The sequence below is a fragment of the Actinoplanes sp. URMC 104 genome (genome assembly GCF_051386375.1).
Taxonomy (GTDB): Bacteria; Actinomycetota; Actinomycetes; order Mycobacteriales; family Micromonosporaceae; genus Actinoplanes.
Window position 1 is genome coordinate 1,851,888 of sequence record NZ_JBPQTO010000002.1, and the last position, 56,391, is coordinate 1,908,278.

Sequence of the window (56,391 nt, forward strand, 5' to 3'; positions counted from 1 at the left end):
GCCATGTCGACGTGCGCCCAGCGGTCCGCGTACGCCCCGGCGAAGTCCCGCAGGAACAGCGCGGCCATCCCACCGCCGTGCGCGGGCGAACTGTGCCGGTCGGCCACGTCGCTGCGCAGCAGCTCGCGGTAGTCGCCGTGCAGCGGCATCCGCCACAGGTGCTCGCCGGCGGCCGCACCGGCCCGGCGCAGGGCCCCGGCGAGCTCGTCGCTGTCGCTGTAGAGGGCGGCGGTGGTGTTGCCGAGGGCGACCTTGGCGGCGCCGGTGAGCGTGGCCAGGTCGATCAGGACGTCGGGCCCGAGCTCGGCGGCGGCGTACCCGAGCGCGTCGGCCAGCACGAGGCGGCCCTCGGCGTCGGAGTTCGTCGACTCGCTGGTCGTGCCGTCGTAGTGGGTGATCACGTCGCCGGGCCGGTAGGCGGAGCCGCTCACCGCGTTCTCGGCGAGCGGCAGCAGCGTGGTGACGCGGACGCCCAGACCCAGGTCGGCGGCGGCCAGGGTGGCGGCGGCGACCGCGGCGGCCCCGGCCATGTCGTTCTTCATCCGCTTCATGCCCTCGCGGGTCTTGATCGAGATGCCGCCGCTGTCGAACGTGATGCCCTTGCCGACCAGCACCACGTGGGTGCTCGCGCCGGGCGGGTCCCAGGTCATCTCGACCAGGCAGGGCCGGGAGCGCGACCCGCCGCCGACGGCCCGCAGCCCGCCGAACCGGGCCAGGGCGTCGCCGGACAGCACCCGTACGCCCAGACCCGGGCGCTTGGCTGCGGCGCCCGTGACCTGCTCGGCCATCCAGCCGGGGTTCTTGATCGACGGCGGCGCGTTGGTGAGGTCACGGGCGAGCCAGGTCGCCTCGGCGGCCGCCCGCGCACTGCGCAGACTTCCCGCGTACGCCCCGGGGTCGCTCGTGACGAGCTCGACCTCGGCCGACCGGGGCTCCTCGCGGCCGTCGCGATAGCGGTAGCCGCCCAGCCACAGCCCCTCGGCCACGGCCCGTACGGCCTCGGCCGAAGCCGCTTCTCCCAAGTGGAACTGCGCCGGGTCGTCGCCCGCCAGCTCCCGGGCGACGGCCGCACCGGCCGCGCGCCAACCGGCCTCGTCGCCCGCGCCGACATGCGCCAGCAGCACCTCGGCGGGCCGGCTCAGCGGTCGCGGAAGCCGCTGCACGGTGCCCGCCGGCCGGCCCGTCGAGGCCAGAGCGGCGATCTCGGCGTCCGGAGCGCCGCCGGAGTGCGAGAGTGGACCCGGCGCGCCGATCGGCACGATGCGGATCCGGTCGTCGTCGAGGGCTTCGGTCAGCCGGATCGGATACACGAGAGCGTGACCTTTCTCGAAGACGTGGAAAGCCCGCCGGTCCGGGCGGTACCGTACCGGCGGGCTCGCGTGAAACGTCAGCCGGCGATCGACTTCAACGCGTCACCCAGCGCGCTGGCCTCGTCCGGAGTCATCTCAACGACGAGACGGCCACCACCTTCCAGCGGGACACGCATGACGATGCCCCGACCCTCCTTGGTGACCTCCAGCGGACCATCGCCCGTCCGCGGCTTCATCGCCGCCATCTTGTCTCCCCTCAGACCCACATCAGGGTGTCGGTGGGTTGCCCCACAGCCACTTTGCCCGCCGCGTGCTCAGCCCCACGCGGCGTCGTACCTCGTTTCCGACCGGCGGCCGATGGCCCCTCGCGCGCGTACACACGACCCGGCCCACCGTGCCGATCAAACATTTTCCCTGATGAACACCGGCGAACCCAAACCCAGCCCGGGCGGATGTGACAGCGTCTAGCATATCGTCTTTTGGACTGTCACAATGTGCGGTCATGCAGGCGCGGTCCGCACTCTTCGACCTGTACGGCGACTACCTGCGCCCCCGTGGCGGGCGCGCACCGGTGGCGGCCCTGGTCAGACTGCTTGCGCCGCTCGGGATCGCCCCGCCCGCGGTACGCACGGCGGTGTCCCGGATGGTGCGGCAGGGCTGGCTGCACCCGCTGCGTCTGGTCTCCGGCCCGGGCTATCTGCTCACCCCCAAGGCCGCGCGGCGCCTCGACGAGGCCTCGGCGCGGATCTACCGCACCGGGCGGGCCGGCTGGGACGGGCGCTTCGACCTGATCCTGCTGCACGGCCCGCTCGGCAAGCGCGACGCCGGGCGGCTGGCGTTCCTGGGCTACGGCCCGCTGGGCGAGCACGCGTGGGTGGCGCCGCGCGCGGCCGAGGAGGCGGACGCCGTGCTGCGGGAGGCCGGGATCGCCTACGAGCGGTTCAGCGCGAGCCACGCCGCCGGGTCGCCGGGCGCCGCGGAGGTGGTCGGGCGGGCCTGGGACCTCGGCGAGCTGGGCCGGTCGTACGAGGACTTCGTCTCCGACCTGCGGCCGGTGGTCACGGCGGTCAGCACGCGCAGCACCGACGAAGAGGCGTACGCCGCCCGGTTCCGGCTGGTGCACGCGTGGCGCTCGTTCCTGTTCCGCGATCCCCAGCTGCCCGCCTCGCTGCTGCCGCCGCGCTGGCCCGGGGTCAGCGCGGCGAGCTTCTTCGACCGGCACGCGGCCCGGCTGCGGCCCGCCGCGGACCGCCATGTCGAGCGATGCCTGCAGTCCGTGGCTCGCAGCCGTATGGGATTCTCGGACACATGACTGACTCCCTGCTGGTCGACCGCAATGGCGCTGTCGTCACGCTCACGCTCAACCGTCCCGAGGCGATGAACGCGCTCGACGTCGAGCTCAAGGAGGCGCTGCGTGACACGCTGGCCTCGCTCGAGACCGACCGGTCATGCCGGGCGATCGTGCTGGCCGGGGCGGGCAACGCGTTCTGCGTCGGTCAGGACCTGCGCGAGCACGCGGCGCAGCTCGAGTCGGGCCGCACCGACCTGGACACCGTGCGGGTGCACTACAACCCGATCGCGCAGCGGCTGGCCAGCATGCCCAAGCCCGTGGTCGCGGCGGTGCGCGGCATGGCGGCCGGGGCGGGCGCGTCGTTCGCGCTGCTGGCCGACTTCCGCATCGGCGGGCCCGGCAGCCGGTTCCTTATGGCCTTCGCCAACGTGGGGCTCGCCGGGGACAGCGGCATCTCCTGGTCGCTGCCCCGGATCGTCGGCCACGCGCGGGCGCTCGAGCTGCTGCTGCTGGCCGAGCCGGTGCGCGCCGAGCGGGCCTGCGAGATGGGGCTGCTGTCCCAGCTCACCGAGGACGACGAGCAGGTGCTGCCGGTGGCCCTGTCGCTGGCGGAAAGGCTCGCCGCCGGGCCGACCGTCGCGTACGGGGCGATCAAGCGCGAGCTCTCCATCGGCGATGCGGGCACGCTGTCGGACGCGCTCGCGGCCGAGGCCCAGGCGCAGGCCATCTGCGGCGCCACGGCGGATCACAAGGCCGCCGTGACCGCCTTTGTGGCGAAGGAGAAGCCGCTCTTCGAAGGCAAGTGACGGAGGGGCGCACTCGGCTCCCCTGTGTGCCTGCACATCTTGTCGGCCGTCGCGCGTTTTCCACAGTTTCGCTTTGTCCACAGGGCCCGCTGCAAAGATCCACAATCCCGACCACAATGACTGGCGGGGGATCCCCCTTGGGAGGGCGGGGTTTCGGGGCGGTGGGCAGCCGATTCGAGCGCCGGCGGCAGGGCGCCATGACTGCCGCGGTGCTTCCGATCGGCGATCTGGTCGTTGGCTTCCGGGATCGTCGCGGATCCGCCTGCCGCGCAGCGCCTGCTGGTCCGCGTACGACGGGCACGCCGTGTCACCGGTCACGGATGCGGGTCGGGTGCGAGGCCGGCCGAGCCTATCGGGCCGGGGAATGCGGACCTCGTCGAGCAGTGGGATCAGGTGCCGGGTCTCGGCAGCCTGGACCGGCGTGATGAGCGTGGCCGGCTGTCGGCCGAGGGCTACGGCCCGGGTGTGGTTTGCGGCAATCAGCCCGCCGCGGACCGGACGGGCTGCGCCGGGAAGCAACGACTCCAGCACAGCCCGTTCCTCGCTGCTCGGACAGCCCGCGCCCCGCCGATTCGACGACCATCAGCCATGGTCGCTACGCATGGTCCGCGGGACGGGAGCTAGCCGCCCAGGGAGGTGGCCGCGCTGCGGATGGCCGACGCGAAGTAGCTGACCTGGGTGTAGACGCCGGGCTTGTTGGGGCGGGCGCAGCCGTCGCCCCAGCTCACGATGCCTACCTGGATCCAGGCGTTGCTCGCGTCGCGGCGGAACATCGGGCCGCCGGAGTCGCCCTGGCAGGTGTCGACGCCGCCGGCGGTGTAGCCCGCGCAGATCTCGTCGGTGGCGATGATCTCGCCGCCGTACATCGACGAGGAGTTGCAGGTGGCGTCGCTGACGAACGGCACGGTCGCCTTGAGCAGGTAGCGCTGCTGCGCGCCGCCCTCACGGTTGGCGCCCCAACCAGCGATGGTGAACGTGCCCGAGTCGTACGCCGTCGTCGTGGCGATCGGCAGCGTGGCCACGCCGGTCACGGGGCTGGCCAGGCGGATCAGCGCCCAGTCCTTGCCGGAGCCGGTGTAGCCGGGGGCGCGGTACACGTAGTTGGACTTGCGGGTGATCTTGCTGGTCGAGTTGAGGTCGACGACGCCCAGCGTGGCGGTGATCGACGAGTTGGCGCCGGTGCGGCTCACGCAGTGCGCGGCCGTCAGCACGAGCGTGGGGCTGTAGAGCGCGCCGCCGCAACCCATCGACAGCCGCACCATGAACGGGAACTCACCCTGCGCGGCCCGGGTGCCGCCGACGACCGACGGGCTCACCACCGCGCCGTCGCCCGGCCCGGACGGAGCCGCCGCGGCTGTCGCGCCCCACGCCGCAACGGTGAGCGCGGCCAGCGCCGAGCTCAACAGAATGCGCCACTTGACCATCCGGTCCTCCCCACGAAAAGCGCCCGGTAGAGCGCGTAGGGAAGGAGCGTAGGCATCGAGACCTATTGATGTGGCGATCCCAAAACCGTCATACCGCGGGGTCAATCGTCGTCGTCGTCCTCCTCGGGATCCTGGTTGGCCTCCTCGCCGAGGACGAAGGCCTGCATGGCGAGCTCGTCGCCGGAGGGCCACACGTAGGTCGGCAGCTCGGCCGGGCCCAGCTCGAGCACGTGCGACCAGAACTGCCGCACCGCCTCGGCGGGGGTCCCGGCCTCGATCGGCAGCGCGACGCTGACCAGCCACGTCTTCCGGTCGGCGGCGCCGGACGAGCCGCCGATCGCGCCCGCCAGCCGGCGGAACACCGCCGGGTCGACCGGCGCGATGCGCACCTCGTCGCCGACGCCGAGCTCGTCCGCGGTGACCGGCTGGTCGAAGGCGCGGCGGACGTAGGCCAGGACGAGCTCGTCACCCTCGGCCTTCACCGCCTGGGCGACCGCCACCACGTGGCCGTCGGCGACCAGCAGCACCTCGTCGTCGGGGCCGACCGGACCCGCGCCGCCGGGCACCACCACCGTGTCGTGGTGGAACAGACGCTCGGTCGCCCACCGATCCGCCGGAATGATCACCGCCCACTGAGCCATGCGGTCCATCTCATCACGCGCCCGGCCGGTCACCGGTCGGCGGGACCCAGCAACCCGCGAGGTGGTCGTCGACCATGCCGGTGGCCTGCATCAACGCGTACGCCGTGGTGGGGCCGACGAAGCGGAAGCCGCGTTTCTTGAGGTCCTTGGCCATCGCCGTGGACTCGGGTGTGATGGCCGGCACGTCGGCCCGGGTGCGCGGGCGGGGCGGGCGCGGCGCGGGCGCGTAGGACCAGAGCAGGGCGGACAGCCCGTCGGGCAGATCGGCGGCCACGCGGGCGTTGGCCAGGGCGGCGTCGATTTTCATGCGGTTGCGGACGATGCCGGGGTCGGCCATCAGCCGGGCCGCGTCCTGCTCGCCGAACGCGGCCACCTTGTCGATCGAGAACCCGGCGAACGCGGCCCGGAAGGCCGGGCGTTTGCGCAGGATGGTGATCCACGCGAGGCCGGACTGGAACGCCTCGAGGCACATGCGCTCGAACAGCGCGTCGTCGCCGCGCACCGGCCGGCCCCACTCGTTGTCGTGATAGGCCACGTAGTCAGGGGTGCTGCCGCCCCAGAAGCAACGGGCGCGGCCGTCGTCGCCGACGACGAGGCCGGCGTCGAGCGCCGTGGTCTCTGTCATGGCGACCACCGTAGGGCCGCCGTACGACAGAAATCAGGACAGGCGGCCCTGCTCGACCAATCTGCCGAACTTCTTGAGGGCGCCGGTGAAGCTGAGCTTGGATCCGGGCCAGAGCACCGGCCAGGCCAGCTTGCCGACCGGGCCGGCCGGCAGGTGGAACCACTCGTGCAGGACCACCTGGGTGCGGTCGCCGGACATCGCGGTGCAGCGCATGGCGCCCGGCCCGCGCAGGACCTTGCCGCAGTGCACGACGCGCACCTCGTACGGCGCATTGATCTTGACGACCCGGAACTCGTCGCGCAGGGCGGCCGGGCCGATCGCGGTGATGGCCTCGATCATGCTGCCCTCGCCGCCGTCGCCCTCCATGACCCGGACCTTGGTGAAGGGGATCCAGGAGGACTGGCCCTCCCAGTTCAGGAACGCGTCGAAGACGCGCTGGGCGGGCGCGTTGACGATGACCGTGGCGGTCACCTCGCCGGCGCCGGGGCGCGCGGCGTCGCCCAGCCCGTCGACGGGCTCGGTCGCGCTCATCGGGGCTCCACCGGCTCGGCCTTGACCACGTCGGCCTCGACCGCATCGACCTTGACCGCATCGACCTTGACCACGTCGGCCTTCGCGGGGGCGACGGCGGGCGCCTCGGTCAGGTCGATCTTCACGTCGTCGGCGGCCGGCGCGGGCGCGGGCGCCTCGGCGGGGGCTATCGCGGCCTCCCGGGCACGCCGCAGCACGTCGGCGTCGGCCGTACGGCCCTCGCGCAGCGCGGCGACCTCGGCCTCGAGCACGCCGATCAGCTCGGTCTTGTAACCGATGTCATAGGCGGCGCGCTGCAGGGCCTGGTCGACCTGCGACATCCGGTAGCCGCGCCAGGCGGTGTCGAACTTCGTGCGGACGATGTCCTCCTCGCCGAGCGGCCGGTCGCTGGGCAGCGGCACGGCGACGCCGTCCGGCTCGACGGGCGTCAGCGCTTTGTCGCCGCCGCCGATCATCACGGTCACGCCGAAGACGATCGCGGCCACGACCAACGCCACGACGATGAAGAGGAGAAGCTGGCCCATGCGCTGAATGTTGGCATGTCGGACAGCGCGTGGCGAGCCCGCCACCCCGACACGCCCGGGCGCGGCGGCTCAGGTCCAGGTCAGGATCTTCTTGCGCCAGGCATAGAGGATGCCGAGCGCGAGCACGGCCACGAAGACGCCCATCTCGGCCACCGTGGCCCAGCCGAACCCGGGCAGGTCGAAGACGACCGCCCACGGGAAGAGGAAAACGGCTTCCACGGCGAAAAGCACATAGAGATACGCGTATACGTAATAGCGGATCTGCGCCTGTGCCCAGTTCCCTCCGACCGGGTCGATTCCGCTCTCGTACGACACGTACTTGCCGGGCGGCTGCGCCGGAGCGGCCGGGCGGAGCAGCCGGTTCGCGGCGAACGCGCCCACGAAGACGAGCACGCCGGCCGCGGCGACCAGGCCGAGCGTGGCGTACGACCCCAGATACCCGTCCACGACTCGACAGCGTAGCCGGATAGTGGACTCCGGTGGTTCAGGCAAGCCTTACCTGGCTACTGTGGTCAACGGCCTGCCCCCGGTCGTAAGGAGCGGCGACGTAGGCTGGAAGTGACTATTGCGGGCCGGCTCATCGACGTGCTCACCCCGCCGGCCGGCGCCCTTGGGAGGTTGCGAACGTGTCCGCTGGAGCGAAGCGAGTCGAACAGCTGGACCGGGTGGTCATCCGGTTCGCCGGCGACTCGGGCGACGGCATGCAGCTGACCGGTGACCGATTCACGTCGGAGACCGCACAGCTGGGCAACGACATCTCCACGCTGCCGAACTTCCCGGCGGAGATCCGGGCACCAGCAGGCACCCTGCCGGGTGTGTCGAGCTTCCAGGTGCACTTCGCCGACTACGACATCCTCACGCCCGGCGACGCGCCGAACGTGCTGGTCGCGATGAACCCGGCCGCGCTCAAGGCCAACCTGACCGACCTGCCGCCGGGCGCGGACATCATCGTCAACACCGACGAGTTCACCAAGCGCAGCCTGGCCAAGGTCGGCTACGTGGCGAGCCCGCTCGAGGACGGCTCGCTCGCCGGCTACGCGGTGCACCCGGTGGCGCTCACCTCGATGACGGTGGGCGCGCTTGCCGACTCCGGCGTCTCGAAGAAGGACGCCGAGCGCGCCAAGAACATGTTCGCGCTCGGCCTGCTCAGCTGGATGTACTCCCGGCCGTACGAGTCGACGCTGCGCTTCCTCGAGGCGAAGTTCGCCAAGCGCCCCGAGCTGGTCGCGGCGAACAAGGCCGCCTTCCAGGCCGGCTGGAACTTCGGCGAGACCACGGAGGACTTCTCCGTCCGCTACGAGGTCAAGCCCGCCCGCATGAAGCCGGGCACCTACCGCAACATCACCGGCAACCAGGCACTCGCGCTCGGGCTGGTCGCGGCCGGGGTGCGCAGCAAGCTGCCGGTGTTCCTGGGCGCCTACCCGATCACCCCGGCGTCGGACATCCTGCACGAGCTGTCCAAGCACAAGAAGTTCGGCGTCACCACCATGCAGGCCGAGGACGAGATCGCCGCGATCGGCGCGGCGCTCGGCGCCTCCTACGGCGGGGCGCTCGGGGTCACCACGACCTCCGGCCCCGGCGTGGCGCTCAAGGGCGAGACCATCTCGCTGGCGATCGCGCTCGAGCTGCCGCTGGTGATCGTCGATGTGCAGCGCGCCGGCCCGTCCACGGGCATGCCGACCAAGACCGAGCAGGCCGACCTCAACATGGCGCTGTACGGCCGGCACGGCGAGGCGCCGCTGGCGGTGATCGCCCCGAAGTCGCCGTCGGACTGCTTCCACGCGGCGATCGAGGCGGCGCGCATCGCGCTCAAGTACCGCACGCCGGTGATCCTGCTCTCGGACAACTACGTGGCGAACGGCTCCGAGCCGTGGCTGCTGCCCGCGGCCGACGAGCTGCCCGACATCTCGGTCGAGTTCACCACCGCCGCCAACGGCGAGGACGGCCGCTTCCTGCCCTACCTGCGCGACCCCGAGACGCTGGCCCGGCCGTGGGCGATCCCCGGCACGCCCGGCCTCGAGCACCGCATCGGCGGGCTCGAAAAGGCGGACAAGACCGGCGACATCTCGTACGACCCGGCGAACCACGAGTTCATGGTGCGAACCCGGGCGCAGCGCATCGAGACGATCGAGGTGCCCGACGTCGAGGTCGAGGACGCCGACGAGAACGCGCGCGTGCTCGTGCTGGGCTGGGGTTCGACGTACGGCCCCATCGGCGCGGCCTGCCGGGCCCTGCGGCAGCGCGGCCTGCCCATTGCGCAGGCCCACCTGCGCCACCTGGCGCCGCTGCCGGCCAACCTCGGCGAGGTGCTCAGGGCGTACGACAAGGTCGTCATCCCGGAGATGAACCTGGGCCAGCTGGCCCACGTGATCCGCGCGAAGTACCTGGTCGACGCGGTCCCCTTCAACCAGATCAGCGGTCTGCCGTTCACGGCCGCGACGCTGGAGAACATGCTCGAGGACGTGGTCAAGAATGGCTAGCCCCACCATCCCGATCACCCCGGTGAAGCTCACCGCGAAGGACTTCAAGAGCGACCAGGAGGTGCGCTGGTGCCCGGGTTGCGGTGACTACGCGATCCTGGCGGCGGTGCAGGGCTTCATGCCCGAGCTCGGCATCCCGCGGGAGAACATCGTGTTCGTCTCGGGCATCGGGTGCTCGTCCCGCTTCCCGTACTACATGAACACGTACGGCATGCACTCGATCCACGGGCGTGCGCCGGCGATCGCCACGGGCCTGTCGGTGTCGCGTCCCGACCTGTCGGTGTGGGTCGTCACGGGCGACGGCGACGCGCTGTCGATCGGCGGCAACCACCTGATCCACGCGCTGCGCCGCAACGTCAACCTCAAGATCCTGCTGTTCAACAACCGGATCTACGGCCTGACCAAGGGTCAGTACAGCCCGACCTCCGAGCTCGGCAAGATCACGAAGTCGACCCCGGCCGGCTCGGCGGACTCGCCGTTCAATCCGATCTCGCTGGCGCTCGGCGCGGAGGCGACGTTCGTCGCCCGCACGATCGACTCGGACCGCAAGCACCTGCAGTCGGTGCTGCGGGCCGCCGCGGAGCACCGGGGATCGGCGTTCGTCGAGATCTACCAGAACTGCAACATCTTCAACGACGGCGCGTTCGAGCTGATCAAGGACGCGACCACCCGTGAGGACCACCTGATCCGCCTCGAGCAGGGCCGGCCGGTCACGTTCGGCGCCGAGAACCAGTTCTCGGTGACGCACCCGGCCGGCGCGTTCGGCCTGCGCGTCGAGGAGGGTGGCGACGCGATCGTCCACGACGCGACGGTGGACGACCCGGCGTACGCCTTCGCCCTGTCCCGCCTCTCGGGCTCCGACCTCGGCACCACGCCGATCGGCGTCTTCCGTGACGTGCAGCGCCCGTCCTACGACGAGCTGATCACCAAGCAGCTGGTCGACGCCAAGGCCACGGCCGACGGCACGCCCGAGCAGATGCTCGACGGCCTGCTCAACAAGGCCGACACCTGGACGATCCTCTAAGCGGATCCCACCGCGGCACGGCCCCTCGGTACGATGTCAACCCTCATCGATGCCGAGGGGCCGCCGTGACCGATCCTGAGCTGCACACCCTGCTGAACACCGAGGTCGCGCACTCGGCCCGGCTGTGGAACTACCTGCTCGGCGGCAAGGACAACTTCGCCGCCGACCGCGAGGCGGCCGAGTACGCGCTGGCGCTCATGCCGGAGCTGGTGCAGTCGGCACGCGCCAACCGCGAGTTCCTCGGCCGCGCGGTCCGCTTCCTGGCCGGCGAGGTCGGCATCCGCCAGTTCCTCGACATCGGCACGGGGCTGCCCACCGCGAACAACACCCACGAGGTGGCCCAGGGCGTCGCGCCGGAGAGCCGGATCGTCTACGTCGACAACGACCCGATGGTCCTCGTGCACGCCCGGGCGCTGCTGACGAGCACGCCGGAGGGCGCCACCGACTACATCGAGGCCGACGTGCGCGACACGGCGACGGTCCTCGAGGGTGCGGCGCGCACGCTGGACTTCACGCAGCCCGTCGCCGTCATGCTGCTGGGCATCGTGAACTTCGTCGTGGACGACGCCGAGGCGTACGCCGTGGTCCGCCGCCTGGTCGAGGCGGTGCCGGCGGGCAGCTACCTGGTGATCTCGCACCCGACGACCGAGGTCAACGGCCCCGCGGTCGAGCAGTCGATGCGCCAGTGGAACGAGAGCGGCGCGGCGCCGATCACGGCCCGCACCCGCGAGGAGATCGCCCGCTTCTTCGACGGCCTCGAGCTGGAGGACCCGGGCGTGGTGACCTGCTCGGCGTGGCGGCCCGACCCGGCGTACCCGGGCATCACCGACAAGGTCTCCGAGTTCGCCGGGGTGGGCCGCAAAGGCTAGACGGCGACGTCGGCGGCGCTGTTCTCGTCGCGGATGTAGACGATCAGGTCGCCGGTCTCGATCGTGACCTTCTGCTCGCCGCCCAGCGGGAGCACCTTGCCGCGGCGGATCAGCGCGACGACGAGGGTCTGCAGCTCGCGCGGGTTGCGGCCCACCTCGGCGCGCTCGGCGCTGCGCATCGCCAGCGCCATGCCCTGGCCGGGGGTGAGCAGGTCCTCCACGACGTCGATCAGCGGCGGGGCGGTGGTCGTGAGGCCCAGCAGCCGGCCGGCGGTGGCGGACGAGACGATCACGTGGTGGGCGCCGCTCTGCCGGAGCAGGGCGGCGTTCTCCTGCTCGCGGACCGAGGCGATGATGCGCACCTGGCCGGCGGTCAGCTGCCGTACGGTCAGCGAGATCAGCACCGAGGCCTCGTCGGTGTCGGTCGCGATGATGACCGCCTTGCTGTTCTTGACGTCGGCCTCGAGCAGCACCGCCGAGCGGGTCGCGTTGCCCTCGATGACGACCAGCCCGTTGGCGACGGCCTGGCGCACGCCCTCGGGCCGGCTCTCGACGAGCACGATGCGCGACTTGTCGTACCCGGTCTCGAGCAGGGCGGCGACCGCGGCCCGGCCCTTGGTGCCGTACCCGCAGATGATGATGTGGTCCTTCAACTGTCGCCTCCACCGGCTGACACGCAGGCTGTTGCGGTACTGGTCGGTCAGCACCTCGAGGGTCGTGCCGACCAGGATGATCAGGAAGAGCACGCGGGCCGGGGTGATGAACAGGACGTTCACCAGCCGCGCGTGCGGGGTGATCGGCGTGATGTCGCCGTACCCGGTGGTGGAGAGCGACACGACCGCGTAGTAGAAGCAGTCGAGCAGCGTGAGGCCGTCCTCGTTGACGTCCCGGTACCCGTTGCGGTCGAGGTAGATGACCGTCACGGTGACCAGAACGAGGACGATGGCGAGCGCCAGCCGGATGGCGAGCGCGCGAAGAGGCCCCTGCCGGACCTTGGGAATAACGATCATGTGATGCCCCGCACGGTGACACCATAGCGATCGGGTCGCAAGCGACCATCCAGGACATCACATGAACCATCGTTCAAGAACACCATCAAGGCCGGTTCGGCACGGTGCGCCAAAGCCGGCCCGTCGGCGTTGTATACGTCAGACATCAGTTCGAACACTGCTCACATGACCCGACGCCTCGCACTCGTCGTCGTCCTGGCGCTGACGCTCGTCGTCCCCGCCGGGATCGCCCGGGCCACCACCCTCGACAAGCCCGCCGTCCTGGCCGGCTGGACACAGCCGACCGCCGCCAGCACGGCCGCCTGGAACGCGGCCCGGCTCGACCGCGAGAGCTGGAAGTCGTACGGCTTCGACTGGACCACCGACGACTGCTCGGCCGGCCCGGAGCGCCCGCTCGGCTTCGACTTCACCCTCGCGTGCCGGCACCACGACTTCGGCTACCGCAACTACAAGGACCTGGGCACGTTCCGGGCGAACAAGGCGCGCGTCGACGACACGTTCTACGCCGACCTCAAGCGGGGCTGCGCTCGCTACCGGCTCGCCGTACGCACCGCCTGCTACACGCTGGCGTGGACGTACTACCAGGCGGTGCACCTGTTCGGCTCGGTCTCGTTCGTCCGCGGCGCCGACGTCGACCGCGCGGCGAAGCTGATGCATTAGGTCAGCGTCTGCGCGAAACGGGCCGCGCCGTCCTGCAGGTCCGGGTGCTCGACCGCGAGCGCCATCGCGACGATCCGGTCGAAACCCAGACCCACCCCGTCGGCGTACGCGGCGTCGAACGTGGCATCGCCCAGCGACGCGCGCAACGACAACTGCTGCGCCGACCAGAAGAGCCCGAACATCTCCGTACGCCGGGCGCCCCGCGCCGCCTCGGCCCCGCCGAACAGCACCGCGGCGGTCGCGGGGTCGCCGCCCATCGCGCAGCGCACCGCGATCGCCGCGACCGCGTCGGCCGCCGCGCCCCGGAACCCGTGCCGCAGCCGGGACCGCAGCGCCACCACCAGGTGGTCGTGCGCGGCCACCAGGTCACCGCGGCGCAACGCCACCATGCCGAGCAGCCAGTCGACCGTGCGCTTGCCCCGGTACTCGGGGCAGCCCGCCTCGGCCGTACGGGCGCCGGCCAGCAGCTCCGCCGCCTGGGTCAGCGCGTCGCGCCGCCAGAGCAGCTCGGCGAGCGCGATCACCGCCGGCAGCGCGGCCTCGGCCACCGCGCAGCGCTCCGCCTCGGCGATCACCTCGCGGCACAGCTGCTCGGCCTCGTCGTAGCGGCCCGACTCGACCAGCGTCGTGCGGTGCCCGGCCAGCGCGCGCACCAGCAGCGCGTGGTCCTCCTCGACGCGCGCGATCCGCTCGGCGCGGTCCAGGAACCGGGTCCGCTCGGCGCGGTCGTCGGCCAGCCCCGCGTGCACCAGGTGAGCGCCGCCGAGCAGGACCGGCTCGACATGCTCGGCGTCCAGCCGCTGATAGAGGCGGAAGAGCAGGTCGCGCCCCTCCCCCGCCCCGCCGTGCTCGCGCCACCACGGGTCGAGCGCCAGGGCCAGCCGCAGCCCGGCGCGCACGCTGCCCTTCGCCGCGGCCCAGCGCAGCGCGGTCTCCCACTCGGGGATGTACGGCGTGAGCTCGGTCAGCGAGGTCGTGCGGGGCTGGCCGTCGACGTCCACCGCGACCGTGTCCAACGTGTGCAGCGACCAGGCGACGTGGCGGTCGCGGGCGGCGTGCTCGTCGCCCGCTGCGGCCAGCTGCCGGGAGGCGTACGCCCGCACCTGTCCCGAGAGGCGGTAGCGCGGGCCCGGCACCACGTCGACCAGTGACTTGTCGGCCAGCTCGGAGAGCGCGCCGAGGGCCTCGACGCCGCACCACTCCACCGTGGGCAGCTCCACCGTGCCGGCGAAGACCGCGAGCCGCCGCAGCAGCCCCGCGGCGGGCGTGCTGAGCGTGCGATAGGACCAGTCGAGGCTGGCGCTGAGGCTGTCGTGCCGGTCCCCGGCCTCCGCCCCCACCGGGTCCAGCGCCGACAGCGGGTCCTCCAGGCGCGCCGCCAGCTGCGCCGCCGACAGCGACCGCAACCGCGCGGCGGCCAGCTCGACCGCCAGCGGAGAACCCTCGAGCATGGCGGCGACCTCCGCCAGGTCGGCGTGATCCTCCACCGGAGTGGGCCGGCCGCCGCGGGCCTCCGTCGCGCGCTCGGACAGCAGCGTGAAGACGTCCGCGGGCGACAGCGGCGGAATGCGCCAGACGACCTCGCCGGGCACGTTGAGCGGCACGCGGCTCGTGACCAGCACGTCCAGGCGAGGGCAGCGGGCGAGCAGACGGCGTACGAGGGTCGCGCACGCGGCCGGGGCGGCGTCGGCGGTCTGCAGGACGAGCAGCATCTGCCGCTCGGCGCAGTGCTCCAGCAGCGTCTCGAGGATCGGCCGGCCGGGCTCGCCACGGACCCCCAGAGCCGTGGCGACGGCGCGCGCCAGCCCGGTGCTCACGACCTCGACCGTCCACACCCCCTGGGCGTACGTCTCCAGGAGCCTCTCGGCCACCGCCAGCGACAGCCTCGTCTTGCCCGAGCCGCCCGCGCCGGCGACCGTGACGATGCGGTGGTCGCGCACGAGGCCGGCCAGCTCGACGAGCTCGGCGCGGCGGCCCAGGAACGTGGTGAGCGGGACCGGCAGGTTGTGGGCGGCGGCGCTCGGGGTGCGCGGGTGGGGGAAGTCGCGCTCGAGGCCCGGGGCGACGACCTGGAAGAGGCGCTCGTCGTCGTCGAAGCCGCGGAGGCGGTGCGGGCCCAGATCGAGCAGGTCGACCTCCTTGCGGGGCTGCTGCAGCTCGAACGGGACGTCGGCGCCACACGTCAGGACGGCCAGCGCGGTGGCGCCCGAGCAGAGAACCTGACCACCGTGCGCGGCAGACGCGACGCGGGCGGCGCGGTGCACCTCGGCGCTGGCGTACTCGTTGCCGATCGGCCGGGCGAAGCCGGTGTGCATTCCCATCCGTACGCGCGGGGCGGCGCCAGGAATCGGCCAGTCGTGTGCGGACAGTTGCCGTTGAGCCTCCACACAGGCCGCGACCGCCGCCGACGGATCCGCGAAGGCGATGAAAAAGCTGTCACCCTCAGTGAAAAGCTCGACACCGCCGAAGTGACGGAACGCAGCCCTCATGACCGAGCGGTGAGCACCGAGGACCGAGCCGTAGTTGTCGCCGAGCATCCGCGCCAAGCGAGTCGAGCCCTCGATGTCGGTGAACACAAAGGTCACCAGCCCGCTCGGCAGCTCGGTTCGTCCCGACACGGTTGAACCTCCGCCCCTCAGGAAGTCACTTTCTCATGCTGCCGTATCACTGCGTCACCGACCATCGTAGAAACGGACGGTAACCGTCCGCCCGCCACGACCGACCCCGGACGAAGGATGCCGGCGACTTCTTACGGCACTACGCGTGACGTAACGAAAAGGATCGAGCCGAGTCACGCCACAGCCGGCCAGTCGCGGCCGCCCTTTCGGCGGTCCCCGCAAGAGGCACTTTGTGCGACGCCCTTCGCCGGCGCCGTCCGCTCACCTAGATCATCATATTTCCGACAGCGTCGCCGCAGGTCGCACCGTCTGTCCGCCACGGACGGAGATCAGCGAAGGGGTTAGTGATCCTGGCCGCATGTCCCGCTATTTGGACAATGGCGCGGCTCGTGTCCGCCTGATGGACCGGTAGGGCCCTTGTCTTCGGGCTTCTCCCCGGGGTCGTGCTGCCGGCTCCGGCTGGCCTATGGACGCCTGGGGGTGTCTTCGATGATCTTCGGGGAGGTTGGGTCGCTGCTCTCCACGGCACGCAACCGTCCGGGCCGGACGCAGCATCCGGTCCCGGGCCGTGCCACCAACGCAGCATCCCCGCGCGGGGCCGCACCATCGACACAGCAGGCCCCGTCGGGCCGCGCCGCCGAGGTAGCAGTCACGCCGGGCCCGCGCCGCCGGGGCAGCGTCACGCCGGGCCGGCGCCGCCGGGGCAGCGTCACGCCGGGCCCGCGCCGCCGAGGCAGCGTCATGCCGAACCCCACCATCGACGTAGCGTCCGCTCGGGCACTCCCTCGACGCAGCGTCCGCGGCGGTCTGCGGCAGCTCCGCCGAGCCGCGCCACCAAGGCATCGTCCACGCCGATCCGCGGCATCGACGCGGGCGGGCGTCAGCAGCCGCAGGCGCCGCCGCAACAACCGCCGCCGCCGCCCGCCGGAGCCGCCGGACGAGCAGGCGCGCCGCCGCCGCGCCCCGTGAACGCCACGGTTGAAAGCAGCTTGACCGTGTCGGCGTGCCCCTGCGGACACGTCGAGGGCGCGGAAGCCTCACTCATCGGCCGGTTGACCTCGAACGTGTCGCCGCACGCGCGGCAGCGGAACTCGTAACGCGGCATACGAGAAGCGTAGGACCTCCACCCGACCGGCGAACACCCAGGCCGCCCCCATCACCGGCGCCGTCCACAGGGCCCTTCGTGCTGGTCAGCCCGTTCCCGTCGCAGCTCACTCGCTCGCAGCGCCTCTTTCGCGGTGCCTCGTCCGCAGCCCGCGCGTTCACGGGCGCCCTGCTCGCGGATCGCTTGCTCGCAGGCGCCCCGTTCGCGGGGCTTGCTCGTTCGCGGGGCTTGCTCATTCGCGGGCACCCCGTGCGCCGCTCGCTCGTTCGCCGGGCTCGCTCGTTCCCGGGCCGCCCCGTGCGCAGCCCGCTCGTTCGCGGGGCTCGCTCGTTCCGGGGCCGCCCCGTGCGCAGCCCGCTCGTTCGCGGGGCTCGCTCGTTCCGGAGCCGCCCCGTGCGCAGCCCGCTCATTCGCGGGGCTCGCTCCTTTGCGGGCCGCCCCGTTCGCAGGCCGCCTTGTTCGCAGCCCACTTCGCACACAGCCCGCCCGCCAGGGGGCCCCCGACCCTAAGGCCTCAAGCTACGCCGGGGCGCGTGGGCTGTGGATGAGTTATCCACAGGCGTCTAAGCGGGCACTCGCGCGCAGGCGGCGGTTGGGTAGTGTCGTTCGCGTGGTGGAGCGGCAGGAGAAATCGTCTTCGGGTCCCGAGCTGAGGGCTGCGGCGCCGCATCAGGGCGGGCCCTTGGCCAGTTCGGGTGCTGCTCCGCTGGAACCGTCCGCGGAGCCCTCGACGAGCGAACCGGCCGACCCTTCCGCGGCGTCGGAGAAGGAGTCGCGGCCTGCGTCTGCCACGAAGGTGCCGACGATTCGGCCAGCGGCAGTGCCCAGACCGCGTACCGGAGGAGGAACGCCGGGTGCGGGCGCCGGAGGTAAGCATGCGGCGAGCGCGGGCGGCCTCGGGGGAAGTGCCGAAGCGAACGACGCGGGGAAGGCGGCTCCTGCTGCGGCGGGTACCGGTTCGGCTGGCGTCGCAGAGACAGGGCTGAGCGCGACTGGCGCCGCGGGGACGACGGACGGTACGGAAGTGCGCGCCGGCACGACGAGCTTCGGCACCACGGATGGCCGAGCCGCGGGCAAAGGCGGGAAGGGCGGAGCGACCGCGAGCCCCGCCGGGACGGGCACGCCAGCGGCGAACCCGAGCGCAGCTGCGGTGGCCGGCGCAGGCACGGCCGGCACGGGCAACGAAACAGCAGGCCCAGGCACAGGAACAGCGGGCGCGGGAACAGCCGGCACGGGCGCGGGAACAGCTGGCGCGAGTGCGGGAACGGTCGGCGCGAACACGGGCGGCGCGGGCGCGGGAACAGCTGGCGCGGGCACGGGAACAGCCGGCACGAGTGCGGGCACAGCCGGCGCGAACACAGGCGGCGCGGGCGCAGGCGGCGCGGGCGCAGGAACAGCTGGCACGGGCGCAGTAGCTGCCGGCGCGGGAACGGCCGGCGCGGGTGCGGCCGGCACGGGCATAGGAACGGCGGGCGCGGGAACAGCCAGCGCGGGAACGGCGGGCGCGGGCGCGGCCGGCGCGGGCGTGGGAACAGCCGGCGCGAGCGCAGAAGCAGTCGGCGCGAGCGCAACCTCCGCGAGCCCGGGCAAGGGCGCGGCCCCGACAGACGCGGCCTCGGCAGAGAAGGCAGACAAGGCGCAGCAGCCGCAAAAGGCAGGCGCCGCCGTCAAGCCTCTCAGCGAAGTGGAACGAGCCGCACGCCTCAGCGCCGAGGGTGCAGCGAAGGAACCCCCGGCCAAGGCCGACGAGCCAACGGCGGCCAAGGGCTCCGGCACGGCGCCGAACGTCACCAAGGGCACGAAGGACGAAGGCAACGAGGGCAGCAAGCCGGCGACTGTCAGCAGGGCGGTCCGCAGGCAGAGCAGGTCCTTCGGAGCGGTCGGCCGGATGGGCCGGGGCGTGGCGGCCTGGGCGAAGAGGCCCAGCGGCCGGCTGATCGTGCCGGCGGTGATCGCGGTTCTGTTGCTGGGGGCGGCGGGCACGGCGGGGGCCTACCTCGTGCCGGAGGCGTTGCAGTCGGCGCCCTCGCCCAGTGCGACGCCCGGGTTTCCGCTGGAGGGGGCGGCCGCGGTTCCGTCGGGGGGAGCGCCGGGCAGTGGGCTTCCGGGGACGGTGCCGCCGGCGGGGCTGCCGGGGACAGCGCCGACGGGGGTGCTGCCCAGCGGCGCGGTGCCGACGGGAGCGCAGGGGGCGACCGTGGGGCCGACGACGGCGGCGCAGACGGGGGTGCGGCCGGCGGACTCGCTGGCGGCGTGGGCGACGGAGATCGGCACGCGGGTCGGGATTCCGGTCGTGGCGGTGCAGGCGTACGGGTATGCCGAGATGGTTCTGGCGCGCACCAAGCCGTCGTGCCGGTTGAGCTGGACCACGCTGGCGGCGCTCGGGAAGATCGAGTCGTCGCACGGGGCGGCCAACGGGGCGGTGCTGTCCACCGACGGGACGGCGTTGCCGGCGATCTTCGGGCTGCCGCTGGACGGCAAGGGCGGGCGGCAGCTGGTGCCGGACACCGACCGCGGCGCGCTCGACCAGGACACCACCTACGACCGGGCGATGGGGCCGCTGCAGTTCATCCCGGCCACGTGGAACTCCTACAAGGTGGACGCCGACAACAACCAGGTCGCAGACCCCAACGACATCGACGACGCGGCGCTGACCGCGGCCACCTACCTGTGCCAGGCGGGACGGGACCTGTCCAAGCCGGATGCCTGGTGGGACGCCATCCTGTCCTACAACGCCGTGCGCCCATATGCACAGAAAGTGTTCGACGCGGCCAACGACTACGGACGACGGTCGCGAGCGTAGATCCGGTCTTGTACGGAGCGTTACGTTACCTACACATTTACGGTCGGAGCACTTCCCAGACGGAACGCTTACCGGCAAGCTGTACGGGTGAGGGTGCGTGAATGGGATCCCCGGGTCGCTTCGGCGCCGGAGATCCGGTCGCTCGTGGCGACGGTGAACGCGGCGCTGGCCACCGACCTTCCGGACGATCCGCAGTGGGTGGACGGCCAGGTGCGCGAATACCTCTCCGAGACGATGCCCGGTGAGCGCCGGATCTGCTGGGTCGCCGAGGACGACCGGCTGCCCGAGGGCGAGAGCGAGATCTTCGCCGCGGTCAGCATGCTGCTGCTCGGCGACATCGGCGTGCTCGAGGTGCTCGTACGGCCGAGCCTGCGACGACGGGGGCTGGGGCGCCAGCTCGTGGCGGTCGCGGTGCGCCGGGCGTACCTGGAAGGGTTCTCCACGATCGGCGTCGAGGCCATCGGCGGCACGCCGGCGATCGCGTTCTACGAGTCGCTGGGCTTCGAGCGGGAGTTCGTCGAGACGCGCAGCGTGCTGCTGCTGTCCGCGGTGGACTGGCCGGCGCTGGGCGACATGGCCACCGGCATCGGCTCCGGCTACCGGGTCGAGTTCCACCCGGGCGGGCCGCCCGACCACCTTCTCGAGGCGTACGCGCAGGCCAAGCTCGAGGCGCAGGACGACGACGACCTCGACCTGGCGCCGCGCTCCTCCGACCCGCAGCGGCTGCGCGACTCGCTCACCACGCTCCACAAGCGCGGCCTGAAGCCGTACATCGTGCTCGCCCTGCACGACGCGAGCGGGGTCGTCGCCGGGCTCACCGAGGTCGTGGTCCCCGCCCACCATCCCGAGCGGGCCGACCAGTACGACACGATCGTCGTGCGGGACCACCGCGGCTACGGCATCGACCGGGCGATCAAGGCGCGGATGCTGTTCGAGCTGCGCGCGGCCGAGCCGGGCCTGCGCGAGGTGCAGACCTGGAACGCCCAGCACAACGAGTCGATGCTCAAGGTGAACGCCGAGCTGGGCTATCAGCCGGACCGCGACTGGTACGAGTACGGCGCGGACGTTGCCCAGCTCGTGCAGAGCCTCGAGGCCACGATCTGACCTACGCGAGACCGAGCCACCGGGGCAGCGGCGAGGCCGGCAGATGCCGCCGCCAGTGCTCCGCCAGGGTCGAAGTGTCCGGCAAGCCCGTCCGGGCACCCACGCCGCTCGAGGCCGACAACGCCATGACGTAGGCGAAGTTCGCCGCCTCGCCGGGCGGGGCGCCGCGCAGCAGGGCGAAGAGAATCCCGGCGGCCAGCGCGTCGCCGGCGCCCGTCGCGTCCAGGATGTCGTGATGGGACAGCTCGCCGTCCGGCTGGGCGAAGCCCTCCATGCTGGTGCGGCCGAAGGCGACCGCGACGTAGTCCCGCCGCGACCCGGCGACCAGTTCCGCGGGGCGCTTCACCACCAGGATGAGCGGCTGTGCCTGCGCGCCGGCCGCCCGCCAGGAGAACAGCGTGCGGATCTGGTCCTCCATCCGGTGGCCGGGCGATCCGGCGCCCAGATTGGTGCGGCGCAGCAGCTGGTCGAGTTGCTGCTCGTACATGAACAGCAGGTTGGCCCGGCGCAGGATGGACGCGAGCCGGTCGCCGCCGAGCTTGGCGTAGAGCGAGCCCGGCGTGAACGACACGATCGTGTCGTCGTCCACCGAGGCGACCAGGCTCTCCTGCAGCCGGCGCTCGTCGGAGCCGACGAAGGACGACAGGTGCAGGATCCGGTGCCCGGCCACGGCGGAGCGCAGCGCGGGCACCAGGCCACGGTCGGCTACCACCGCGGCGAGGCGGTTGTTCACCCCGGCGTACGGATAGATGCTGCGCGCGCCGGCATGTTCGGTGAGCACGTACGCGCTGCCGCTGCCCAGCCCGGGCTCGCTGATGGTGAGCAGGTGCTCGGTGTTCACGCCGTCGGCCGCCAACGCAGACCGCAGCCGCATCCCGTTCTCGTCGTCGGCGACCGCGCCGGCCACGCTGACCCGGATGCCCAGGCGGCTCAGCCCGACCATGGTGTTCGCGCCGGACCCGCCGGGCGCCGGCGTCGGCCGGGCGATCTCGATCTCGTCGTCGGCGACGATCTTGGGCACCCGGATCAAGGTGTCCATGTTGTGCGCGCTCACCGCGAGCACGTCGCCCAGCCGGTGCCGGGTGCGGTCCAATCGCGCCCGGAGCTCGGCCACCACCTGGTCGGGACCGGTCGCGGCGACGGCCGGCCGGTTACCGCGTCTCGCGTCGAGCCTCTGCATGTTCACGCGCTCCCACGCCTCGCTCCACAATCGCTGATCCTCGGGTGTGGCCCCGAGAGCGATCACGATGGCATCGAGTGTGTCAGGCGGCGCAAGACTCTTGCCGCTGAAGTAGCTGTTGATCGTCGACTTCATCGTGCTCGGCAGGCCCAGCCGGCGGGTCAGCTCGGCCTGGGAGATCTGCCGGCGGCCGGAACCCCGGGCCGCCCGGGCGGCCAGCAGCGCCAGCTCGCGGGCGAGGGACGGCAGGTCGCGGACGCGCCGCGGGTCCGGACCGGCCGCGGTCGGCCCTCCGCTTGCGTCGGCCACGTCCACCCCACGTGATCGTCCTGCCCTGATGCCCAGACTTGGCCAGCCCTGTCCAGATCCGGCCTTCATTCAAGCACGTCGGTCTTTCATGGGAGTTACCCCCGAGACCGTGGGGCGATCTGTCGGTTACCGAGGAACGGTGGCGGCCATGCTCACCTCAGACACCAGCAACGTCTATCTCTTCGCCGCGGTGGCTCTGGCCTTCGTCGCGATCTGGGCCGTGGTCAAGGCCGCGGCACCGCTGCTCGCCGTCCTCAGGGTGGTCGCCGGTGCGGCCTTCGCCTGCATCGCGATCGGCGCGGCCCTCGCCCTCGTCGTGGTGAGCGTGGTCGGTCACTGACGGGGTGGCCCGTCGACATGACCGATGGCCTGTCCGACGTGGCGCAGACCTAGAAACGCCGCAGCATCTGGGCCACCTCGGCGGCCCAGTAGGTCAGCGTGATCTGCGCGCCGGCCCGCTTGATCGAGGTCAGCGACTCCAGCATGACCCGCTCACGGTCGATCCAGCCGTTGCGTGCGGCGGCCTCGACCATCGCGTACTCGCCCGACACCTGGTAGGCCGCCACCGGCACTGTGACCCGCTCACGGATCGCGGCGATCACGTCGAGGTAGGGAAGCGCGGGCTTCACCATGACGATGTCGGCGCCCTCGGCCACGTCGAGGTCGACCTCGCGCAGCGCCTCGCGCAGGTTCGGCGGGTCCTGCTGGTACTGCCGGCGGTCGCCCTGCAGCGTCGACTCGACGGCCTCGCGGAACGGGCCGTAGAACGCGCCCGCGTACTTCGCCGAGTAGGCGAGGACGGAGACGTCCTGGTAGCCGGCCTTGTCCAGCGCACGTCGGATCACGCCGATCTGGCCGTCCATCATGCCCGACGGGCCGACCATGTGGACGCCCGCTTCGGCCTGCGCCACCGCCATCTGGGCGTACAAAGCGAGCGTGGCGTCGTTGTCCACCGAGCCGTCGGCGGCGAGCACGCCGCAGTGCCCGTGCGAGGTGAACTCGTCGAGGCACAGGTCGCCCATCACGACCGTCGAGTCGCCCACCTCGGCGATCAGGTCACGGATGCCGACGTTGAGGATGCCGTCCGGGTCGAGGCCGCACGAGCCGGTCTCGTCCTTGTTCTCGTTCGACGGCACGCCGAACAGCATCAGCCCGCCGACCCCGGCGCTGACCGCCTCGTGCGCGGCCTTGCGCAGCGAGTCCCGCGAGTGCTGCAGCACGCCGGGCAGCGAGCTGATCTCGCGGGGCTCGGTCAGCCCCTCCCGCAGAAAGAGCGGCAGCACCAGCTCGGCCGGGGAGATGCGGGTCTCCTCGACGAGCCGGCGCATCGCGGGAGTGCGCCGCAGCCGGCGCGGACGGACGTCCGGGAAGGACATGGCGCACTCCCAACGAAGAGCGGAGAACGGTCAGCGGAAACGAAGAGCGGTCGGGCCCTGGACCTTCGAGCCGCGGCGCTGCTTGGCCGGCATCGCGGCCAGCTTCTCGCGCAGCTCGACCGCGTACGCCGCGAGCGCCTCGACCAGGTCCGGCACGCTGGCGTGCTGGGGCTGGACGTCGACGCGCAGGCCGAACTCGGTGGCGGTCTCGGCGGTCTTGGGGCCGATCACCGCGACGACCGTACGGGCGTGCGGCTTGCCGGCGATGCCGACCAGGTTCCGGACCGTGCTGGACGAGGTGAACAGCACCGCGTCGAAGCCGCCCGACTTGATCGCGTCGCGGATCTCGGCCGGCGGCGGCGCGGCCCGCACCGTGCGGTACGCGGTCACGTCGTCCACCTCCCAGCCCCGTTCGATCAGGCCGGCGGCCAGCGTCTCGGTGGCGATGTCGGCGCGCGGCAGCAGCACCCGGCCGACCGGGTCGAGGATCTCGTCGTGCGGCGAGAACTCGGCCAGCAGGCCCTCGCTGGACTGCTCGCCGGCCGGGATCAGCTCGGGCTGGATGCCGAATGCCCGCACCGCCTCGGCGGTGGCCTCGCCGATGCAGGCGATCTTCACGCCGCCGAAGTGGCGGGCGTCGAGGCCGTGCTCGTCGAACTTCTCCCACACCGCGCGGACGGCGTTGACCGAGGTGAAGACGACCCAGGCGTACCGGCCGTCGACCAGGCCCTTGACCGCGCGCTCCATCTGCGCCGGGGTGCGCGGCGGCTCGACCGCAATGGTCGGCACCTCGCACGGGATGGCGCCGTAGGCCCGCAGCCGCGCGCTCATCGCGCCGGCCTGCTCCTTGGTGCGCGGCACCAGGACCTTCCAGCCGTACAGCGGGCGGTTCTCCCACCAGCTCATGGTGTCGCGCTCGGCGACGTCGGCGCCGACGGTGAGCACCACGCGGCCGGTGAAGCCGAGCGCGGCGGCGACGAAGCTGTCGACCGTCGAGGTGGTCGTGTACTGCGTCTCGCCGGTGCCGTCGCCGGTCACCGCGACCGGGGTGCCGGGCTCGACGCCCGCGGCGAGCAGCCCGTCGCGCACGGCGGCGAGGTCGCCCGCGTCGACGGCGACCGCGAACGAGCCCTTGAGCGCGGCGGTGGCGAGCGCATCGAAGTCGAGGTGGGTCACGTCGCCGACGTCGGCCGTGATGCGGACGCCGGGCAGCGGCACACCGGCGTACGTGGCCACGCCCTCGGCCTGGCCCAGGCCGGGCACGACCTCGAAGTGCACCGCGGTGCGCGCGACCGCCTGCACCTCCTTGACGACGGACTCGTGGCCGAACGGGTCGCCGGCGACCAGGTGCACGGCGGAAAGGCCGGACCTGGCCGCGGAGAGCAGCACCTTGGCGACGTCGCCGGGCGCGCCCTCGGCCGGGCTGAACTGGGCGTCCGCCTTGGCCTCCGACCGGATGGCGGTCAGCAGGGACTCGGGGACACCACGGTCGTAGACCACCTGGTCGGCGTCGGTGAGCGCGGCGTGCGCGCGACGGGTCAGCAGCTCCGGGTCGCCGGGACCGGCGCCGACGAACGCGATGCGTCCTGCTGGCTTGCGGGCGGTGCGGGTGGTCATTCTGTGCTCCCGATCAGGGTGTCGGCGCCGGCGTCGAGGAGATCGGCGGCGAGCGCCTTGCCGATCTCCGCCGCGTCGGCGGGCGTTCCGGTGCGCGACAGCCGGATGGCTCGAACCCCATCCGGGCTGATCACCGCACCGCGCAGGTAGATCTCGTCGCCGTCCTCGCCCTCGGCGAGCTCGGCGTGTGCCGCGACCGGGGCTGAGCACCCGGCCTCGAGCGTGGCGAGCAACGCCCGTTCCGCCGTGACGGCGGCCCGGGACGGTGCGTGGTCGAGCGCGGCCAGCAGTTCGACCAGGTCTGCGTCGTCGGCCCGGCACTCCACTGCGAGCGCGCCCTGGGCGGGGGCCGGCAGCATGAGCATCGGGTCGAGCGTTTCGGCGATCTCGGCGGCTCTGCCGATGCGCACCACGCCGGCCCGGGCGAGAACGACGGCGTCCAGATCGGCCTCGGGTCCCTTGACCCGGGCGATCCGGCTGTCGATGTTCCCGCGGATCGGCGTGACCTGCAACTCTAGGCCCAAGGCCCGCAGTTGCGCGATTCGGCGCACCGCGCCGGTGCCGATCGTGGAGCCGGGCGGCAGCTCCGCGAGCGTGCGGTCACCGCGGGCGACCAGGGCGTCACGCGGGTCCTCGCGCGGGGGCACGGCCGCGATGTGCAGGCGCGGGTGCGCGGCGGTGGGCAGGTCCTTGTACGAGTGCACGGCGAAGTCGATCTCGCCGGCGATCAGCGCGTCCCGCAGCGCCGAGACGAACACGCCCACGCCGAGCTGGGCGACCGGGGCGGACGAGCGGTCGCCCTGGGTGACGATGCGCACGAGCTCGACCGGACGGCCGGTGGCCGCGGTCAGGGCGTCGGCGGTCTGCTGGGACTGGGCGATCGCCAGCGCGCTGCCTCGCGTGCCGAGGCGCAGCGGTGTGCCCGCCGACGTCCGGTCGTCCGGACGGCGCGGAGAACCCGGGGCTGGTGTGCTCACGCCGATCCTCCGATCTCGGGTACGGCATTCGCCGCGGTGGTGTGGGGAACGTCCAGATCGAACAATTCGCGCAGAAGCGCCGCGTACTGGTCGCCGCCGGGCTCGGCGGCCAGCTGACGCACGCGCACGGTGGGCGAGTGCAGCAGCTGCTGAACGACGCGATGCAGCGTACGGGAAACGTCGGCCCGTTGCTCCTCGCTGAATTCCGACCGGCGCGACCACAGCTTGCGCAGCTCGGCCGCGACCACGTCCTCGGCGCGCGTGCGCAGCGCCGCCACGGTCGGGGCGATGTCGGCGCCGCGCAGCCAGGCCAGGAAGTGGTCGACCTCGCTCGCGACGATCTGCTCGACCGCGGCCGTCTCGGCGGCGGCCGGCATCGAGCGCCGGGTGGCCGCGAGGCTGTCGATGTCGATCACCGTGATGCCGGGGATGCCGGCCGCGTCGGGGGCGACGTCGCGCGGCACCGCCAGGTCGAGCACGACCAGCGGGGCGGCGGCCTCGAGCCGGGCCCGGGTGAGCACCGGCTCGGTGGACGCGGTGGCCGAGACCACCAGGTCGGCCTCGCGGAGGGCCGCGTCGAGCTCGTCGTAGGGGACGGCGACCGCCCCGTACGCCTCGGCGAGCCGCTCGGCGCGGGCGGCGCTGCGGTTGGTGATCCGCAGCGGGCCCACCCCGGCGCGGGTCAGCGTGGCCACCGACAGGGCGCCCATCGCGCCCGCGCCGATCACCAGCGCCCGGCGCCCCGAGAGGTCGCCCAGCTCGGCCTCGGCCACGTCGAGCGCGGCGGTCACCACGCTCTGGCCGGCCCGGTCGATGCCGGTCTCGGCGTGCGCGCGCTTGCCGACCCGCAGCGCCTGCTGCATGAGCTCGTGCAGCAGGCGGCCGGTCGTGTCCGCCTCGGTGGCCGTGTGGTAGGCGTCGCGCAGCTGGCCCAGGATCTGCGACTCGCCCACGACCATCGAGTCGAGGCCGCTGGAGACCTGGAACGAGTGCAGCACCGCCGCCTCGTCGTAGTGCACGTAGAGATGGCCGGCCAGCTCGGTCGCCGGGATGCCGGAGACCTCGGCGAGGACGTTGCAGATGTCGCCCAGACCGCCGTGGAAGGTGCTCACCGCCGCGTAGATCTCCACCCGGTTGCAGGTGGAGAGGACGACCGCCTCGCCCACGAACGGCTGGGCGACGAGCTTGTCGAGGAGCCCGGGCACCGCGTGGTCGGGGACGACGAGCCGCTCGAGCGTGGCGACGTCGGCGGTGCGATAGGAAGCACCGACGCTGAGGAGATTCACGACCCGACCGCCTCCTGGTTGCCCGCCGCCGTGGCGGACCTGCCGCCGGGCAGCGCGGTCAGCGATGCCTTGCGGTGTTCGTGGAAAGAGAGAATCTGCAGTTCGATGGCGAGGTCCACCTTGCGGACGTCGACGTTGGCGGGCACCGACAGCACGCACGGGGCGAAGTTGAGGATGCTGGTGACGCCCGCGTCGACCAGCACGTCGGCGACCGCCTGCGCGGCGCCGGCCGGGGTGGCGATCACGCCGATCGCGATGTTCTCGTCGACGGCGACCCGGCCCAGCTCCGCGATGTGGCGCACGGTCAGCCCGTGTATCTGCTCGCCGACCTTGGCCTCGTCGGCGTCGAACAGCGCGACGATCTTGAAACCGCGGCTGGCGAAGCCGTCGTAGCCGGCCAGCGCGTGCCCGAGGTTACCGAGACCGACCAGGCAGACCGCCCGGCGCTGGTCGAGGCCGAGGACGTACTCGATCTGCTCGATCAGCAGCGCCACGTCGTAGCCGACGCCGCGGGTCCCGTACGACCCCAGGTGTGACAGGTCCTTGCGGAGCTTGGCCGAGTTGACCCCCGCGGCTGCGGCCAGTCCCTCGCTCGATACCGTCTCCGCACCGCCCTCGCCGAGGTTGTGCAGGGCGCGCAGATATTCCGGCAGCCGTGCGATCGTCGCCTCCGGCAGATCCGGAAACGTCGCGACGGCGCCGGCCCGGTCGTCTGGGGCTTGGCCGGGCGTGCTTCCGTGACGCTGCTGACTCATCTGACTCCGTGCCGACGAGGTGGCGAACCTGTGAGCCCTCGGGCGCCTGGCGCCTGTGCCCCCGGGCGCTTCACGCGAGGTGCCGGCGGGGCTCTTCGGCATCGAGAGTAGGCGCTTGTGAAGGTGTGCACAAATCGCGATCTTGGTAGCGCGGGTGGACAAAAGATCAACTCGCGTGGTAGCGATCTCGCCCGAGGGCAAATACAACCCGAACCGTTGGATTATGCCCGGTTCGCGCCCACACCGACCACCCTGCTACAGCGTACGGGCGATCGCGACCGCTTCCACCAGAGTGTCCGCGACCGGACGACCCGAGGCGCGCAGCCGGGTGGGGTCGGTGAAGCCGCCGGTGTAGAGCACGACCGCCCCGCCCACCGAGTCGGCCGCCGCGGCGTCGTCGAGCGAGTCGCCGATCAGCACGACCTGGTCGCCGGTCAGCCCCAGGTGGTCCAGGTGCTCGGCGAGATGGCCCGCCTTGAGGTGGCCGCCCAGCTCGGCGCGCAGCCCGTCGACCCGGGTGAAGACGCCGGTCAGGCCGTACGTCTCGATCGCCGGCACCAGCTCGTCGTGGAACCACATGGACAGCAGCGACTGCGTGCCCGGCCACGACTTGAGGGCCGCCGAGGCGTCCGCCGCGAGCGCCATGCCGGTCAGCCCCAGCCGGTACGCCTCGTGGAAGATGCGGTCGAGCTTGCCGAACTCCTCCTGGTCGACCGCCCGCTCGAGGACCTCGGCGTAGAACTCGGCCACCGGGCGGCGGAACCGGCTGCGGTGCTCGTCGGCGTCGACCGCGCGGCCGCCCACCGACGCGAACGCCTCGTTGGACGACGAGACCACCAGGCTCAGATCGTCGAGGAGGGTGCCGTTCCAGTCCCAGACTAGGTGAGTGCGCGCCACGGCGAACAACCTACAGGCGGGGCTCCCCCGGCTGTCGCGCCAGATCGCTGAGGAGCCGGGACTCCTCCACCCGCCAGTAGCCGTGCTCGGCGCCGTCGAGCAGCACCACCGGCACCCGGTCGCCGTAGTCGCGCTCGAGGTCGATCGACGACGCCACGTCGACCCGCACCCACTGGCCCGGCAGGATCCGGTCCAGCACCGCCTCGGCCTCCTCGCACAGGTGGCAGCCGTCGCGGCTGATCAGCGTCACTCGGCTCATCGCAGCTCCCTCTTGCGTACCTTGCCGATCGCCGAGTGGGGAAGCTCACGCACCAGCTCGACGGTCGGCAGCTTGAACCGCGCCAGCTGCGCCGCGCAGTAGACCTGCAGCTCGGCGGGCGTGGGCGGCGGGTCGATCGCGGCCACCACGAAGGCGTGCGGTCGCTGCCCGGCCTCCTCGTCGGGCACGCCGACGACCGCCGACTCGGCCACGCCGGGGTGCGAGCCCAGCACCCGCTCGATCTCGGCGGGATAGACGTTGAAGCCGTGCACCAGGATCAGCTCGTCGAGCCGGTCGACCAGGTGCAGGTCGCCGTCGCCGTCCGCGTACGCGACGTCGCCGGTGGCCCACCACCCGTCCGCGTCCGGACCGCCGCGCCCGTCGGGCCAGTATCCGGAGAACAGGTTCGCACCGCGCACCACGATCTCGCCCGGATCGGTGCCGGCCGAATCCGCCACGGACAGGTCGAGCTCGGCGAGGTCCTCGTCGGGCGACGCGGTGCCGTCCTCCCAGAGCACCTGGCCCGCTGCCGAGCGCAGCCGCAGCGAGACGCCCGGCAGCGGGCGGCCGATCGAGCCGGGCTTGCCGCGGTCGCTGACCGCCGTGGTGGTCAGCACCGGGGCGGTCTCGGTGAGCCCGTAGCCGACGATGACGCTCTTGCCCGTCGCCGCGGTGAAGCGGGCCATCTCGTCGGGCGCCAGCGGCGCGGCGCCGCACACGGCGGTCCGTACGGTCCGCAGTGCCCTTCTCGCTCCCGTCCGGCGCGACCAGGCCGCGTACATGCTCGGCACACCCACGGTCACGGTGACGCCCCGCTCGGCGATCACGGCCAGCGACGCGGCGGGGTCGAACCGGTCGACGAGCACGCCGGTCGCCGCGTGGTGCGCGACCGTGCCCAGTCCCGTGTTGAGCCCGTACGCGTGGAACAGCGGCATCGCCAGCAGCACGACGTCGTCCGGGCCGACGACCGGCGGGTCGATCGCGTCGAGCTGGTCGTGGTTGGCGGCCAGCGCCGCGTGCGTGAGCATCGCGCCCTTGGGCCGTCCGCTGGTGCCGGACGTGTAGAGCAGCACGGCGAGATCGCGCGCCGACACCTCGGGCAGGTCCCCGGGCCGCGCCTGCTCGTCGAGGTCGAAGTTCGGGCGTACGCGGGGAGGTCCCGCCTGCGGCAGCCGCACCTGCCCGGCCTCGCGCGCGACGACGAGCGCGGCGCCCGAGTCGGTGAGCGCGTACTCGAGCTCGCCGGCGGTGTACGCGGGGTTGAGCGGCACGGCGACCCGTCCGGCCCGCAGCACGCCGAAGTACGTCATGACGAAGTCCACCGAGGTGCCCAGGACGATCGCTACCCGCTCCCCCGGCGGCACGAGCGCGGCCACCCGCTGCGCCGCCGCGGTCACCTGACGGTCCACGTCGGCCCAGGTCAGCACGGTTTCGGGGGTAATCAGCGCGGGGCCGTCGGGCCGTCTGGCCGCCGCGGCTGCGACCGGGTCCCGGGCTGCGTCCTCCACGAGGCACGAGTCTGGCACAAACCTGCACGGAAGTGGACGGCGGACAGCCTGTCCGTCATTCGGGTCCCCGAGACGGTCATCGTGTCAGACGTTCCTTGTGTCTCGTCTGCGCCACTTCGTACTATTTTCGCGCAGCGCACACGATGTGCGACTCCGTGTGTCCGGAGTCCGTGATACTGCGCGCCTGCGTAACGGACTCCAAAGCCCTGGGTGAGGTTGGTTCGCTTCGTTGCGGGCCGCTTCGCCCCTTTTGCTATGAGTAACCACCCCTCATCCCGAGGAGGCCGCTGTGCCAGAAGCGCGAAGAAACTGCCAATCCCCGTTCGGCGGGACGGATGAGCAGTCGGAGCTGAGCCGCCGGGTCGAGGAGGCGCAGTGAGCCATGTGTACGCCGGGGACCCGTACCACCGCTCCCTCGCCGACGGCCTGACGGGAATCCGCCGCTCGGTCGACGACATGATCGTCAACACCATCCGCGGGGACAGCCCCAAGCGCACCCGCAACCGCCCGCACATCAACGAGTCGCCCGGCCACCGTCTGCCGCCGACCGGCAACGCCAAGCCGATGGCCGGCGGCGGCCGGGTCGCCGTGCCCGGCCGGCCGCCGATGCCCGCGCAGCCCACCGCCGGCCAGCGCAGCAACATCGGCGAGTCAGCGCTGCCCGGCGAGGCGACCGTGGTGGTGCCGGCGCAGAGCACCACCGGACCGCAGCGCGACGCCGAGCCGCCCAAGTTCCCGTCCCGCCCCGACCCCGGCGACGCCGCCGCCGAGGTGTGGGCGCTGGTCGAGCGCGCCCAGGCCGGCGAGGCCGAGGCGTTCGGGCTGATCTACGACCGGTACGTCGACACCGTCTTCCGCTTCGTCTACTTCCGCGTCGGCAACCGCCAGCTCGCCGAGGACCTCACGTCCGACACGTTCCTGCGCGCGCTCAAGCGGATCGGCAGCTTCACCTGGCAGGGCCGCGACCTGGGCGCCTGGCTGGTCACGATCGCCCGCAACCTGGTGGCCGACCACTTCAAGTCGGGCCGCTACCGCCTCGAGGTCACCACCGGCGACGTGCTCGACGCCGACCGCGAGGACCGCGGCCCCGAGGGCAGCCCGGAGTCGGCGGTGGTCGACCACATCACCAACGTCGCCCTGCTCACCGCGGTCAAGCAGCTCAACCCGGAGCAGCAGGAGTGCATCGTGCTGCGGTTCCTGCAGGGCTTCTCGGTGGCCGAGACCGCGCAGACCATGGGCAAGAACGAGGGTGCCATCAAGGCGCTGCAGTACCGCGCCGTCCGGGCGCTCGCGCGCCTGCTGCCGGAGGGGTTCCAGGTATGAGGACCTCGCTCCCGTCGATCTCCATTACCCGATGCGGGCCTCCGTCTCCCGTAACCGGGGACGCGTGTCGCGCGTTTGTCCGAGTGCGACCCCGGGCGGCATCGACCGCCACCGGTGTCGCGATCGCCGGTGATGCTGCCGGCGACTCATTCACGAGCGAGGGGAGGTGCCCGCGGTGAGATTCGATTTTCTGGACCGGCGGAGCGCCGAGCGCTTCGCGGAGCTTCTCGACGAGACGAACGGCGGTCGCCGGCACCACAGCCGCGGCCCGGCCGACGAAGAACTCGCCGAGCTGGTCGCCATCGGCGCCGGCCTGTCCGCGGCACGTCCCGGGGCGCGGGTCGATCCCGAGTTCCGGACCGGTCTGCGCGCCATGCTGGTCGCCACCGCGGAACGGGACGGCATCGGCCGCACCGCGGCCGCCGAGGAGGAGCCCGCACCGGCGCCCGCGGCGACCCGCGGCCGGCTGGGCCACGGACTGCTCGGCCAGGGCGGCCGCATCCGGGCCCGCGGCGCGATCGTCATCGGGGTGGCCGCCGGCGCGCTGGCGGTCTCCGGAATCTCCGCGGCCAGCGAGAACGCGTCGCCGGGCGACGCCCTGTACGGCGTCAAGCGCTCGACCGAGCGGGCCCAGCTGGCGATGGCCGGCTCGGACGTCACCCGCGGCCAGCTGTCGCTGGACTTCGCCCGCACGAGGCTCGCCGAGGCGGCCGCGATGCGGGGCGCCGACGCCGGGTTCACCCGCGTGCTGGACGACATGGACGCGGACACGCGCAAGGGCGTCAAGCTGCTGACCACCTCGGCGGTGTCCCGCTCGGACAGCAAACCGCTGGCCGTCGTCGACACGTTCGTCGAGCAGCAGCGCCGGACGCTCACGCCGGTGCTCGGCGAGCTGTCCGCGGGCAACCAGGAGCGCGCGCACGGCTCGCTGGGGCTGCTCGAGTCGGTGAGCACGCGCGCCGAGGACCTGCGTACGGGACTGGCCTGCGACACCGTCGTCCCGGACGGCTCCGACGCGCTGGGTCCGAAGCTGAAGGGCTGCTCGGCGGACGCCGGCACCGGCCGGCACGCCACGACGCGCCCGTCGGGGCAGAGCACCAAGCCGGCCGCCCGCCCCGGCAAGCGCGACGGCGCCAAGGCGGACCCGAAGCGGAGCAAGCCGGCCGTGGCGCCGGCCGCCAGCGCCGGCGCGACCAAGCCGGGCGTCGGCACGCCGTCGCTCGCCCCGGAGCTGCCGATCGGCGGCACCCCGGTGCAGCCGGCCACGCCCGACAGCGACGTGCAGCAGCAACAGCAGCAACAACAACAACAGGTCGACGAGCCGCAGCAGTTCGGCGACGAGGGTGACGAGGAGGGCGGCCTCGGCGGGCTGCTCGACGGGCTGCTCAGCAGGAACTGACAGCACCACCGGCACAGCACTACCGGCACAGCAACACAGCAAAGGCATGGCGAGGGGCGGGTAACCGGGTCTTACCGGTTCCGCCCCTCACTTGTCACTATAGGCGCACGTGTCGTGACTATCCAGTCACGCTACGTCAGAGCCCGAACGGGTCCGGCCGCCTCTCGAGCAACTCCAGCAACGTCGCCTGGATCGTCTCGCGCACCTGGTCGGCGAGGTTGTAGACCACCATCGGGTCGTCCGCGAGATCGGTCAGGTGCTCGGTCGGGATCGGCGGGCAGAACTGGATCAGCCACTTGCTCGGCAGCGGCACCAGCCCCAGCGGCCCCAGCCACGGCCACGTCGGAGTGAGCGGGAAGTACGGGACGCCGAGCAGCCGGGCCAGCGGCTTGACGTCGGCGAGGATCGGATAGATCTCCTCGGCGCCGACGATCGCCACCGGCACGATCGGGGTGCCCGTGCGCAGCGCCGCCGAGACGAACCCGCCCCGCCCGAAGCGCTGAAGCTTGTAACGGTCGACGAAGCGCTTGCCGATGCCCTTGAAGCCCTCGGGGAAGACGCCGACCAGCTCGCCCGAGCTCATCAGCCGTTCCGCGTCGGGGTTGCAGGCCACGGTCGCGCCGGACTTGCGGGCCAGCTCGCTGACCACGGGCATGCGGAAGACCAGGTCGGCGCCGAGCAGGCGCAGGTGCCGCTCGAGGGGATGCTGGTCGCGGATGGCGACGCCGAGCATCAGCGCGTCGAGCGCCAGCGTGCCGGAGTGGTTGCCCACGACCAGGGCGCCGCCCGTGGCGGGCACGTGCTCGATGCCGAAGACCTCGGTGCGGAACCAGTCGTGGTAGAGCACCCGGAGCAGCGGCTGGAACACCGCGTCGTTCAGGTCCGGGTCGAAGCCGAAGTCGTCGACCTCGTAGGCGCCGGTGAGCCGGCGGCGCAGGAACGCCAGCCCGCGCGCGACGCGCTGGTCCCAGACGTCGAACGCGTCGGCCGGCGGGTCCGCCGGGCCGTGGTGACCGTTGGAGCTCATCGGCGGCACCTCCGGGATCGGGCGGCGGCCGTTGACCCGCGCCGGCTCGGCCGGCCGGGGCAGAGTGAAGTCGGCTTGCCCCGGCAGCATGCCGCGGAATTCGTCCTGGCTCAACGCCGCTCTCCCCCCGCGCCCGCCCGCACCCGGCGAATGCCGTCGAGGATCGCGTGCTCCGCCGCGGCGAGCCGGTCGGCGGTCAGCGACGAGCCGTTGGCGTGGGCCTTGATGAACTCGTCGAAGGCCGCGGCCGTGGTGCGCGGCGTGAACCCGAACTCGCGCACCAGGCGGGTGGTGTCGACCACCCGGCCGTGCACGAACAGGTCGATCTGGTCGAAGCCGATCTGGCCGACGCCCACGTTGCGCGCCAGACCGGCGAGCGTGGACAGCGTGCCCTCGGGCAGCGGCACCGAGATGCGCCCGGCCCGGCGGATCGCCTGGGACAGCGCGAGGATGCCGGCGCCGGCCACGTTGAAGGTGCCCGGGTGCTCCTCGATCACCGAGCGGTGCAGGATCTCGAGCGCGTCGTCGACGTGGACGAACTGGAGCCGGGCGTCGCGGCCGAGCACGGTGGGCACGACCGGCTGCGCGAAGTAGCGCGTGAGCGTCGTGTCGGCGGTCGAGCTGATGAACGGCGCGAACCGCAGCACCGTGGCGGCCACCTCGGGCCGCCGGCGGCGGAAGCCCCGCACGTAGCCCTCGATGTCGAGGATGTCGCGCGCGAACGAGCCGCGCGGCACGGCCCGCGGCTCGGTGTCCTCGGTGAAGACGCCCGGGTCGCGGAACGACGCACCGTACGCGGCCGTGGAGGAGCGCACCACGAGCTTGCGCAACCTGGGTGCGGCCTGCGCGGCGGCGAGCAGCTGCATCGTGCCGATGACGTTCTGCTCTTTCATCGCGGCCCGCCCGGCGTGCGGGTCGGGCGCGCTGGTCACCGCGAGGTGCACGATCGCCTCGGCGCCCAGGTCGGCGATGGCGCCGGACGCCGCGCGGGCGTCGGCCCGGATCAGCTCGACATCGGCCAGCAGCTCACGCAGAGCCGTGGGCGGTTCGTACGGATCCAGGCCGACGACACGGTCGACCCGGGGGTCTGCGGCGAGACGGGCGGCCACCCGGGCGCCGAGATATCGGCTGACTCCGGTGACCACGACGACGCTGGGCGGAGAGGTCACGACGGGCGCACCTTCCGATGCGTGCTGGTGCGGTGCGTGCTGGTGCGTTTCGTGCGCGGCAAGTGCCCCGAGGGCCGGGAGTCAAACCCGGCCCGGGGTCACTTGCCCAGACGACGACGCTGGACGCGGGTCTTGCGCAGCAGCTTGCGGTGCTTCTTCTTCGCCATACGCTTGCGGCGCTTCTTGACCACGGAGCCCATACGAAAAGCCTCTCGAAACCTGGTGGCACGGAGCGGGCGTGGCGGCGCACGGCCCGGACTCCGATCTGATCGACGGCCCGGCCTGAGGCCGGACCAACCGCACCAGCGTACCGGCCCGGTTGTCACCGAGCCAAAACGACCCCGGGACGCTTTTTCAGGCGGTCTGCGAGAACGCGCCGCGCAGGTACTCGTGGACGGCGTGCTCGGGCACGCGGAACGACCGGCCGACCCGCACGGCCGTCAGGTCACCGCCGTGCACCAGCCGGTAGACCGTCATCTTGGAGACCCGCATGAGGGCGGCCACCTCGGCCACCGTCAGGAACCGCACCTCCGCGAGGCGTTCCTCGGTCTGGGCTGGACCCGTCATTTCGTCGCACCGATCCTTTCGCAGGCACAACCGCGGCGACCTGAAGGCCTGCGACGCGGCGGCAAACGTGCGTGTCATCAGAACGGTATCGATACGGCTGTTACCAACGCGATACGTTCCGTGAAATCGGTTCGAAAAAGTCAAGGTCGACACGCCGGATCTGGTGCGGTATAGACCGAATTGTTGCCGATGAGGCGACTAGCGGCCCACGGCGGCGCGTCCGATAACGGCCACGTTGCGCGGGCGCTCGGCGATGCGGCGCATCAGGTAGCCGTACCAGTCGGCGCCGTACGGCAGATAGACGCGCACGATGTTGCCGCCCGCCGCGAGCCGGGCCTGCTCCTCGGTGCGCACCCCGTGCAGCAGCTGGAACTCGTACTGCTCGGCGGTGCGGTCGAACCAGCGCGCCCGGTCCTCCGCGATGGCGATCAGCCGCGGGTCGTGCGTCGCCACCATCGGGTAGCCCTCGCCCGACATCAGCACGTTGAGACAGCGGACGAACGACTTGTCGATGTCGAGCGCCGACTGGAACGCCACCGACTCGGGCTCGGCGTACGCCCCCTTGCACAGCCGCACCCGCGAACCGGCCGTGGCCAGCTCGCGGCAGTCCCCCTCGGTGCGGCGCAGATAGGCCTGCAGCACCGCGCCCGTGCCCGGATGGTCCTTGCGCAGCTCGGCCAGGATTTCCAGCGTCGAGTCGGTGAGCGTGTGGTCCTCGGCGTCCAGCGTCACGGTGGTGCCCGCCTCGGCGGCGGCCGCGCAGATCGCCTGGGCGTGCTCCCGGGCGAGGCCCTCGTCGAGCCGCTGGCCCAGCGCCGACAGCTTGACGCTGACCTCGGCCGCCGGCGTCAGCCCCGCATCCTTGAGCCGGGCGAGCAGCGAGCGGTACTCGTCGCGGATCGCCACCGCCTGCTCCACGCTGCGGGTCTCGGCCGACAGGTGCTCCACCGTGAGCGTCAGGCCGTCGTCGACCAGCGGGCGGGCGGTGCGCAGCGCCTCGTCGGCGTCGCGGCCGGCGACGAACGCGCGGGCGGCCTTGGCGCCGACCGGCGCGGAGCCCGCGAGCCGGGCGAGACGGTCGGAACCGGCGGCGGCCAGAAGCAGGGAGCGGAGCATGACCCGAGCGTATCGTCCGGAACACCCGGTATCGCGGGGGAGCCGCCGGTGTGGCGGCGATGCCTACCGGGGCGTAGTCCGCCACAACGCTGATGTCCGCCCGGCGCGGGGGCGGCTACCGTTGTCGGGTGAACTTCGATGCGTACGCCCGGACCGCGGTCGACCTCGTCAACGCGGAGATGAGCGATCTCGCAGCGCTGCGGGCGCTGTTCACCGACGAGCAGGTGTGGATGCGCGACGAGGTCGTCGAGAAGGACGTGGCGGTGTTCCGCCGCGCCCAGCGCCGCCTGCGTGACGTCTTCGAGTACGGCACGTCCGGCCGCGACGGCGAGGCGGTCAAGGAGCTCAACACGCTGCTCGAGCTGTTCCCGGTGCAGCCGCGCATCTCCGGGCACGACGCCGCCGACTGGCACATGCACGTCACCAGCCGCGGCTCGTCGGTCAGCGCGGAATACCTTGCCGGCGCCGTCTGGGGCCTGTCGGTGTGGCTCTGCGAGTACGGCAGCGCCCGCTTCGGCATCTGCGCCGACGAGCGCTGCGGCAACGTCTATCTCGACACGTCGTCGAACAACTGCCGCCGCTTCTGCTCGGAGCGCTGCGCCACCCGCTCCCACGTCGCCGCCCACCGCGCCCGCAAGCGCGCGGCGACTCTCACGCCCGCGTAACAGCCGGCGATTGCCGACCCGGCGATCGCCGCCGGTGAGATGGCAGACGGTTTTTCGACGCCCGCGGGGTTTGCGGGTGGCGGAAAACCGCCTGCCATCTCACCGGTTACAAGGCGATCGCCCGCGGAGCGGAGCGATCGCCAGCAGGCTCAGCGAGATGCTTGCGGGCGAACTCGAGGGACTCGCGCAGGTCTGCCTCGCGCGCGGCGCGGCTCGCGGCCTTGCGGGTCGAGACCTCGAGCGCCACCGCGCCGGTGAAGCCGCGCGCCGAGAGCGACCGCAGCAGCTCCGCACACGGCTGGTTGCCGCGGCCGGGCACCAGATGCTCGTCGCGCCCCTCGCCGCTGCCGTCGCCCAGGTGCACGTGCTTGAGCGCGGAGCCCATCTTGTCGGCCATGGCGAGCGCGTTGATCCGCGAGGCCGCGCAGTGCGACAGATCGAGCGTGTAGGCGTCGAAGCCGGTCTCGGTCGGGTCCCAGCCCGGGGTGTAGGGCACGAACCAGCGGCCGGCCATCTTGACGGGGAACATGTTCTCGATCGCGAACGACAGATCGGGGTGCCGGGCCTGGATCTTGGCCAGTCCGCCGGCGAAGTTCTTGGCGTAGTCGCGCTGCCAGCTGAACGGCGGGTGCACCACGACCGTCGGCGCGCCGAGCGTCTCGGCCAGCTCGGCGGCGCGGCTCAGCCTCTCCCACGGGTCGGGGCTCCACACCCGCTGGGTGACCAGCAGACACGGCGCGTGCACCGAGAGGACGGGCATGTCGTAGTGGTCGGCCAGGCCCTTCAACGCGCCGGCGTCCTGGCTGACGGCATCGGTCCACACCATGACCTCGATGCCGTCGTAACCGGTCGTGGCGGCCAGTTCGAACGCGGCGGCCGTCGGCTCGGGGAAGACCGACGAGCTGGACAGGAGCACGGGGACGCGGGAACTCACGAGGTCAAGGGTAGACCCGTTTGTCGCCCGTGCCCTTGCCTCGACCGGGTATATGAGGTCATACCGGGCGTCGACGCGGCGTTATGCACCCGCGCGCGTACGCTGTCCCGAGTGAGCCGCCGTGAACCGATCCGCATCACTCTGGACCCCGCGGCCGCCGACCGCGCCGCGGAGGTCGACCTCGATTTCCCTCGCGAGTGGATCGAGTTCCTCGACCCCGACGACGAGAAACACCTGGTGCGCGCCGACCTGACCTGGCTGCTGTCGCGCTGGACCTGCGTCTTCGGCTCCGCCTGCCACGGCATCGTGGCCGGGCGCGCGCAGGACGGCTGCTGCTCGCACGGGGCATTCTTCACCGACGCCGACGACGAGAACAGGGTCAAGGCCGCGGCCGCCCGGCTGACGCCCGAGACGTGGCAGCACTACCGGCGCGGCTTCAAGAACTACACCGAGGTGGACACCATCGACGGGGCCAAGCCGGCCCGCCGCACCGCGATCCAGTCGGAGGACGGGCCGTGCGTCTTCCTCAACGACGCCGGCTTCGCGGGCGGGGGCGGCTGCGCCCTGCACGCCCAGGCGCTGCGCGACGGGGTGCACCCGCTGACGTACAAGCCCGACGTGTGCTGGCAGCTGCCGGTGCGCCGCGAGCAGGACTGGATCAAGCGGCCCGACGGCACGAAGCTGCTGCAGTCGACGCTCACCGAGTTCGACCGGCGCGGGTGGGGCCCGGGCGGGCACGACCTCGACTGGTGGTGCACCTCGTCGCCGGAGGCGCACGTCGGCAGCGACCCGATGTACATCTCGTACGCCCCGGAACTGACCGCGCTGATCGGCGGGCCGGCCTATGCCAGGCTCGCCGAGCTCTGCGACGCGCGGCTCAAGTCCGGTCTGGTGGCCGTGCACCCGGCCACCGTGGCGGCCGGAGCTCCGCGCAAGCGCGGCGGACGCGAGCCCGCCGCCCCTCCGCAGTCGTAGGGATCAGGGCTCGAACTTGTAGCCCAGGCCGCGCACCGTGACGATGTAGCGCGGCGCGGACGGCTCGGGCTCCACCTTGGAGCGCAGCCGCTTGACGTGCACGTCGAGGGTCTTGGTGTCGCCCACGTAGTCGGCGCCCCAGACCCGGTCGATGAGCTGGCCGCGGGTGAGCACCCGGCCGGCGTTGCGCAGCAGCAGCTCGAGCAGCTCGAACTCCTTGAGCGGCAGCTGCACGCCGGCGCCGTCGACGGTCACCACGTGGCGTTCGACGTCCATCCGGACCGGGCCGGCGGCCAGCGTCGGGGTGGTCACCTCGGCCGCCTCGGTGCCCTGCCGGCGCAGCACGGCACGGATGCGGGCGACCAGCTCGCGCGGCGAGTAGGGCTTGGTGACGTAGTCGTCGGCGCCGATCTCGAGGCCGACGACTTTGTCGATCTCGCTGTCCCGGGCGGTGACCATGATGATCGGCACGGCCGAGCGCTGCCGCAGCTGGCGGCAGACCTCGGTGCCGGACATCTCGGGAAGCATGAGGTCGAGCAGCACGATGTCGGCACCGGTCCGGTCGAACTGCGTCAGCGCCGAGGTCCCGGTCGGGGCGACCGACACCTCGAAGCCCTCCTTGCGCAGCATGTACGACAGGGCGTCGGAGAACGACTCCTCATCCTCGACCACGAGCACGCGGGCCAATGTGGTTCCTTCCATCTCCCGGCTGCCGGGGCTAACGCCCGGCCGCACCGGACTCGATCTCAATTGCCGTCGGTAACGGCAAGGGGGCTTCGGGGGAGCGCGCCGGGAGGCGCAGGGTGAACGTCGAGCCGTCGCCCAGCGTGCTGGTCACGTCGACGCGGCCACCGTGGTTGGTCGCGATGTGCTTGACGATCGCCAGGCCCAGGCCGGTGCCGCCGGTCGACCGCGACCGGGCCTGGTCGGCCCGGTAGAAGCGCTCGAAGATGCGGTCGACGTCGTGCGGCGCGATGCCGATGCCCTGGTCGGCCACGTCGATGTCGACCCAGTCGTCGTCCTGGCGCAGGGTGAGCTCGACCTTGGTGTCCTCGCCCGAGTAGGCGATCGCGTTCTCCACCAGGTTGGTCACCGCGGTGGCGACCTGGCTGTCGTTGCCGTACACGGTGGCGCCCTTGGGACCGGAGTAGACGACTTCGATGTTCTTGGCCGACGCCGTGGTGCGGGTGCGGTCGATCACCTCGGCGATCACCCAGTCGATCGAGACCGGCTCGAGCGCGGGCAGCGGCTCGGCGCCCTGCAGCCGGGTCAGCTCGAGCAGCTCGTTGACCAGCCGCCCCATCCGGGCCGACTCGTGGTGGATCCGCTCGGCGAACCGGCGGGCCGCCATCAGGTCCTCCGACTGCTCCTGGCCGAGGTCGGCGGCGGGCAGCTCGGTCGCGTCGAGCAGCGCCTCGGCGAGCAGCTGAAGCGCGCCGATCGGGGTCTTGAGCTCGTGGCTGACGTTCGCCACGAAGTCGCGCCGCACGCGGGCCAGCCGGTGCGACTCGGTGACGTCGGCGGCCTCGACCGCGACGTGCGACGAGTTGAGCGCCACCGCCCGCAGGTGCAGGCCGAGCGGGGCCGCCGCGGCGCCGGCCCGGCCGCGCGGCAGATCGAGCTCGACCTCCCGGCGTACGCCCGTGCGCCGCACCTGACCGGCGAGCGTCCGCAGGATGGGGTGCGCCGCGATCGTCCCCGGCGCGCCGCCGGAGCGCAGCAGGCCCATCGCGCGGGCGGCCGGGTTGACCAGCACCGGATGATCCTCGGCGTCGAGGACCACCACACCGACGCGCAGCGAGTCGAGGCTCTTGCGGCCGAGCCCCTTCATCCCGTGCTTGCCGGTGTGCGGCTCCCACGCGGCTGCTCCGCCCGCCGCGTGCCGGACAGCGGACTCCTCGTCAGCTTCGATGGCGCGTCCCCCCTCGTGCGGCCGGCGATCGGAGGCTTCCGACGACTGCGGCGACCTGCGGGCACGAGCGATCAGCACTCCCGCGATCGCCCCGACGGCGAGCGCGACGAGGATCAACGGGATGCCGTACGCCAGGTCCACGCAGCGATCGTAGGGTCATTGTTTACCTGGACACTAGGATGAGCCGGACAAACCGGGCGCGCTTCGAATAATGTTCACCACTGCGCCCGGCGTCGTTCATCGCTGTTCACGCCGTCGCCGCCGGGTCCGCATAGTTTGAACCCGACACGGTCGTGCCCTGCCCACGGGACGGCCTCACCGAACCCCCGGGGACGAGGACATGCGCGAGGAGTTCCAGGCCGACCTCAACGAAGTCAGCCGCCTGCTGGTCACGATGGCCGAGGCCGTACGCGCTGCCATGCGCAAGGCGACGAGCGCGCTGCTCACCGCCGACCTGAAGGCCGCCGAGAGCGTGATCGAGCGCGACATCGAGGTCGACAAGATCTACAGCCAGGTCGAGACCAAGGTGGCCGACACGATCGCCCGTCAGGCGCCGGTCGCCTCGGACCTGCGCATGGTCATCACCGCCCTGCACATCTCCGCCGACCTCGAGCGGATGGGCGACCTGGCCGAGCACGTGGCCAAGACGGCGCGGCGGCGGCACCCGTCGCCGGCGGTGCCCGCGGAGCTGCGCCCCGTCTTCAAGGGCATGGCCGAGGTGGCCGACCGGATGGCCGGCGAGATCACCTTGCTGCTCGGCAAGCCCGACGCCGAGGCCGCGGCCAAGCTCGAGCAGGCCGACGACGAGATCGACGAGCTGGAGCGCGAGCTGTTCCGCATCCTGCTCCACGACGACTGGCCGTACGGCGCGGAGACCGCGATCGACGGCGCGCTGCTGGGCCGCTTCTACGAGCGCTACGCCGACCACGCGGTGAACGTGGGCGAGCAGCTGGTCTATCTGATCACCGGTGAGCCGGTGAGCGATCAGGGCTGACCTGGTCGAGAAGAAAGGCCGGGATGCCACGGGGGCATCCCGGCCTTTCTGCGTCCAGCGACCTAGCGGCCCTGGTTGGCGACCGCCGCGGCGGCCTCCTTCGCGGCCTCGGGGTCGAGGTACTCGCCGCCCGGCTTGAGCGGGCGCAGGTCGTCGTCGAGGTCGTAGCGCAGCGGGATCCCGGTCGGGATGTTGAGCTTGGCGATCGCCTCGTCGGAGATCTGGTCGAGGTGCTTGACGATCGCGCGCAGCGAGTTGCCGTGCGCGGCGACCAGCACGGTCTTGCCGGCGCGCAGGTCCGGCACGATCTCGTCGTACCAGTACGGCAGCGCGCGGACCAGCACGTCCTTGAGGCACTCGGCGGTGGGCTTGGCCTCGGGCGGCAGCAGCGCGTAGCGCGGGTCGTCGAACTGCGCGAACTCCGAGCCGGGCTCGATCGGCGGCGGGGGCACGTCGTACGAGCGCCGCCAGAGCATGAACTGCTCCTCGCCGTACGCCTCGAGGGTCTGCTTCTTGTCCTTGCCCTGCAGCGCGCCGTAGTGGCGCTCGTTGAGCCGCCACGACCGCTTCACCGGGATCCAGTGCCGGTCGGTGATGTGCAGAGCGATCTCGCTGGTCCGGATCGCGCGGCGCAGGACGCTGGTGTGCACCACGTCCGGCAGTACGCCGCTCTCCTTCAGCAGCTCGCCACCGCGGCGGGCCTCGGCCTCACCCTTGGCGTCCAGGTCGACGTCGACCCAGCCGGTGAAGAGGTTCTTGGCGTTCCACTCGCTGTTGCCGTGTCGCAGCAGCACCAAAGTCCCTGTCATGGGCTCCATCCTGCCGCAGCGCCCGCAACCGCGGGCGAGGACCCCGCAGTGGCGACCACCACGTGGAAACCCGTTTGCGCCACCCCCTAGGTTGTAAGGCAACGGGGCATCATCACCACTTACCGGGAGGCGACGTGCGAGCGTGGTTCGACCAGGCCGTCGGCGGGTTGCCAAGGCAGTTCTGGCTGCTCTGGACCGGCACGCTGATCAACCGCCTCGGCTCGTTCGTGGTCATCTTCCTGGCGATCTACCTGACCGGTGAGCGGCACTTCTCGCAGAGCCAGGCCGGCCTGGTGATCGGCCTCTACGGCGTGGGCGGCGCGCTGGGCACCACGGCCGGCGGGGTGCTGGCCGACCGCTGGGGCCGCAAGCCGACCATGCTGACCGCGCAGTTCGGCGCGGCGGCGCTCATGCTCACGCTCGGCTTCGCTCACGACTACGGGCAGATCGTCGCGGTCGCCCTGCTGCTGGGCTTCTTCAGCGAGGCGGTGCGGCCGGCGTTCTCGGCGATGATGGTCGACGTCGTGCCCGAGCGCGACCGCGTCCGGGCGTTCTCGCTCAACTACTGGGCCATCAACCTCGGCTTCGCGCTGTCGGCGGTCGGCGCCGGGCTCGCCGCCAAGGCCGACTACCTGCTGCTGTTCGTGGTCGACGCGGGCACCACGCTGGTCACGGCGCTGATCTGCCTGACCTTCCTGCGCGAGACCCGCCCCGCCCGCCCGGCCGCACGGCAGGAACGCGGCGCGGGCGGCGGCATGGTGGCCGTGCTGCGCGACCGGGTCTTCCTGACGTACTTGCTGATCTCGCTCGGCGGCATCGCCGTGATGATGCAGCACATGTCGACGCTGCCGATCACGATGACGGCCGAGGGGCTGTCGGCGGCGACCTACGGCTGGGTGATCGCGGTCAACGGGGTGCTGATCGTGCTCGGGCAACTGTTCGTGCCGCGGCTGATCGGCGGCCGGGAGCCGTACCGGGTGCTCGCGCTCGGCGCCCTGATCATGGGCGTCGGCTTCGGGCTCACCGCGTTCGCGCACGCGGCGTGGTTCTTCGCGCTGACCGTCGTGATCTGGACGCTCGGCGAGATGATCCAGTCCCCCAGCAACGCGACCACCGTGGCGGAGCTCTCGCCGGTCGCGATGCGCGGTCGCTATCAGGGGCTCAACTCGCTGAGCTGGTCGGCCGGCACCGCGCTCGCGCCGGTCGTGGGCGGCTTCACGCAGGAGCACCTCGGCAACACCGCGCTGTGGCTCGGCTGTTTCGTCGTCTGCGTGCTGGTCGCCCTGGGCCACCTGATCTCCGGCCCGAGCCGCCGCCGGCGCGTCGCTGCCGTCCTGGAGCCCGCGCCGCTGCCCGTGCCCGCCGTGGCCGAGCCGGCGGCCGACACTCCCGCCAACGTCTCCTCGCGGTAACGTCCCTATTAGTAAGGACGCTTACCAGTAGGGAGCACCGCGTGCGGGCATGGCTGCGGGACACGGCCGGCGGGCTGTCCGCCACGTACTGGTACCTCTGGACCGGCCTGCTGATCAACCGGGTCGGCGGGTTCGCGGTGCTGTTCCTGTCGCTGTACCTGACCTCGCAGCGCGGCGCCGGGGCCGCGCTGGCCGGGCTCATCGTCGGCACGTACGGCATCGGTGGCCTGGCCGGCACGCTGGCCGGCGGCGTCCTCACCGACCGCTGGGGACGCCGGCGCACGCTGCTGGTCTCGCACTTCGCGACGGTCGCCGCGCTGGTCGCGCTCGCCTTCAGCACCGACCTCGCGCTGATCGCGGTGCTGTGCGCGCTGCTCGGCGTCGCCCAGTCGATGCCCGGCCCCGCATTCGTCGCCGCGATCATCGACGTGACGCCCGCCGAGAAGCGCTCGCGCGCCTTCAACCTCCAGTTCTGGGCGATGAACCTGGGCATGGCCGGCGCGTCGCTGCTCGCCGGGGTGCTGGCCGAGTGGAGCTACCAGGGCCTGTTCCTGATCGACGCCGCGTCGACCCTGGCCACCGGCGTGCTGATCGCCTGGAAGGTGCCCGAGACGCTGCGCCGCCCGGTCGCCCGCCACGAGCCGCACGGCGGGCTCGGCACGGTGCTCACCGACCGGGTCTTCCTGGTCTTCGCCGGGCTGACCCTGATCCAGGCGCTGATCTACACCCAGAGCAGCACGATCGTGCCGCTGGCGATGCACGCCGACGGCCTGAGCCCCGCGGCGTACGGGTCGGTGGTCGCCCTCGGCGGCGCCCTGATCGTGCTCGGCCAGCTCTTCGTGCCCCGGCTCATCGACGGCCGGCCCAAGCACCGCGTGCTCGCGCTGGCGCTGCTGGCCGACGGCCTGGGCTTCGGCGTCCTGGCAGTCGCCGGCCACCTGCCCGTCTATCTGATCGCCGCGGTGATCTGGACCGTGGGCAGCATGCTGGCCGCGCCCCCGAACGCCGAGATCAACTCAGAGCTGGCGCCGCTCGCGCTGCGCGGCCGCTATCAGGCGGTCTTCTTCCTGACCTTCCCCGCCGCGTCCTTCCTGGCGCCCTCCCTGGGCGGCCCGGGACTGCAGTACCTCGGTGACGGCTTCTGGCTGGTCGTGGGCGCCCTGGGGGTGGTCGCCGCCGGCCTGCACCTGGTGGCCGGGCCACCCCGCGAGCGCCGCGTCGCCGCCCTCCGCGCCGAGACGTCGGCCACCGCCGACGTCCGCTGACCCGCAGCGCCGCGGGTCCGGACACGTCAGCCACCGCCGACGTGCGCTGATCCGCTGCTCCGCGGGCCGAGCGTCCGGACACGAAAAAGGACGGCCCGCTGGGCCGTCCGGTTGGCGCCGGCGGCGGCGGACGACGCCCATCCCCATAGGCGTCGCCCGCACTAACCGCCGGTCTCGGGTCGCGCCGTCCCCCAACGGCATATGCCACCCGTCCCCAAACGCCGGCCGCGGTGATCGTCTCCGATCAACCAGTTCCCCGAACTAACGGTCCGGCGTCCATTGATTACGCTAGTTGGGGCAGTCAACTCAGACAAGCCAACTAGCTGTCCGCCATCTGTCTGCACCATCACAGTCACCGACAATTGCCCGATCGGCGGAGGAGGCTTCCCTCATCCGGTCGGCCCTCACTCGTCGGGATTCTCCAGCTGGAAGAAGTTGCTGCGCGAACCGCCCGACCGCTTCTCCTGGTAGATGAAGTTGAGCCGGCGCTTGTCGAACGCCTCGAACCACTCCGCCCAGCTGACCTCGACGAGCCGGTCGCCGGAGTACCCGGGGAAGTCGAAGCGCAGGACGCCGAGGTGGCCGTCGTGCTGCGTGCCGGCCACGGTCGCGGGCACCGCCTTGCGGGTCTTCGCCCACTGCCGGATCACCTCGTGGTCGGTGGTGACCAGGCTGCGCCCGTCGCGCTCGGGCCGCTGCGACGTCGACGTGATCTCCTGCGAGTAGTCGAGCGACTTCGACATGTTCTTGCCGGTCCGCTTGCCGCCGCTCTCCTTGCCGGCCTTGTCCTGCTTTCCGGACTGCTTACCGGACTGCTTGCCGGTGAGGCTCTTCACGAGCCGCTTCACCAGCTCCGGCTTCTTGAGCTTGGCCGTGTCGGCGACGCCCTCGCGCTCGAGCCGGGAACGCAGCTCCGACACCTTGAGCCGGGCGATCTTGCTCTCGTCCACGCCGGGAGTGTTCGGGGTGTCGTTGCCGCTTGTCGGGTTGCTGTCCTTCGTGGACCGCGACGACTTCGCGGAGCCGCTCGACTTGGACTTCGCGGAGTTGGTCGACTTCGCGGAGTTGGTCGACTTCGCGGCCTTCTGCTCCGCCTTGATCAGCTTCTTGACCAGGTCGGGCTTCTTGAGGTCGGCGGTGTCCGAGACGCCGCGCCGGGCCAGCCGGGTGCGCAGCTCCGGCACCTTGAGGCGGGCGATCTTGCTCTCGGCCACCTCGGGGGTGTTCGGGGTGTCGTTCCCGCTGGTCGGGTTCTTGCTCGAGCCGGACTTGGACGAGCTCGACGTCGAGGAACCGGACTTGGACGAGCTCGCCTTGGAGGAGCTCGACTTGGTCGAGCCCGACTTGGCGGAGCCCGATCTGCCGGACTTCAGCTCAGCCTTGATCAGCTTGTCGACCAGCTGCGGCTTCTTGAGGTCCTCGGTGCCCTTGACGCCCCGGTTCTTCAGTTCCCGGCGCAGCTCGTCGACCTTCATCCGGGCGATCTTGCTCTCGTTCACGTCAGGGGTGTTCGGAGTGTCGTTGCGGCTGGTGCGGCCCTTCGCGGTCTTCGTGGCAGCCACGCCCATTCACCTCTCATTCATCGGCCTTTTCCGATCACCCCTTAACTACCCGGTGACAGAGTTACGACACACGTATCCCCCGATACGGGTCGTCCGGCCGAAATGGACGGTGCCCGGGAGTCAGGAATCGTCGCCCGAGGGAGCCAGGTGCTTGAAGGCCTGCAAATTCGCCAGTGACTCACCGCGCTTGACCCGCCACTCCCACTCGCGGCGGATCGACGAGCCGAACCCGATCTCGAGCATGGTGTCGAACGACTCGTCGGCGTACGTCAGAACGGCGCCCAGCAGGCGGTCGAGCTCGTCGGAATCCAGGCCGGTCAGCGACACCCGCCCGGTCAGGTAGACGTCGCCGGCCGCGTCGATCGAGAACGACACCCCGTACATCCGGGCGTTGCGCCGCAGCAGCCACGCCCAGAGCTCCTCGTGCCGCTCGTCGGGCCGGCGCATCACGAACGCCTCGACGCGCAGCGCGTGCTCGCCGACGATCAGGTTGCACGCGGTCTTGAGCTTGTGCGTGCCGGGCAGCGTGACCACATAGGAGCCCGGGCCGGTGGTCTCCCACTCGAGCTCCCGCTCGGTGAGCACCTTCTCGATCAGTTCGGTCACCATGCGTACGCCTCCAGGCGCTGCGCGATCAGAGCGCGATGTTCCGTCACGGCCTCACGGTAGACCCGCAGCAGCCCCTCGGCCGTCCGGTCCCACGAGAAGTCGGAGGCGTGCGCGACCGCTCCGGCCGCGAGCCGCCGCAGCCGGCGTGGCGCGGCGAGCAGGTCGTCGAGCACCGCGGCCCACTGCTTCGGGTCGTGCCCGTCGACCAGCACCCCGCTCACCCCGTCGCGTACGGCGGTCACCAGCCCGCCCACCGCGGCAGCCACCACCGGCGTGCCGCACGCCTGCGCCTCGACCGCGACCAGGCCGAACGACTCGTTGTACGACGGCACGGCCACCACGTCGGCGGCGCGGTAGAGCGCGGCCAGCCCGGCGCCGTTCTGCGGCGGCAGGAACACGACCGAGTCGCTGACCCCGAGCGAGGCGGCCAGCTCGATGAGCGCGGTCGGCCGGTCGAGCCCGGTGCCGCTCGGGCCGCCGCAGACGACCAGCGTGGTGTCCGGGTCGCGCATCTCGGCGAGCGCGGCGATCAGCACGTCGGGCGCCTTGAGCGGCTGGATGCGGCCGACGAACGCGATGACCTTGCCGCGCTCGGGCAGGCCGAAGCGCCGCCGGTCGCGGCGGCCGGGGCGGAACCGGCCCAGGTCGACGCCGGGCAGCACGACCGTGGTGCGGGCCGGGTCGGCGTCGTAGTACGTGACCAGGTCCTGCGCCTCGAAGCGGGTGTTCGCCACCAGCCGGTCGGACTCGGCGATCACCTGTTCCTCGCCGATCACGCGGGCCTTGGGCTCCGGGCGGTCGCCCTCGGCGATCAGCCTGTTCTTCACCTTGGCCAGCGTGTGCGCGGTGTGCACGTGGGGCACGCCCCAGCGCTCGCGGGCCAGCCAGCCGACCTGCCCCGAGAGCCAGTAGTGCGAGTGGATCAGGTCGTAGTGGCCCGGCGGGTGCGCCGCCTCGGCGCGCAGCACCCCGTTGGTGAACGCGCAGAGCTGGGCGGGCAGCTCCTCCTTGGAGAGGCCCTCGAACGGACCGGAGGTCACGTGCCGGACCGAGACGCCGGGGGCCATCTCGACGACCGGGGGAAGCTCGCTGCGGGTGGCGCGGGTGAAGATCTCGACCTCGACGCCGAGCCGGGCGAGCCGTTTGGAGACCTCGACGATGTACACGTTCATGCCGCCGGCGTCGCCGGTGCCCGGCTGCTCGAGCGGGGACGTGTGAACCGAGAGGGTGGCGATGCGCCGCGGGGCCGGCCATTCTGCCACGATTTGTCCCTCCTGGGCGGTTGGCACGCGAATTGTTGCGCGGTCATTAATCTTCCCCGCCGGCAACCGCTGAACCCCCATGCAGGCGCTCGGAGGTGACCGACGTCATCGGGAAGGATGGGGGCATGCAGAACATCGCAGTGGTCACGGGCGCGTCCAGCGGCATCGGGGAGGCGACCGCCCGCCGGCTCGCCGCCGAGGGGTTCCACGTCGTCGCGGCGGCGCGCCGGGTCGAGCGGCTCGAGAAGCTGGTCGCCGACATCGGGCCCGCATCGGCCACCCCGGTGGAGTGCGACATCACGTCCGGGGAATCGGTCGCCGCGCTGGCCGCGGCCGTCACCGCGCTTGGCGGTCCGGTCACGCTGCTGGTCAACAACGCCGGCGGCGCGGCCGGACTGGACCCGGTCGAGTCCGGCTCGGCCGAGGACTGGCAGTGGATGTACGACGTCAACGTGCTGGGCACGCTGCGAGTGACGCAGGCCCTGCTCCCGGCCCTGGTGGCCAGCGGCAACGGGACGATCGTGACGGTCGGCTCCACCGCGGCGTTCACGGTCTACGAGGGCGGCGGCGGATACACGGCAGCCAAGCACGCCCAGACGGCCCTGGTCGGCACGTTGCGGCTGGAGCTGTCCGGCAAGCCCGTACGGATCGTCGAGGTGGACCCGGGCATGGTGCGGACCGACGAGTTCGCGCTCAAGCGCTTCGGCGGTGACCAGGCCAAGGCGGACGCGGTCTACCAGGGCGTACGGGAACCGCTCGTGGCCGACGACATCGCCGACATCATCGCGTTCGCCGCCACCCGGCCGCACCACGTCAACCTCGACCGCATCGTGGTCCGGCCGCTGGCGCAGGCCGCGCAGCACAAGGTCCACCGGGAGCAGGAGAAGTAGTGAAGCCGGTCGGCGCGATCACCCGGGGGACCACGAATCCCAACCGGCTACGTCGCGTCGACAACTACGTGGCGTACCGCTGCGGGGCTCTTCTCCGCGACGCGGCGCAGCCCCTGGTGATCGACCTGGGCTACGGCGCGACCCCGGTGACGGCCGTCGAGCTGCGAAGCCGCCTGGCCGCGAGCGTCCGTTCCGACGTCACCGTGGTGGGTCTCGAGATCGATCCCGTACGCGTGGAGGCCGCCCAGCCGTACGCCGATCCCCCGCGCCTGCTGTTCCGGCGCGGCGGCTTCGAGCTGGCCGGCCTGCGCCCGGTGGTGGTGCGCGCGTTCAACGTGCTGCGGCAGTACCCCGAGCCGGACGTGGCCGGGGCCTGGCAGGCGATGACGGCGACCGGCGCCGTGCTGGTCGAGGGCACCTGCGACGAGCTGGGGCGGATCGCGACGTGGGCGGTCGTCGAGTCCGGCGTGCCGAGCACGCTCACGCTGTCCGCGCGGCTGGCCGATCTGGATCATCCGGCGACGTTCGCGGAGCGGCTGCCCAAGGCGCTGATCCATCACAACGTGCCGGGCGAGCCGGTGCACGAGCTGCTGCGCGCGCTGGGCCGGGCGTGGGAGGCGGAGGCGACGCCGTTCGGGCCGCGTCAGCGCTGGCTGGCGACGTGCCGCCGGATGCGCGCGGAGGGCCGGCCGGTGCTGGACGGCCCGGGCCGGTGGCGGCTCGGCGAGCTGACGGTCCCCTGGCCGGAGACGAGATCGGGCCGGTCCTCCGCAGCGGACCGGCCCGACCTCAGGGGGTGAGTAACGTCTGAGATCAGGTTCGGTCGTGCGGGTAGCGGCCACGGTGAGCCGGCCGGTGCGGTTCAGGTGCCGCTGCGCTCCCCGAGCACCGAGCGCAGCGCGTCGACGAGCACGTCACGGCTGAACGGCTTCTTCACCAGCAGCGCGTCCTCCCCGATCAGCCCGTCGGCCACGGCGATCTCCTTGGGCAGGCCCGAGATGTAGACGACGCTCATGTCCGGCCGCAGCTCGGTGGCCGCCTGGGACAGCTCGCCGCCCGAGACGCCGGGCAGCCCCAGATCGGTGACCAGGATGTCGATGGCGCCGGGATGCTCGCGGCAGACGGCGATGGCCTGCTGCGAGTCGCCGGCGATCAGCGTCGAGAAGCCGCGGCGCTCGAGCATCCGGCGCATGATGTCGCGCAGGTCCTCCTCGTCGTCCACGACGAGGACCGTGGGCCGCGTCTCGGGTGCGGGCGCCTGCGACATGGATCCTCCTGGTCGTTCGGATGTCACATTCCGTGCCGGTTCGCGGTTTCACGCTATCGGCGGCAGGTTGCACGGTCCGGCCTTTGCGTGATCGCGGCATCTGTAGGCCAGTTCACCGTTCCGGCACGCATGGCCACGGGCGTTGGGGGAACTTCCGGTGCGACCCGGTTGCACCTGGGTTGCAACGTCGCCGGGCCCCTGGCGGGGGTCGGCGAAGATCGAAGAGAACAGCTAAAGCTGTGCGGTGGGAGGCCGATCAACACGGCGTACCGCTACACACCGCCACTGAGCAAGGAGAGCGATATGTCCAGCCTGCTGTCGCCCGAGATCACCACCGTTGCTTCGCTGACCGAGCGCTGCGACCGTTGCAGCGCCGCCGCCAAGCTGGTGGTCACGCTGACCAGCGGCGGCGAGCTGGCGTTCTGCGGACACCACGCCAACCGTCACGCCGACGACATCGCCCGCGTCGGCGAGCGCATCGTCCTCGAGAACGGCTTCGAGTGGGCGGGAAAGTAACCGCTTGATGCGCATACGCCGCGTTATGCTCTTTTCCTCTGTTGTTGAGGGGATTACGTGCATGACGCGGCGCGTGATCTGGGCAGGCTCCCCCGGCTGACCGCCGGGTGCGCCGGTGTCGCGGTCGCCGTCGCCGGCGCCGCGGCGCTGCTGCTCACGTCACCGAGAGACGCTCCGCCGGACGGCTTCCTCGCCGCTCCGGCGGCCGCGTTCGTCCCGGCCGGACTGGCCCTGCTGCTGCAGGCGCTGCCGGTCATCAGCCGGACCGCCGGCCGGGTCGTGCACGGCGCCGCCGTCCTCCTCCTGCTCGCCGCCGCCACGATCTGCGTGGCCGGCCTGCGCTCCGACTTCCCCGCCTCCGTCGCGACGCTCGCCGCGCTCGCCGTGCTGGCGATGCTCGGCCCGCTCGTGCGCACGCTCGTCCGGCTCGACCGGCGGCGGCAGGACGTCACCACCTTCGCCGGCACGCTGCTGCAGTCGATGAACGAGGCAGTCATGGTGCTGGACGCCAACTACAACGTCATCGACGTCAACCGGCGCTGGCGCGAGCTCACCGGGCACGGCGCCGACGAGCCCGTCCGGCTGGACCCCCCGCCCGTGCCGCCGGCCGCCGGAGGCGACTGGGAGCTGCCCCGGGTCGACGGCGGAGCGGTGCCGGTGCTGGCCACGGTCGCGCCGGTGCCCGACGAGGCGGGCGAGCCCATGGCGTACGTGGCCACCTACGTCGACATCGGCGACCGCAAGCGGGCCGAGGCGGCACTCGGCGAGCACGCCGCCGAGCTCGAACGCGGCAACGCCCGGCTGCGCGAGGCGAACGCCCGGCTCGAGGCGGCGCTGACCTTCAAGAACGACCTCACCTCGATGCTGACCCACGACGTCGCGCAGCCGATCAGCTCGATCGCCAGCCTCGCCGAGCTGCTCCGCGCCGACTGGGACGACCTGCCCGACGACCTCCGGCTCGAGCTCGCCACGAAGATCGACAAGAACACGCAGCGGCTGATCAAGATGATGAACGACCTCCAGCTGCTGTTCCGGCTCGACACCGGCTCGATCACCGCGCGCCGGACGCCGGTGTCCCTGCACGAGGCCGCGTCCGTGGTCGCCTCCCCGAGCGCCGGGGACGACGTGAGCGTCGACATCGGCGAGGACATGTCGGTGCTGGCCGACCGCGCCCACGTCGTCGCGGTGCTGCAGAACCTGGTGCGCAACGCCGTCGCGTACGGGGCCGCGCCGATCCGGCTGACCGCCGCCCGGCACGGTGAGCGGATCGAGCTGGTGGTGCAGGACAGCGGGCCCGGCATCCCCGACGAGCTGCTGCCGAACCTGTTCGGGCGGGTCGTGCGCGGGGCCGGGATGGGCCTGTTCATCGTGCGGCACCTGGTCGAGGCCAACGGCGGCACGGTCCGCTACGAGCACGCCGACCCGCACGGCGCCCGCCTGATCGTCGCGTTCGAGGCCGCCCCGGTGTGACACGGCGAAGGGCCGGCACCGCTGGCGGGCCGGCCCTTCTCGCTGGTCGTGTCTAGATGTCGCGGGCGCTGCCCCGGTCCTCTTCGTTGATCATGCCGTCGCCCCAGGCGTCCTTCCGGTTGGTGCGCCCGCCCATCCGGGCGCTGCCGGACGCGCCGCCGCTGACCGTGCCCGCCCTGGCGATCCGCCGGCCCGGCGCCAGCACGTCGTCGAGGTCGCGGGCGCTCCGGATGCCCGGCGCCGAGGTGATGTCGACGCTGGTGCCCATCGTCGACGCGGACATGCCGTGGTAGGGCAGGTCGGCGGCGCTCCCGTTGCTCCGCTCGGCGGCGCTGGTCCCCCAACCGGCGCCCGGATGCGCGTTGCTGCGGACCCGCGCGGCCACCGCCGCGGGCGACGGCACCGGCCGCAGCTGCTTCGTGCTCGCGCCGCCCTCCACCAGGCCCTTGAGCGCGGTGAGGTCGGCCTTCAGGCGCTTGGTCAGCGCGGCCTGCCCGTGCCGGTCGTTGGGCAGCAGGAACGCGACGTCGGCCTCGAGCTGGGCGACCACCTGGGTCTTGGTCTCGCCCATCGGCCGCAGCGTGATGGTCTCGGCGACCAGCGGCCCCTCCGTGGTCGACCAGGAGACCCGCTCGTCCAGCGAACGCTCGACGATCTGGGCGTCGAACTCGCGGACGCTGCCCTCGACGTCCATGACCCAGTGCGTCCGGTCGTTGCCCAGCGGGGTGACCTCACGGACCCCGCTCATGAACCGCGGGTAGTTCTCGAACGCGGCGAGTTGCTCGTACACCGTGTGCAACGGTGCACTCACCTCGATGGCCTGCTGAACCATGCTCATCGCATCTCTCCCATGCCTTCACGTGGTGGCTGTCGGCATGACTGAGCGTACGGAGACGAGTACGGCGAGCGGCCCGTTTCGTTCAGACCCGGCGCAGGTACTGCCAGTGGCCGACCTCGCCTGCGTACCGGGCGTCACTCGCGGGCACCATCGCCACCCCCGCCGCACGCAGCAGCGCGACCAGCCGCGGCGACGGCGAACGCCAGGCCTCGCTGATCTCCACCACGGTGCCGGTGTCGCGGCAGGCCACGGCCAGCGCGTCGATCAGGTCGGGGCCCAGCACGGCGTCGTCGAGACCCACCTGGGCGAGCAGGCACAGCGGCCGGGCGAGCTGGGTGGGCGCGTAGCGGGAGGCGCGCTCGATACCCCGTACGGTCGCCGTCACCAGCTCCTCGGCCACCTGGTCCGCCGTGAGCCGGCCGGCCGCCAGCATGCCCCGCACCTCGCGCGGTCCGTGAACGCCCGCGGCCGTCGGCAGCCCGGAGACGGCGACGGAGAGGGCCTCGAGGTGACCGAGGTCGGCGGGCAGCGCGAGCCAGCCGTCCGGGCGCACGACCTCGACCTCGCCCGCGATGCGCAGGCGCAGCTCGGTGCGCCGCTGCGCCCGGCGGATCGAGTCGGCGTAGGCGGGCAGCCACGTGGTCTCCGGCCCGACCTGGTCGGCGAACGTAACCGCGCTGAGCCCGGCCAGGTCGGCCGCCGAGACGACGACGCCGACAGCGTCCCGGCCCGCCGCGAAACCAGTGTGCACATGGGCGTCGGCCGTCAGGTCCAGAGCGACACCGATGACTGATTCCCGCTCTGCACTCACTGTCTCTCCCAGGCCGTCTGCTGGACGGGCTCTTCCCGTCTGCCCACAGCCTGCGGCCCGGGTGTTGACAACGCCGTTCCGCAGCCGGTGCAGTCCGGGTGCGCCCCCCTGTGCACAACGCCCCGCCGCCCGCCGCGCGGCGAGTAGGATCCCCGCGCACACGCATCTCCCCACACCCGGGGCGGGCGGGGGAGGCGGTGGGCACGCCAGGCGATCTTGGAGGTCAGAGGCGGAACGAGCCGACCAGGGCGCGCAGCTCGTCGGCTGTGCGGGCCACGCCGTCGGAGGCCTGACGGGTCTGCTCGACGCCCTGCACGGCCTCGGCGCTGGCGGTGGAGACGTCCGAGATGCTGGAGGCGATGCGGGCCGAGCCGTTGGCGACCTCGGCGATGCTGCGGCTCATCTCGCCGGTGGTGGCGGTCTGCTGCTCGACCGCCGAGGCGATCGTGGTCTGGAAGTCGTTGATCTGCGCGATGACCTCGCTGATCCGCGAGATGACCTCGACCGCGCCGCCGGTGTCCTGCTGGATGGCGGCGACCCGCGTCCCGATGTCCTCGGTGGCGCGTGCCGTCTCCTGGGCCAGGTCCTTGACCTCGCTGGCGACCACGGC

At 72.1% G+C, this 56,391-nt stretch carries 55 protein-coding genes and 1 pseudogene (2 of these 56 running past the window's edge); 20 read left to right on the forward strand and 36 right to left on the reverse strand.

Features of this window, described 5'->3' with window-relative positions:
- Positions 1–1,310, reverse strand: partial view of a leucyl aminopeptidase family protein gene (locus tag ACSNN8_RS09665; protein WP_436648304.1) — the 5' portion only. 109 nt of this gene lie to the left of the window's left edge; only the first 1,310 of its 1,419 coding nucleotides appear in the window; the start codon lies at positions 1,308–1,310; its stop codon lies off the left edge, out of view.
- Positions 1,311–1,387: 77 nt separating this feature from the next.
- Positions 1,388–1,555: a DUF3117 domain-containing protein gene (locus ACSNN8_RS09670; protein WP_014694782.1), complete on the reverse strand. Its 168-nt coding sequence runs from the start codon at positions 1,553–1,555 to the stop codon at positions 1,388–1,390.
- 257 nt (positions 1,556–1,812) lie between these two features.
- Here ACSNN8_RS09670 and ACSNN8_RS09675 point away from each other — a divergent pair, with 257 nt between their 5' ends.
- Together ACSNN8_RS09675 and ACSNN8_RS09680 are read left to right on the forward strand one after the other, a co-directional pair.
- Positions 1,813–2,622, forward strand: a complete 810-nt coding sequence (locus ACSNN8_RS09675) for a PaaX family transcriptional regulator (protein WP_436648305.1) — start codon at positions 1,813–1,815, stop codon at positions 2,620–2,622.
- Positions 2,619–3,407, forward strand: a complete 789-nt coding sequence (locus ACSNN8_RS09680) for an enoyl-CoA hydratase-related protein (RefSeq protein WP_436648306.1) — start codon at positions 2,619–2,621, stop codon at positions 3,405–3,407. The genes ACSNN8_RS09675 and ACSNN8_RS09680 overlap by 4 nt, the downstream gene beginning before the upstream one ends.
- Positions 3,408–4,027: 620 nt before the next feature.
- On the opposite strand, the gene ACSNN8_RS09685 is transcribed toward ACSNN8_RS09680, so the two are convergent.
- The 6 genes from ACSNN8_RS09685 to ndhC form a co-directional block, all read right to left on the reverse strand.
- Complete coding sequence (locus tag ACSNN8_RS09685) at positions 4,028–4,831, reverse strand: S1 family peptidase (RefSeq protein WP_436648307.1); 804 nt, start codon at positions 4,829–4,831, stop codon at positions 4,028–4,030.
- A 101-nt stretch (positions 4,832–4,932) separates the two neighbouring features.
- Positions 4,933–5,472: a hypothetical protein gene (locus tag ACSNN8_RS09690; RefSeq protein WP_436648308.1), complete on the reverse strand. Its 540-nt coding sequence runs from the start codon at positions 5,470–5,472 to the stop codon at positions 4,933–4,935.
- A gap of 13 nt (positions 5,473–5,485) precedes the next feature.
- Positions 5,486–6,097 (reverse strand): DNA-3-methyladenine glycosylase I, encoded by a 612-nt coding sequence (locus ACSNN8_RS09695; protein WP_436648309.1) that lies wholly within the window; start codon positions 6,095–6,097, stop codon positions 5,486–5,488.
- A gap of 33 nt (positions 6,098–6,130) precedes the next feature.
- On the reverse strand, positions 6,131–6,628 hold the full coding sequence (locus ACSNN8_RS09700; protein WP_436648310.1) for an SRPBCC family protein: 498 nt from the start codon (positions 6,626–6,628) through the stop codon (positions 6,131–6,133).
- A complete protein-coding gene (locus ACSNN8_RS09705; RefSeq protein WP_436648311.1) occupies positions 6,625–7,152 on the reverse strand; it encodes a DivIVA domain-containing protein in 528 nt (175 codons plus the stop codon). The genes ACSNN8_RS09700 and ACSNN8_RS09705 overlap by 4 nt, the downstream gene beginning before the upstream one ends.
- 69 nt (positions 7,153–7,221) lie before the next feature.
- The gene (gene ndhC / locus ACSNN8_RS09710) at positions 7,222–7,599 is read right to left on the reverse strand and encodes an NADH-quinone oxidoreductase subunit A (RefSeq protein ID WP_436648312.1); all 378 of its coding nucleotides are present in this window, start codon (positions 7,597–7,599) and stop codon (positions 7,222–7,224) included.
- Positions 7,600–7,778: 179 nt separating this feature from the next.
- Between ndhC and ACSNN8_RS09715 the strand changes: the two genes are divergently transcribed.
- The 3 genes from ACSNN8_RS09715 (at position 7,779) to ACSNN8_RS09725 (ending at position 11,525) form a co-directional block, all read left to right on the forward strand.
- Positions 7,779–9,632: a 2-oxoacid:acceptor oxidoreductase subunit alpha gene (locus ACSNN8_RS09715; RefSeq protein WP_436648313.1), complete on the forward strand. Its 1,854-nt coding sequence runs from the start codon at positions 7,779–7,781 to the stop codon at positions 9,630–9,632.
- Positions 9,625–10,656: a 2-oxoacid:ferredoxin oxidoreductase subunit beta gene (locus tag ACSNN8_RS09720; RefSeq protein ID WP_436648314.1), complete on the forward strand. Its 1,032-nt coding sequence runs from the start codon at positions 9,625–9,627 to the stop codon at positions 10,654–10,656. Before ACSNN8_RS09715 ends, ACSNN8_RS09720 begins: the two co-directional genes overlap by 8 nt.
- Before the next feature lie 65 nt (positions 10,657–10,721).
- Positions 10,722–11,525, forward strand: coding sequence for an SAM-dependent methyltransferase (locus ACSNN8_RS09725; protein ID WP_436648315.1), 804 nt, complete (start codon positions 10,722–10,724; stop codon positions 11,523–11,525).
- Here ACSNN8_RS09725 and ACSNN8_RS09730 read toward each other — a convergent pair.
- Positions 11,522–12,535 carry a potassium channel family protein gene (locus ACSNN8_RS09730; protein ID WP_436648316.1) on the reverse strand — a complete coding sequence of 338 codons (1,014 nt, stop codon included), beginning with the start codon at positions 12,533–12,535 and terminating at the stop codon, positions 11,522–11,524. The two genes, ACSNN8_RS09725 and ACSNN8_RS09730, sit on opposite strands and share 4 nt — an antisense overlap.
- Positions 12,536–12,700: 165 nt before the next feature.
- Here ACSNN8_RS09730 and ACSNN8_RS09735 point away from each other — a divergent pair, with 165 nt between their 5' ends.
- A complete protein-coding gene (locus ACSNN8_RS09735) occupies positions 12,701–13,195 on the forward strand; it encodes a phospholipase (protein WP_436648317.1) in 495 nt (164 codons plus the stop codon).
- Here ACSNN8_RS09735 and ACSNN8_RS09740 read toward each other — a convergent pair.
- On the reverse strand, positions 13,192–15,813 hold the full coding sequence (locus ACSNN8_RS09740) for an ATP-binding protein (RefSeq protein WP_436648318.1): 2,622 nt from the start codon (positions 15,811–15,813) through the stop codon (positions 13,192–13,194). The two genes, ACSNN8_RS09735 and ACSNN8_RS09740, sit on opposite strands and share 4 nt — an antisense overlap.
- A gap of 880 nt (positions 15,814–16,693) precedes the next feature.
- Positions 16,694–16,918, reverse strand: coding sequence for an FmdB family zinc ribbon protein (locus ACSNN8_RS09745; RefSeq protein ID WP_436648319.1), 225 nt, complete (start codon positions 16,916–16,918; stop codon positions 16,694–16,696).
- A gap of 1,684 nt (positions 16,919–18,602) precedes the next feature.
- Here ACSNN8_RS09745 and ACSNN8_RS09750 point away from each other — a divergent pair.
- Entirely contained in the window at positions 18,603–19,721 is a 1,119-nt protein-coding gene (locus ACSNN8_RS09750) for a lytic murein transglycosylase (protein WP_436648320.1), read from the forward strand.
- Positions 19,722–19,808: 87 nt separating this feature from the next.
- Positions 19,809–20,825 (forward strand): N-acetyltransferase family protein, encoded by a 1,017-nt coding sequence (locus ACSNN8_RS09755; protein ID WP_436648321.1) that lies wholly within the window; start codon positions 19,809–19,811, stop codon positions 20,823–20,825.
- A 1-nt stretch (position 20,826) separates the two neighbouring features.
- Here ACSNN8_RS09755 and ACSNN8_RS09760 read toward each other — a convergent pair whose 3' ends face one another.
- Complete coding sequence (locus ACSNN8_RS09760) at positions 20,827–22,320, reverse strand: PfkB family carbohydrate kinase (RefSeq protein ID WP_436648322.1); 1,494 nt, start codon at positions 22,318–22,320, stop codon at positions 20,827–20,829.
- 142 nt (positions 22,321–22,462) lie between these two features.
- On the opposite strand from ACSNN8_RS09760, the gene ACSNN8_RS09765 reads away from it, so the two are divergent.
- Positions 22,463–22,654: a hypothetical protein gene (locus ACSNN8_RS09765; protein WP_436648323.1), complete on the forward strand. Its 192-nt coding sequence runs from the start codon at positions 22,463–22,465 to the stop codon at positions 22,652–22,654.
- 49 nt (positions 22,655–22,703) lie between these two features.
- Here the strand turns inward: ACSNN8_RS09765 and hemB are convergent, their stop codons facing one another.
- The 8 genes from hemB to ACSNN8_RS09805 all read right to left on the reverse strand — a co-directional run bounded on the left by hemB (position 22,704) and on the right by ACSNN8_RS09805 (position 30,989).
- Positions 22,704–23,690 carry a porphobilinogen synthase gene (gene hemB, locus ACSNN8_RS09770; RefSeq protein ID WP_436648324.1) on the reverse strand — a complete coding sequence of 329 codons (987 nt, stop codon included), beginning with the start codon at positions 23,688–23,690 and terminating at the stop codon, positions 22,704–22,706.
- Between the two features lie 30 nt (positions 23,691–23,720).
- Positions 23,721–25,307 (reverse strand): uroporphyrinogen-III synthase, encoded by a 1,587-nt coding sequence (locus ACSNN8_RS09775; RefSeq protein ID WP_436648325.1) that lies wholly within the window; start codon positions 25,305–25,307, stop codon positions 23,721–23,723.
- Positions 25,304–26,284, reverse strand: coding sequence for a hydroxymethylbilane synthase (gene hemC, locus ACSNN8_RS09780; RefSeq protein WP_436648326.1), 981 nt, complete (start codon positions 26,282–26,284; stop codon positions 25,304–25,306). Before hemC ends, ACSNN8_RS09775 begins: the two co-directional genes overlap by 4 nt.
- Complete coding sequence (locus ACSNN8_RS09785) at positions 26,281–27,570, reverse strand: glutamyl-tRNA reductase (RefSeq protein ID WP_436648327.1); 1,290 nt, start codon at positions 27,568–27,570, stop codon at positions 26,281–26,283. Before ACSNN8_RS09785 ends, hemC begins: the two co-directional genes overlap by 4 nt.
- Entirely contained in the window at positions 27,567–28,325 is a 759-nt protein-coding gene (locus ACSNN8_RS09790) for a redox-sensing transcriptional repressor Rex (protein ID WP_436648328.1), read from the reverse strand. Before ACSNN8_RS09790 ends, ACSNN8_RS09785 begins: the two co-directional genes overlap by 4 nt.
- A 255-nt stretch (positions 28,326–28,580) precedes the next feature.
- The gene (locus ACSNN8_RS09795; protein WP_436648329.1) at positions 28,581–29,222 is read right to left on the reverse strand and encodes an HAD family hydrolase; all 642 of its coding nucleotides are present in this window, start codon (positions 29,220–29,222) and stop codon (positions 28,581–28,583) included.
- A 10-nt stretch (positions 29,223–29,232) separates the two neighbouring features.
- A complete protein-coding gene (locus ACSNN8_RS09800; RefSeq protein WP_436648330.1) occupies positions 29,233–29,481 on the reverse strand; it encodes a glutaredoxin family protein in 249 nt (82 codons plus the stop codon).
- Entirely contained in the window at positions 29,478–30,989 is a 1,512-nt protein-coding gene (locus tag ACSNN8_RS09805) for an AMP-binding protein (RefSeq protein ID WP_436648331.1), read from the reverse strand. The genes ACSNN8_RS09800 and ACSNN8_RS09805 overlap by 4 nt, the downstream gene beginning before the upstream one ends.
- Positions 30,990–31,364: 375 nt before the next feature.
- Between ACSNN8_RS09805 and ACSNN8_RS09810 the strand changes: the two genes are divergently transcribed.
- Both ACSNN8_RS09810 and ACSNN8_RS09815 read left to right on the forward strand, forming a co-directional pair.
- Positions 31,365–32,312 carry an ECF subfamily RNA polymerase sigma factor, BldN family gene (locus ACSNN8_RS09810; protein WP_436648332.1) on the forward strand — a complete coding sequence of 316 codons (948 nt, stop codon included), beginning with the start codon at positions 31,365–31,367 and terminating at the stop codon, positions 32,310–32,312.
- Positions 32,313–32,478: 166 nt separating this feature from the next.
- Positions 32,479–33,363, forward strand: a pseudogene (locus ACSNN8_RS09815) (DUF5667 domain-containing protein); the annotation flags it as partial.
- 484 nt (positions 33,364–33,847) lie between these two features.
- Here the strand turns inward: ACSNN8_RS09815 and ACSNN8_RS09820 are convergent.
- The 5 genes from ACSNN8_RS09820 to ACSNN8_RS09840 form a co-directional block, all read right to left on the reverse strand.
- A complete protein-coding gene (locus ACSNN8_RS09820) occupies positions 33,848–34,852 on the reverse strand; it encodes a lysophospholipid acyltransferase family protein (RefSeq protein ID WP_436648333.1) in 1,005 nt (334 codons plus the stop codon).
- The gene (locus ACSNN8_RS09825) at positions 34,849–35,907 is read right to left on the reverse strand and encodes an NAD-dependent epimerase/dehydratase family protein (protein WP_436648334.1); all 1,059 of its coding nucleotides are present in this window, start codon (positions 35,905–35,907) and stop codon (positions 34,849–34,851) included. Before ACSNN8_RS09825 ends, ACSNN8_RS09820 begins: the two co-directional genes overlap by 4 nt.
- A gap of 98 nt (positions 35,908–36,005) precedes the next feature.
- The gene (locus tag ACSNN8_RS09830) at positions 36,006–36,107 is read right to left on the reverse strand and encodes a 30S ribosomal protein bS22 (protein WP_007465623.1); all 102 of its coding nucleotides are present in this window, start codon (positions 36,105–36,107) and stop codon (positions 36,006–36,008) included.
- Between the two features lie 154 nt (positions 36,108–36,261).
- The gene (locus tag ACSNN8_RS09835; protein ID WP_436648335.1) at positions 36,262–36,474 is read right to left on the reverse strand and encodes a helix-turn-helix domain-containing protein; all 213 of its coding nucleotides are present in this window, start codon (positions 36,472–36,474) and stop codon (positions 36,262–36,264) included.
- A gap of 198 nt (positions 36,475–36,672) precedes the next feature.
- On the reverse strand, positions 36,673–37,590 hold the full coding sequence (locus ACSNN8_RS09840; RefSeq protein WP_436648336.1) for a proline dehydrogenase family protein: 918 nt from the start codon (positions 37,588–37,590) through the stop codon (positions 36,673–36,675).
- A gap of 128 nt (positions 37,591–37,718) precedes the next feature.
- On the opposite strand from ACSNN8_RS09840, the gene ACSNN8_RS09845 reads away from it, so the two are divergent.
- Positions 37,719–38,255 carry a CGNR zinc finger domain-containing protein gene (locus tag ACSNN8_RS09845; protein ID WP_436648337.1) on the forward strand — a complete coding sequence of 179 codons (537 nt, stop codon included), beginning with the start codon at positions 37,719–37,721 and terminating at the stop codon, positions 38,253–38,255.
- Between the two features lie 106 nt (positions 38,256–38,361).
- Here the strand turns inward: ACSNN8_RS09845 and ACSNN8_RS09850 are convergent, their stop codons facing one another.
- Positions 38,362–39,189: a sugar phosphate isomerase/epimerase family protein gene (locus ACSNN8_RS09850; RefSeq protein ID WP_436648338.1), complete on the reverse strand. Its 828-nt coding sequence runs from the start codon at positions 39,187–39,189 to the stop codon at positions 38,362–38,364.
- Between the two features lie 111 nt (positions 39,190–39,300).
- Here ACSNN8_RS09850 and ACSNN8_RS09855 point away from each other — a divergent pair, with 111 nt between their 5' ends.
- A complete protein-coding gene (locus ACSNN8_RS09855) occupies positions 39,301–40,164 on the forward strand; it encodes a hypothetical protein (RefSeq protein ID WP_436648339.1) in 864 nt (287 codons plus the stop codon).
- A gap of 3 nt (positions 40,165–40,167) precedes the next feature.
- Here ACSNN8_RS09855 and ACSNN8_RS09860 read toward each other — a convergent pair whose 3' ends face one another.
- On the reverse strand, positions 40,168–40,851 hold the full coding sequence (locus ACSNN8_RS09860) for a response regulator transcription factor (RefSeq protein WP_267569542.1): 684 nt from the start codon (positions 40,849–40,851) through the stop codon (positions 40,168–40,170).
- Between the two features lie 31 nt (positions 40,852–40,882).
- On the reverse strand, positions 40,883–42,193 hold the full coding sequence (locus ACSNN8_RS09865; RefSeq protein WP_436649491.1) for a sensor histidine kinase: 1,311 nt from the start codon (positions 42,191–42,193) through the stop codon (positions 40,883–40,885).
- A gap of 223 nt (positions 42,194–42,416) precedes the next feature.
- Here ACSNN8_RS09865 and phoU point away from each other — a divergent pair, with 223 nt between their 5' ends.
- Positions 42,417–43,070 (forward strand): phosphate signaling complex protein PhoU, encoded by a 654-nt coding sequence (phoU, locus tag ACSNN8_RS09870; protein ID WP_436648340.1) that lies wholly within the window; start codon positions 42,417–42,419, stop codon positions 43,068–43,070.
- A gap of 62 nt (positions 43,071–43,132) precedes the next feature.
- Here the strand turns inward: phoU and ACSNN8_RS09875 are convergent, their stop codons facing one another.
- Positions 43,133–43,888 (reverse strand): phosphoglyceromutase, encoded by a 756-nt coding sequence (locus tag ACSNN8_RS09875; RefSeq protein ID WP_436648341.1) that lies wholly within the window; start codon positions 43,886–43,888, stop codon positions 43,133–43,135.
- Between the two features lie 125 nt (positions 43,889–44,013).
- On the opposite strand from ACSNN8_RS09875, the gene ACSNN8_RS09880 reads away from it, so the two are divergent.
- Both ACSNN8_RS09880 and ACSNN8_RS09885 read left to right on the forward strand, forming a co-directional pair.
- On the forward strand, positions 44,014–45,291 hold the full coding sequence (locus ACSNN8_RS09880) for an MDR family MFS transporter (protein WP_436648342.1): 1,278 nt from the start codon (positions 44,014–44,016) through the stop codon (positions 45,289–45,291).
- A gap of 41 nt (positions 45,292–45,332) precedes the next feature.
- Positions 45,333–46,556 carry an MFS transporter gene (locus tag ACSNN8_RS09885; protein ID WP_436648343.1) on the forward strand — a complete coding sequence of 408 codons (1,224 nt, stop codon included), beginning with the start codon at positions 45,333–45,335 and terminating at the stop codon, positions 46,554–46,556.
- Between the two features lie 404 nt (positions 46,557–46,960).
- Here ACSNN8_RS09885 and ACSNN8_RS09890 read toward each other — a convergent pair whose 3' ends face one another.
- From ACSNN8_RS09890 to mshA, 3 genes are all read right to left on the reverse strand, one after another.
- Positions 46,961–48,118 (reverse strand): hypothetical protein, encoded by a 1,158-nt coding sequence (locus ACSNN8_RS09890; RefSeq protein WP_436648344.1) that lies wholly within the window; start codon positions 48,116–48,118, stop codon positions 46,961–46,963.
- A 120-nt stretch (positions 48,119–48,238) separates the two neighbouring features.
- Complete coding sequence (locus ACSNN8_RS09895) at positions 48,239–48,727, reverse strand: YbjN domain-containing protein (RefSeq protein WP_436648345.1); 489 nt, start codon at positions 48,725–48,727, stop codon at positions 48,239–48,241.
- The gene (gene mshA / locus ACSNN8_RS09900) at positions 48,721–49,989 is read right to left on the reverse strand and encodes a D-inositol-3-phosphate glycosyltransferase (protein ID WP_436648346.1); all 1,269 of its coding nucleotides are present in this window, start codon (positions 49,987–49,989) and stop codon (positions 48,721–48,723) included. The genes ACSNN8_RS09895 and mshA overlap by 7 nt, the downstream gene beginning before the upstream one ends.
- 125 nt (positions 49,990–50,114) lie before the next feature.
- On the opposite strand from mshA, the gene ACSNN8_RS09905 reads away from it, so the two are divergent.
- Positions 50,115–50,879 carry an SDR family oxidoreductase gene (locus tag ACSNN8_RS09905; RefSeq protein ID WP_436648347.1) on the forward strand — a complete coding sequence of 255 codons (765 nt, stop codon included), beginning with the start codon at positions 50,115–50,117 and terminating at the stop codon, positions 50,877–50,879.
- Entirely contained in the window at positions 50,879–51,679 is an 801-nt protein-coding gene (locus ACSNN8_RS09910) for a class I SAM-dependent methyltransferase (protein WP_436648348.1), read from the forward strand. The genes ACSNN8_RS09905 and ACSNN8_RS09910 overlap by 1 nt, the downstream gene beginning before the upstream one ends.
- A gap of 62 nt (positions 51,680–51,741) precedes the next feature.
- Here ACSNN8_RS09910 and ACSNN8_RS09915 read toward each other — a convergent pair whose 3' ends face one another.
- Complete coding sequence (locus ACSNN8_RS09915) at positions 51,742–52,146, reverse strand: response regulator (protein ID WP_436648349.1); 405 nt, start codon at positions 52,144–52,146, stop codon at positions 51,742–51,744.
- A gap of 303 nt (positions 52,147–52,449) precedes the next feature.
- Here ACSNN8_RS09915 and ACSNN8_RS09920 point away from each other — a divergent pair, with 303 nt between their 5' ends.
- Both ACSNN8_RS09920 and ACSNN8_RS09925 read left to right on the forward strand, forming a co-directional pair.
- Complete coding sequence (locus tag ACSNN8_RS09920; protein WP_436648350.1) at positions 52,450–52,662, forward strand: DUF7455 domain-containing protein; 213 nt, start codon at positions 52,450–52,452, stop codon at positions 52,660–52,662.
- Between the two features lie 57 nt (positions 52,663–52,719).
- Positions 52,720–54,132, forward strand: coding sequence for an ATP-binding protein (locus tag ACSNN8_RS09925; RefSeq protein ID WP_436648351.1), 1,413 nt, complete (start codon positions 52,720–52,722; stop codon positions 54,130–54,132).
- A 52-nt stretch (positions 54,133–54,184) separates the two neighbouring features.
- On the opposite strand, the gene ACSNN8_RS09930 is transcribed toward ACSNN8_RS09925, so the two are convergent.
- The 3 genes from ACSNN8_RS09930 to ACSNN8_RS09940 form a co-directional block, all read right to left on the reverse strand.
- Entirely contained in the window at positions 54,185–54,970 is a 786-nt protein-coding gene (locus ACSNN8_RS09930; protein WP_436648352.1) for an SRPBCC family protein, read from the reverse strand.
- A gap of 82 nt (positions 54,971–55,052) precedes the next feature.
- A complete protein-coding gene (locus tag ACSNN8_RS09935; RefSeq protein WP_436648353.1) occupies positions 55,053–55,781 on the reverse strand; it encodes a hydrolase in 729 nt (242 codons plus the stop codon).
- A gap of 223 nt (positions 55,782–56,004) precedes the next feature.
- Positions 56,005–56,391: the 3' end of a methyl-accepting chemotaxis protein gene (locus tag ACSNN8_RS09940; protein WP_436648354.1), read on the reverse strand. Its footprint extends 1,119 nt past the window's final position; 387 of the gene's 1,506 nt are visible here — the last part of the coding sequence; the start codon falls outside the window, past its right edge; its stop codon occupies positions 56,005–56,007.

Coding starts and splice junctions, on each gene's coding strand:
- ACSNN8_RS09670 (WP_014694782.1), bottom strand. CDS start 1,555: ATGGCGGCGATGAAGCCGCGGACGGGCGATGGTCCGCTGGAGGTCACC.
- ACSNN8_RS09675 (WP_436648305.1), top strand. CDS start 1,813: ATGCAGGCGCGGTCCGCACTCTTCGACCTGTACGGCGACTACCTGCGC.
- ACSNN8_RS09680 (WP_436648306.1), top strand. CDS start 2,619: ATGACTGACTCCCTGCTGGTCGACCGCAATGGCGCTGTCGTCACGCTC.
- ACSNN8_RS09685 (WP_436648307.1), bottom strand. CDS start 4,831: ATGGTCAAGTGGCGCATTCTGTTGAGCTCGGCGCTGGCCGCGCTCACC.
- ACSNN8_RS09690 (WP_436648308.1), bottom strand. CDS start 5,472: ATGGCTCAGTGGGCGGTGATCATTCCGGCGGATCGGTGGGCGACCGAG.
- ACSNN8_RS09695 (WP_436648309.1), bottom strand. CDS start 6,097: ATGACAGAGACCACGGCGCTCGACGCCGGCCTCGTCGTCGGCGACGAC.
- ACSNN8_RS09700 (WP_436648310.1), bottom strand. CDS start 6,628: ATGAGCGCGACCGAGCCCGTCGACGGGCTGGGCGACGCCGCGCGCCCC.
- ACSNN8_RS09705 (WP_436648311.1), bottom strand. CDS start 7,152: ATGGGCCAGCTTCTCCTCTTCATCGTCGTGGCGTTGGTCGTGGCCGCG.
- ACSNN8_RS09720 (WP_436648314.1), top strand. CDS start 9,625: ATGGCTAGCCCCACCATCCCGATCACCCCGGTGAAGCTCACCGCGAAG.
- ACSNN8_RS09730 (WP_436648316.1), bottom strand. CDS start 12,535: ATGATCGTTATTCCCAAGGTCCGGCAGGGGCCTCTTCGCGCGCTCGCC.
- ACSNN8_RS09735 (WP_436648317.1), top strand. CDS start 12,701: ATGACCCGACGCCTCGCACTCGTCGTCGTCCTGGCGCTGACGCTCGTC.
- ACSNN8_RS09745 (WP_436648319.1), bottom strand. CDS start 16,918: ATGCCGCGTTACGAGTTCCGCTGCCGCGCGTGCGGCGACACGTTCGAG.
- ACSNN8_RS09765 (WP_436648323.1), top strand. CDS start 22,463: ATGCTCACCTCAGACACCAGCAACGTCTATCTCTTCGCCGCGGTGGCT.
- hemB (WP_436648324.1), bottom strand. CDS start 23,690: ATGTCCTTCCCGGACGTCCGTCCGCGCCGGCTGCGGCGCACTCCCGCG.
- ACSNN8_RS09775 (WP_436648325.1), bottom strand. CDS start 25,307: ATGACCACCCGCACCGCCCGCAAGCCAGCAGGACGCATCGCGTTCGTC.
- ACSNN8_RS09790 (WP_436648328.1), bottom strand. CDS start 28,325: ATGAGTCAGCAGCGTCACGGAAGCACGCCCGGCCAAGCCCCAGACGAC.
- ACSNN8_RS09800 (WP_436648330.1), bottom strand. CDS start 29,481: ATGAGCCGAGTGACGCTGATCAGCCGCGACGGCTGCCACCTGTGCGAG.
- ACSNN8_RS09830 (WP_007465623.1), bottom strand. CDS start 36,107: ATGGGCTCCGTGGTCAAGAAGCGCCGCAAGCGTATGGCGAAGAAGAAG.
- ACSNN8_RS09835 (WP_436648335.1), bottom strand. CDS start 36,474: ATGACGGGTCCAGCCCAGACCGAGGAACGCCTCGCGGAGGTGCGGTTC.
- ACSNN8_RS09840 (WP_436648336.1), bottom strand. CDS start 37,590: ATGCTCCGCTCCCTGCTTCTGGCCGCCGCCGGTTCCGACCGTCTCGCC.
- phoU (WP_436648340.1), top strand. CDS start 42,417: ATGCGCGAGGAGTTCCAGGCCGACCTCAACGAAGTCAGCCGCCTGCTG.
- ACSNN8_RS09875 (WP_436648341.1), bottom strand. CDS start 43,888: ATGGAGCCCATGACAGGGACTTTGGTGCTGCTGCGACACGGCAACAGC.
- ACSNN8_RS09895 (WP_436648345.1), bottom strand. CDS start 48,727: ATGGTGACCGAACTGATCGAGAAGGTGCTCACCGAGCGGGAGCTCGAG.
- ACSNN8_RS09905 (WP_436648347.1), top strand. CDS start 50,115: ATGCAGAACATCGCAGTGGTCACGGGCGCGTCCAGCGGCATCGGGGAG.
- ACSNN8_RS09915 (WP_436648349.1), bottom strand. CDS start 52,146: ATGTCGCAGGCGCCCGCACCCGAGACGCGGCCCACGGTCCTCGTCGTG.
- ACSNN8_RS09920 (WP_436648350.1), top strand. CDS start 52,450: ATGTCCAGCCTGCTGTCGCCCGAGATCACCACCGTTGCTTCGCTGACC.
- ACSNN8_RS09930 (WP_436648352.1), bottom strand. CDS start 54,970: ATGAGCATGGTTCAGCAGGCCATCGAGGTGAGTGCACCGTTGCACACG.